At 70.0% G+C, this 57,671-nt stretch carries 51 protein-coding genes (1 of these 51 running past the window's edge); 27 read left to right on the forward strand and 24 right to left on the reverse strand.

All coding sequences use genetic code 11. From position 1 onward, the window contains the following. The first annotated feature begins 74 nt into the window (after window positions 1-74). The 5 genes from OP79_RS32060 to OP79_RS32080 all read left to right on the forward strand — a co-directional run bounded on the left by OP79_RS32060 (window position 75) and on the right by OP79_RS32080 (window position 4,695). Window positions 75-461: a hypothetical protein gene (locus OP79_RS32060; RefSeq protein ID WP_245685525.1), complete on the forward strand. Its 387-nt coding sequence runs from the start codon at window positions 75-77 to the stop codon at window positions 459-461. Window positions 462-585: 124 nt separating this feature from the next. Beyond that, window positions 586-1,605 (forward strand): tyrosine-type recombinase/integrase, encoded by a 1,020-nt coding sequence (locus OP79_RS32065; protein WP_245685526.1) that lies wholly within the window; start codon window positions 586-588, stop codon window positions 1,603-1,605. 18 nt (window positions 1,606-1,623) lie between these two features. Beyond that, window positions 1,624-1,944 carry a helix-turn-helix domain-containing protein gene (locus OP79_RS32070; protein ID WP_033325167.1) on the forward strand — a complete coding sequence of 107 codons (321 nt, stop codon included), beginning with the start codon at window positions 1,624-1,626 and terminating at the stop codon, window positions 1,942-1,944. Between the two features lie 581 nt (window positions 1,945-2,525). Next, on the forward strand, window positions 2,526-3,674 hold the full coding sequence (locus tag OP79_RS32075; RefSeq protein ID WP_157857392.1) for a site-specific integrase: 1,149 nt from the start codon (window positions 2,526-2,528) through the stop codon (window positions 3,672-3,674). Window positions 3,675-3,939: 265 nt separating this feature from the next. Then, window positions 3,940-4,695 carry a class I SAM-dependent methyltransferase gene (locus OP79_RS32080; protein ID WP_033325169.1) on the forward strand — a complete coding sequence of 252 codons (756 nt, stop codon included), beginning with the start codon at window positions 3,940-3,942 and terminating at the stop codon, window positions 4,693-4,695. 11 nt (window positions 4,696-4,706) lie between these two features. On the opposite strand, the gene OP79_RS32085 is transcribed toward OP79_RS32080, so the two are convergent. Then, entirely contained in the window at window positions 4,707-5,066 is a 360-nt protein-coding gene (locus OP79_RS32085) for a hypothetical protein (RefSeq protein WP_033325170.1), read from the reverse strand. A gap of 223 nt (window positions 5,067-5,289) precedes the next feature. On the opposite strand from OP79_RS32085, the gene OP79_RS32090 reads away from it, so the two are divergent. Next, window positions 5,290-5,604, forward strand: coding sequence for a solute carrier family 23 protein (locus OP79_RS32090; RefSeq protein ID WP_033325171.1), 315 nt, complete (start codon window positions 5,290-5,292; stop codon window positions 5,602-5,604). 292 nt (window positions 5,605-5,896) lie between these two features. On the opposite strand, the gene OP79_RS32095 is transcribed toward OP79_RS32090, so the two are convergent. Continuing rightward, on the reverse strand, window positions 5,897-6,757 hold the full coding sequence (locus OP79_RS32095; RefSeq protein WP_033325172.1) for a LysR family transcriptional regulator: 861 nt from the start codon (window positions 6,755-6,757) through the stop codon (window positions 5,897-5,899). A 189-nt stretch (window positions 6,758-6,946) separates the two neighbouring features. On the opposite strand from OP79_RS32095, the gene OP79_RS32100 reads away from it, so the two are divergent. Beyond that, window positions 6,947-7,636: an isochorismatase family protein gene (locus OP79_RS32100; RefSeq protein WP_245685527.1), complete on the forward strand. Its 690-nt coding sequence runs from the start codon at window positions 6,947-6,949 to the stop codon at window positions 7,634-7,636. Window positions 7,637-7,747: 111 nt separating this feature from the next. Next, on the forward strand, window positions 7,748-9,001 hold the full coding sequence (locus OP79_RS32105; protein WP_033325173.1) for an MFS transporter: 1,254 nt from the start codon (window positions 7,748-7,750) through the stop codon (window positions 8,999-9,001). A 310-nt stretch (window positions 9,002-9,311) separates the two neighbouring features. Here the strand turns inward: OP79_RS32105 and OP79_RS32115 are convergent, their stop codons facing one another. Both OP79_RS32115 and OP79_RS32120 read right to left on the reverse strand, forming a co-directional pair. Beyond that, on the reverse strand, window positions 9,312-12,020 hold the full coding sequence (locus tag OP79_RS32115) for an NPCBM/NEW2 domain-containing protein (RefSeq protein WP_245685528.1): 2,709 nt from the start codon (window positions 12,018-12,020) through the stop codon (window positions 9,312-9,314). A 75-nt stretch (window positions 12,021-12,095) separates the two neighbouring features. Further along, window positions 12,096-15,242 carry a discoidin domain-containing protein gene (locus OP79_RS32120; RefSeq protein ID WP_033325175.1) on the reverse strand — a complete coding sequence of 1,049 codons (3,147 nt, stop codon included), beginning with the start codon at window positions 15,240-15,242 and terminating at the stop codon, window positions 12,096-12,098. Between the two features lie 337 nt (window positions 15,243-15,579). Between OP79_RS32120 and OP79_RS32125 the strand changes: the two genes are divergently transcribed. Continuing rightward, complete coding sequence (locus tag OP79_RS32125; RefSeq protein ID WP_033325176.1) at window positions 15,580-17,706, forward strand: hypothetical protein; 2,127 nt, start codon at window positions 15,580-15,582, stop codon at window positions 17,704-17,706. Between the two features lie 116 nt (window positions 17,707-17,822). Here the strand turns inward: OP79_RS32125 and OP79_RS32130 are convergent, their stop codons facing one another. From OP79_RS32130 to OP79_RS32155, 6 genes are all read right to left on the reverse strand, one after another. Then, window positions 17,823-18,818 carry a glycoside hydrolase family protein gene (locus tag OP79_RS32130; RefSeq protein WP_033325177.1) on the reverse strand — a complete coding sequence of 332 codons (996 nt, stop codon included), beginning with the start codon at window positions 18,816-18,818 and terminating at the stop codon, window positions 17,823-17,825. A 43-nt stretch (window positions 18,819-18,861) separates the two neighbouring features. After that, on the reverse strand, window positions 18,862-20,148 hold the full coding sequence (locus OP79_RS32135; RefSeq protein WP_033325178.1) for a TRAP transporter large permease subunit: 1,287 nt from the start codon (window positions 20,146-20,148) through the stop codon (window positions 18,862-18,864). Window positions 20,149-20,151: 3 nt separating this feature from the next. Then, entirely contained in the window at window positions 20,152-20,757 is a 606-nt protein-coding gene (locus OP79_RS32140) for a hypothetical protein (RefSeq protein ID WP_051745083.1), read from the reverse strand. After that, window positions 20,754-22,898 carry a hydantoinase/oxoprolinase family protein gene (locus OP79_RS32145; protein WP_033325179.1) on the reverse strand — a complete coding sequence of 715 codons (2,145 nt, stop codon included), beginning with the start codon at window positions 22,896-22,898 and terminating at the stop codon, window positions 20,754-20,756. The genes OP79_RS32140 and OP79_RS32145 overlap by 4 nt, the downstream gene beginning before the upstream one ends. A gap of 122 nt (window positions 22,899-23,020) precedes the next feature. Beyond that, on the reverse strand, window positions 23,021-24,631 hold the full coding sequence (locus OP79_RS32150) for an FAD-dependent oxidoreductase (RefSeq protein WP_033325180.1): 1,611 nt from the start codon (window positions 24,629-24,631) through the stop codon (window positions 23,021-23,023). Window positions 24,632-24,717: 86 nt separating this feature from the next. Then, complete coding sequence (locus OP79_RS32155) at window positions 24,718-25,821, reverse strand: LacI family DNA-binding transcriptional regulator (RefSeq protein WP_078492141.1); 1,104 nt, start codon at window positions 25,819-25,821, stop codon at window positions 24,718-24,720. Between the two features lie 496 nt (window positions 25,822-26,317). On the opposite strand from OP79_RS32155, the gene OP79_RS32160 reads away from it, so the two are divergent. Further along, window positions 26,318-27,727 carry a glycoside hydrolase family 76 protein gene (locus OP79_RS32160; RefSeq protein WP_245685529.1) on the forward strand — a complete coding sequence of 470 codons (1,410 nt, stop codon included), beginning with the start codon at window positions 26,318-26,320 and terminating at the stop codon, window positions 27,725-27,727. Between the two features lie 130 nt (window positions 27,728-27,857). Here OP79_RS32160 and OP79_RS32165 read toward each other — a convergent pair whose 3' ends face one another. The 10 genes from OP79_RS32165 to OP79_RS32210 all read right to left on the reverse strand — a co-directional run bounded on the left by OP79_RS32165 (window position 27,858) and on the right by OP79_RS32210 (window position 38,030). Further along, window positions 27,858-28,937, reverse strand: a complete 1,080-nt coding sequence (locus tag OP79_RS32165) for an ABC transporter permease (protein ID WP_106972530.1) — start codon at window positions 28,935-28,937, stop codon at window positions 27,858-27,860. Next, on the reverse strand, window positions 28,934-30,475 hold the full coding sequence (locus OP79_RS32170) for a sugar ABC transporter ATP-binding protein (RefSeq protein WP_051745084.1): 1,542 nt from the start codon (window positions 30,473-30,475) through the stop codon (window positions 28,934-28,936). The genes OP79_RS32165 and OP79_RS32170 overlap by 4 nt, the downstream gene beginning before the upstream one ends. Further along, window positions 30,472-31,638, reverse strand: a complete 1,167-nt coding sequence (locus OP79_RS32175) for a sugar ABC transporter substrate-binding protein (protein ID WP_051745085.1) — start codon at window positions 31,636-31,638, stop codon at window positions 30,472-30,474. Before OP79_RS32175 ends, OP79_RS32170 begins: the two co-directional genes overlap by 4 nt. 167 nt (window positions 31,639-31,805) lie before the next feature. After that, on the reverse strand, window positions 31,806-32,321 hold the full coding sequence (locus tag OP79_RS32180; RefSeq protein ID WP_051745086.1) for a cupin domain-containing protein: 516 nt from the start codon (window positions 32,319-32,321) through the stop codon (window positions 31,806-31,808). Window positions 32,322-32,454: 133 nt separating this feature from the next. Further along, window positions 32,455-33,237: an SDR family NAD(P)-dependent oxidoreductase gene (locus tag OP79_RS32185; protein WP_033325183.1), complete on the reverse strand. Its 783-nt coding sequence runs from the start codon at window positions 33,235-33,237 to the stop codon at window positions 32,455-32,457. Window positions 33,238-33,303: 66 nt separating this feature from the next. Next, window positions 33,304-34,335, reverse strand: coding sequence for a LysR family transcriptional regulator (locus OP79_RS32190; protein ID WP_033325184.1), 1,032 nt, complete (start codon window positions 34,333-34,335; stop codon window positions 33,304-33,306). A gap of 223 nt (window positions 34,336-34,558) precedes the next feature. Continuing rightward, the gene (locus OP79_RS32195; protein WP_033325185.1) at window positions 34,559-35,515 is read right to left on the reverse strand and encodes a fumarylacetoacetate hydrolase family protein; all 957 of its coding nucleotides are present in this window, start codon (window positions 35,513-35,515) and stop codon (window positions 34,559-34,561) included. 18 nt (window positions 35,516-35,533) lie between these two features. Further along, window positions 35,534-36,556 (reverse strand): amidohydrolase family protein, encoded by a 1,023-nt coding sequence (locus OP79_RS32200; protein ID WP_051745087.1) that lies wholly within the window; start codon window positions 36,554-36,556, stop codon window positions 35,534-35,536. Continuing rightward, entirely contained in the window at window positions 36,553-37,677 is a 1,125-nt protein-coding gene (locus tag OP79_RS32205) for an FAD-dependent monooxygenase (RefSeq protein WP_033325186.1), read from the reverse strand. Before OP79_RS32205 ends, OP79_RS32200 begins: the two co-directional genes overlap by 4 nt. Before the next feature lie 47 nt (window positions 37,678-37,724). Then, window positions 37,725-38,030, reverse strand: coding sequence for an antibiotic biosynthesis monooxygenase family protein (locus tag OP79_RS32210; RefSeq protein ID WP_033325187.1), 306 nt, complete (start codon window positions 38,028-38,030; stop codon window positions 37,725-37,727). Between the two features lie 305 nt (window positions 38,031-38,335). Between OP79_RS32210 and OP79_RS32215 the strand changes: the two genes are divergently transcribed. The 13 genes from OP79_RS32215 (at window position 38,336) to mug (ending at window position 50,086) form a co-directional block, all read left to right on the forward strand. Further along, window positions 38,336-39,310 carry a fumarylacetoacetate hydrolase family protein gene (locus tag OP79_RS32215; RefSeq protein WP_033325188.1) on the forward strand — a complete coding sequence of 325 codons (975 nt, stop codon included), beginning with the start codon at window positions 38,336-38,338 and terminating at the stop codon, window positions 39,308-39,310. Continuing rightward, a complete protein-coding gene (locus OP79_RS32220) occupies window positions 39,307-40,260 on the forward strand; it encodes a VOC family protein (RefSeq protein ID WP_033325189.1) in 954 nt (317 codons plus the stop codon). Before OP79_RS32215 ends, OP79_RS32220 begins: the two co-directional genes overlap by 4 nt. A gap of 70 nt (window positions 40,261-40,330) precedes the next feature. After that, complete coding sequence (gene hisD / locus OP79_RS32225) at window positions 40,331-41,638, forward strand: histidinol dehydrogenase (protein WP_033325190.1); 1,308 nt, start codon at window positions 40,331-40,333, stop codon at window positions 41,636-41,638. After that, window positions 41,635-42,414 (forward strand): SDR family NAD(P)-dependent oxidoreductase, encoded by a 780-nt coding sequence (locus OP79_RS32230; protein ID WP_033325191.1) that lies wholly within the window; start codon window positions 41,635-41,637, stop codon window positions 42,412-42,414. Before hisD ends, OP79_RS32230 begins: the two co-directional genes overlap by 4 nt. Window positions 42,415-42,972: 558 nt before the next feature. Beyond that, a complete protein-coding gene (locus OP79_RS56495) occupies window positions 42,973-43,158 on the forward strand; it encodes a hypothetical protein (protein WP_211270903.1) in 186 nt (61 codons plus the stop codon). 297 nt (window positions 43,159-43,455) lie between these two features. Next, window positions 43,456-43,875, forward strand: coding sequence for a GNAT family N-acetyltransferase (locus tag OP79_RS32245; protein ID WP_033325194.1), 420 nt, complete (start codon window positions 43,456-43,458; stop codon window positions 43,873-43,875). Then, window positions 43,815-44,138, forward strand: a complete 324-nt coding sequence (locus OP79_RS32250) for a GNAT family N-acetyltransferase (RefSeq protein ID WP_281193280.1) — start codon at window positions 43,815-43,817, stop codon at window positions 44,136-44,138. The genes OP79_RS32245 and OP79_RS32250 overlap by 61 nt, the downstream gene beginning before the upstream one ends. A 184-nt stretch (window positions 44,139-44,322) precedes the next feature. Continuing rightward, entirely contained in the window at window positions 44,323-45,654 is a 1,332-nt protein-coding gene (locus OP79_RS32255; RefSeq protein ID WP_033325195.1) for a hemolysin family protein, read from the forward strand. Continuing rightward, window positions 45,651-46,664, forward strand: a complete 1,014-nt coding sequence (locus OP79_RS32260; protein WP_033325196.1) for a hemolysin family protein — start codon at window positions 45,651-45,653, stop codon at window positions 46,662-46,664. Before OP79_RS32255 ends, OP79_RS32260 begins: the two co-directional genes overlap by 4 nt. 108 nt (window positions 46,665-46,772) lie before the next feature. Continuing rightward, window positions 46,773-47,555, forward strand: a complete 783-nt coding sequence (locus tag OP79_RS32265) for an SGNH/GDSL hydrolase family protein (protein WP_033325197.1) — start codon at window positions 46,773-46,775, stop codon at window positions 47,553-47,555. A gap of 125 nt (window positions 47,556-47,680) precedes the next feature. After that, window positions 47,681-48,019 (forward strand): DUF4326 domain-containing protein, encoded by a 339-nt coding sequence (locus tag OP79_RS32270; protein ID WP_033325198.1) that lies wholly within the window; start codon window positions 47,681-47,683, stop codon window positions 48,017-48,019. A gap of 82 nt (window positions 48,020-48,101) precedes the next feature. Then, window positions 48,102-49,544, forward strand: coding sequence for an adenylosuccinate lyase (gene purB / locus OP79_RS32275; protein WP_033325199.1), 1,443 nt, complete (start codon window positions 48,102-48,104; stop codon window positions 49,542-49,544). A gap of 44 nt (window positions 49,545-49,588) precedes the next feature. Continuing rightward, window positions 49,589-50,086: a G/U mismatch-specific DNA glycosylase gene (mug, locus tag OP79_RS32280; protein ID WP_033325200.1), complete on the forward strand. Its 498-nt coding sequence runs from the start codon at window positions 49,589-49,591 to the stop codon at window positions 50,084-50,086. 95 nt (window positions 50,087-50,181) lie between these two features. Here the strand turns inward: mug and OP79_RS32285 are convergent, their stop codons facing one another. Both OP79_RS32285 and OP79_RS32290 read right to left on the reverse strand, forming a co-directional pair. Then, entirely contained in the window at window positions 50,182-50,907 is a 726-nt protein-coding gene (locus OP79_RS32285; RefSeq protein WP_033325201.1) for an ABC transporter permease subunit, read from the reverse strand. 2 nt (window positions 50,908-50,909) lie between these two features. Next, window positions 50,910-51,851, reverse strand: coding sequence for an ABC transporter ATP-binding protein (locus tag OP79_RS32290; protein ID WP_033325202.1), 942 nt, complete (start codon window positions 51,849-51,851; stop codon window positions 50,910-50,912). 108 nt (window positions 51,852-51,959) lie between these two features. Here OP79_RS32290 and OP79_RS32295 point away from each other — a divergent pair, with 108 nt between their 5' ends. From OP79_RS32295 to OP79_RS32305, 3 genes are all read left to right on the forward strand, one after another. Then, entirely contained in the window at window positions 51,960-53,123 is a 1,164-nt protein-coding gene (locus tag OP79_RS32295; RefSeq protein ID WP_033325203.1) for a sensor histidine kinase, read from the forward strand. A gap of 14 nt (window positions 53,124-53,137) precedes the next feature. After that, complete coding sequence (locus OP79_RS32300; RefSeq protein WP_033325204.1) at window positions 53,138-53,806, forward strand: response regulator transcription factor; 669 nt, start codon at window positions 53,138-53,140, stop codon at window positions 53,804-53,806. Window positions 53,807-53,905: 99 nt separating this feature from the next. Further along, the gene (locus OP79_RS32305; protein WP_033325205.1) at window positions 53,906-55,063 is read left to right on the forward strand and encodes an ROK family transcriptional regulator; all 1,158 of its coding nucleotides are present in this window, start codon (window positions 53,906-53,908) and stop codon (window positions 55,061-55,063) included. A gap of 69 nt (window positions 55,064-55,132) precedes the next feature. Here the strand turns inward: OP79_RS32305 and OP79_RS32310 are convergent, their stop codons facing one another. Together OP79_RS32310 and OP79_RS32315 are read right to left on the reverse strand one after the other, a co-directional pair. Further along, complete coding sequence (locus OP79_RS32310) at window positions 55,133-55,894, reverse strand: GntR family transcriptional regulator (RefSeq protein WP_033325206.1); 762 nt, start codon at window positions 55,892-55,894, stop codon at window positions 55,133-55,135. 205 nt (window positions 55,895-56,099) lie between these two features. Further along, window positions 56,100-56,999: an RNA polymerase sigma-70 factor gene (locus OP79_RS32315; protein ID WP_033325241.1), complete on the reverse strand. Its 900-nt coding sequence runs from the start codon at window positions 56,997-56,999 to the stop codon at window positions 56,100-56,102. Between the two features lie 196 nt (window positions 57,000-57,195). On the opposite strand from OP79_RS32315, the gene OP79_RS52360 reads away from it, so the two are divergent. Further along, a protein-coding gene (locus tag OP79_RS52360; protein WP_078492140.1) for an alpha/beta fold hydrolase crosses the window boundary here: on the forward strand, window positions 57,196-57,671 show its 5' portion. The gene runs 400 nt beyond the window's last position; 476 of the gene's 876 nt are visible here — the first part of the coding sequence; it begins with the start codon at window positions 57,196-57,198; its stop codon lies beyond the right edge, outside the window.

Genomic DNA, 57,671 nt, shown 5'->3' on the forward strand with positions numbered 1-57,671 from the left:
ACCCATAGGCAGACCATGCTGCTGGTCTCGTTACTCACGCACGTCTTGGACACGCTTGCAGCCTAACCAGCAGCATGATCGACCGGACAAGTCCTAGTCACCCCGAGGAGAAGCTCGCCGACGCGAAGAAGCTGTTGAGCCTCCCGCGTATCGTCGTGATCTGCGGCTCCACCCGCTTCATGACCGAGATGACCGAGGCCGATCTGCTGGAGACCAAAGCCGGAAAGATTGTCGCCAAACCGGGCTGTGACATGAAGTCGCCGCATGAACTTTGGTCCGATCCCGTCGAGGCCGAGGCGCTGAAGGTTCGACTCGACGATCTGCATCGGGCGAAGATCCGGCTCGCTGATGAGGTGCTCGTTGTGAATGTGCGCCTGAGTTCCCCATCGCCCCGCTCCCCGCGGGCGGTGCCCCCGTTCCTGCGGAGTGCGTCGACGGCCCTCCGTCACCCTCAAGGGTGAACAGCGAGGAAGTCTCAGAATTCATGAGCTTCTATCCAGCATCCTGAGATTCCGCTGGGTATGGCGAAGTTGAGGGGGCGGGATGTCGCTCGCTGTCGTTGCACCAATCCGATCTCGACCGCTGTTGGAGTCGCCGCAGGACATAGCGGACTTCGAGCAGGACCTGCTGTCTGAGTTCGTGCTCGCCCGGGCTGCGGCCGGGATCGCCGACGAAACGATCTCCGGCGATGTGGATGCGCTGATGGAGGTACGCGGCTGGTGCGGCCGCCCGCTCTGGGAGCTGATCCCGACTGACCTCGACCGGTTCTTCGGCGAGGACCAGCGACGGCTGGCCACGCTGACGAAGGTCCGCAAGGCGCAGGCCCTGGCGACGTACTTCGAGTTCCTGGAGGTGCGGCACCAGGCCGATATCTACGCGGCGACTGGCGTGCTGGTGCAGTGCCCGGTCGATGAGATCAACCGCCCACGAGGCAAGACCAACATGCGGGTGCGGATCCCGCCGCCGGCCGCGGACGTCGATCGGCTCTTCGCCGGATGGCACGACGATCTACATTCGACTCGGAAGTACGCGCCGTGTGTCCGTAATTACACCGCATGCCGGCTGGCCAGCCTCATTGGCCCGCGGGTCTCGGAACTGTGCCTGCTCGAAGTCCACGACATCCGCTGGGACCTGGGCACCTTCGGCAAGGTGCTGCTGCGCGGCAAGGGCAGCCGCGGCCAGAAGAAGGAGCGCCTGGTCCCGCTCATCAACGGTTCTCGTGAACTCCTCGAATGGTGGGTCCAGGGCCCGCGGTGGGAGTTCGACGAGCACCTCGATGAGCCCGGTGCACTGCTGTTCCCCTCCGAGCGCCGCGATCCCGGTGGCCGCTGCAAGCACGTGAGCACCAGCGCGATCCGGGGCGCGATGGCGGAGGCAGTGGAGCGCCACCTACCTCGCTGGTCCGGCCGTGCTACTCCGCACGCGCTCCGGCACTTCGCCGCGTCCGATCTGTACGCACAGGGCATGAACGTCGTCGCTATCCAGGAGCTGCTCGGTCATCGCTGGATCAACACCACGATGATCTACGTGCACGTCAACAAGACCCACATCGAGGACGCCTGGGTCTCCGCCGGCCAGCGGGTCGCCTCCCGGTTCACCGGATAGCCGAGAACAGGAGCCGTCATGAAATGGAACCTTCGGCTGGCCGCCGCGCAGCGTGACATCTGGAAGTCCTCGCAGCTGCAGGCGATGCTCGCCGACGCAGGCCTGGTGATCAGCGCTGGGAAGATGTCCAACCTGTGGGCCGGGCAGCCGGTCACGATCCGCCTGGACGACCTCGACGTCATCTGCGAGGTGCTCGGCTGCGAGCCCAACGACCTTTTGGTCCCGGAGCCGGAGAAGGCCCGCGCCCAGCGAACAGCGACCGCACCGGGCCATGCGGCGGTCGCCGGCGAGCGCCCCACGATCGAGCGCCGGGCCGGCCGGACGGAGCCGCCGCTGTGAACCTGCAGCCGCGGCCGTGTACGCAGTGCGGCGAGAAGGTCGCGGAGTACGGCCGACGGCGCTGCTTCAGCTGCCTGCATCCCAGTCTTCCTCCGCCCGTCTGTAAAACGTGCGGCAGCGACAACCACTATGCCGGCGGCTACTGCCGCCGCTGCCACCCGCGCGTTGTGTCCGCGGACAGCTGCAGCGACTGCTTCGCCTGGGGCATCTGGCGTCGTAGGGGTCTGTGCGCGGCCTGCAACTCCTTCCGCAACCGCGGTCATCAGCCCGGCAGGTGCCAAACCTGCGGCCGCACCCTCCCGCTCAAGAAGGGCGTGTGCCGGCTGTGCCACTGCCAGGCCCGCGCCATACCGCGCACCTGGCAACGTCCCGACCTCACCACCGCGGCCACCACAGGGCAGCAGCTGTTCCTCGCCGACCAGATCCGCCGCGTCCATCTCGCCGCACGCCGTCCCCGATCACGAACCTCCCCCGCCACTGTTCGGCACCAGCCCAGAGCCCTTTGCTGGACGGTTCCACGATGGCGACAAGACCGGCTGTTCGAGGCCGCGCGGGACATGTCCCGCGTCACTGTGCCCGACGTGGCGCCGCTTGACCCCGCCTTCACCGACTACGTCGCCGCGCAGGCCGACAACCACGCCGACGCCCAGGGCTGGTCACCAGGTCTACGCGAGCGCGTGCAACAGAGCCTGTACCTGCTCACCGCCGTTCACGGCCCGCACGAGACGATCAAGGCCAGCACCGTCGCCACGCTGCCACGCCAGCAAAGCCGACGCGCCGTCTTCCGGGTTACCGAAGTCCTCGCCACCCTCGAACTCCTCAACGACGACCGTCCCGATCCCCTCGACCAGTGGATCCACCGTCGGCTAAGCCACGTGCACCCGGAGATCGGTGAAGAAGCCCTGGTGTGGATCAACATCGTGCGACACGGCGGGCCACGCCGCCGCCCCCGCTCACCCGCCACCGTCCGCAACCAGCTCTCCTCGGCGATCCCCTTCCTCCTCGCCTGCTCGGAGCGCTACTGCACCCTCCGCCAGGTCACCCGCGGCGATCTCGCCGAGTGGCTCGCCCAGTGCCCAGCACCCCACAACGAGGCCGTCGCGCTACGCAGCATGTTCAAGACCCTCAAGAGCCAGCGGCTGTTGTTCACCAATCCCGCCCGCGGCGTGAGCCTCGGCGCCAGGCCGGGCACGGTGCCGAAGCCACTGAGCCCAGAAGCGATCCAGTCCATGGCCGAGGCTGCGGCCACCGACCCCGCCCTGAAGCTGCTGATCGCCCTCATCGGCATCCATGCGCTCTACCCCCACCAAGCCCGAGCACTGCCCGTGTCCGCCATCGACTTCGTCCGCGGCCGGCTCGCGCACGGCGACATCGACCACCCACTCGAGACCTTCACCCGACAGGCCGCCGCCGACTACATGGAGCTGCGGCGCGAACGCTGGCCGAACACCCGCAACTCTCACCTGTTCATCAGCTCGCAGACCGCGTACTCCCGCGCAGCGGTCACCATCGGCTGGATGCAGGTCGTGCTGCGCGGCCTCCCGGTCACCGCCCAGCGACTCCGTGAGGACCGGATTCTCGAAGAGGCCGCCGTCACCGGCGCCGACCCGCAACACCTGTGCGTGATGTTCAACATCACCCCGGAGACCGGTCTGCGCTACATCCGCTTCTTCCAACCCGACCCGGCGGACAGCGACGACGCGTCCCCCAGCCACTTGGAGACATCGTGACCGACATTCCCAGTGGGAGCACGCCGTGAGCCGCGTGATCGTGCATCTCATCCGGCACCGCCTCGGAACCCAGGGGTGTTCATAAGCAGTTCTTTGGGCTCCACTGCACCGAGTTGTTTTGGTCCGGTGACATCCACTCAGACGGACAACTGACAACTCACAAACACTGTCAGAGCCATCCTTGCGAAAACCATTGGTGCCCGGTTTGCTCCGCTGATGGACTGACGTCCTACCGTGAGTCTGCCGCGTGACGGAGGTAGTGGTTGTGACAGGCTATGACGTGCTTGCCGAGGTGTACGAATGGCTCATCTCGGATGCAAAGTTGCCTCCAGCCGAGTTCGCTGCGTCGTTCGACGACGTCCTCAATCTCCTGCCGTCGAACGCTCACGTCCTCGACTGTTCGTGCGGAACCGGACAGTTGGCGGTTGGCCTCGCCGGTCGTGGCATACAGGTTGTCGCAACTGACGCCAGCGAGGCGATGGTTCGTCGGACTGCAGAGTTGTCTGAGGAGTTCGGGGCATCCGTCCGGGCCGTACGGGCGAACTGGGAAGAGTTGCCCGACCATTTCCAGGACAACACGTTCGACATGGTGTTCTGCGTTGGCAACTCGCTTCACCATGCCGCGGGCGCGACAGGCAGGGGTGCTGCTCTGGAGTCGATGTCACGGCTTCTGCGCCCCGGCGGGCGCTTGGTACTCACATCCCGCACTTGGGAACTCGTGAGGGCCAGAGGTTCCCGGCTGGAGATCAGTGACCGACTCGTCCGCCGGAACGGTCGCGATGCCGTCGTGGTCTACCGCTGGGAGATTGCGCCGCATTGGGAGGAGGAGCACCACATCGAGATTGCGATCGCGCAAGTTGATACGACCGGGTTGGTTCTTGTCCGCTCGGAACTGCTGTCCTGCTGGCCCTACCGGTACGAGGAACTCGAAGTCGAGCTGCACCGGGTCGGACTCCAAACGGAACTGAGCACGTTCGATCTTGAGGCCGAGAACTACATGGTGGTCGCGAGCAAGGTATAAACACCGGACTCTCAGTCCCTGGCCGGACCGCGCGGTTGCTCGCAGGACGCTTGCGCCCTCTCATCGGTGCGGGTGCAATTGGTCAACGCAACGCCTCGGACGAGGAGTACTCGTCGATCAGACGGCGGTAGATCCGGGGTGACGGTGTGGCGCTGTTTCCTGGTCGCGTCCAGATCAATGAGCAGGATCTCGTCGATCAGCAGCGTGAACGGATCCAGCTTCGACGGCCGCGCCGAAGCGGTTGTCGTGCGTGGCTGCGGCCAAGCCGAGGTCAGGCCCTTGTTGACCGTGCTCCAGGTGACACCGTACTTGCACTGCAACGCCCGGTTCGACATGCCATCGCGGGAGTCGCGCCGCAGCGCGGCGTACAACTCGACCTTCGACTGGCCAGGTTGTGGAGCCACTTCTGAGTCGTGCCGTGGAGCCCAATGAGGTGCTTGCAAACACCCAGCGGTGCACCGCACCCGAGATGGCCGGGACATCTGCCCCATTTGCTGGACGGAGGGACGACGATGAGCACCTGCCCGATCAGTACCCCTGCCTGGGTTCGCGTCCTCGATCGATCAGTAATCGCGAACTCAGGCGCTTTTGGTCATGTTCGCCACGGTCGCCGCCGTCGGCATCAGCACCCTGCGGAAGGTCGAGTTCGAGGGAACGCACAACCTGCTGATCATCGCCGTGTCGATCGGCGTGGGCATGGCGCCCGACGTGGCGCCGGACCTCTACTCCCGTTTCCCGGACGGTGTGCGCATCGTGCTGGGCTCACCGGTGACGAGCGCGACCTTGATCGCGTTCGGGCTGAACCTGGCCTTCAACCGGACCCGCCCGGCACGCACGACGGACGACGAGGCAGAGGCAGAGAAGCAGACTCGGCCGACGTCCACCACCCCGGCGGAATACGCCCCATAGCGCGGGTCCCAGGGCGATCGCGCACTTGATCAGCGCGGGCTTGCCCTGCCGACGCACGCGGCATCGGCTCGCGCGGATCCTGCCGAGGAGGGTCCCGACGTGGCCCGGCGTCGAACGGGCGGCCACGTACTGCCACGACATGGATACGTTCAGCTGATCCGAGCACCGTATGCCGTCGCCGGTTCAGCTTGTGCCACCCCGTCCGCTCACACAGCGCTCACGCGTGACGGAGGCGGTCAGGACGGAGACGTGACCGACGCATCCGGCGCCTACCGGGCGCCGCGCCTTCCGTCTATTTGATGTGGCGCAGCAGCGCGGTGACGGCCGGAGAAACCTGCCCGCGGGGATGCACGACCATTACTTTCCAGGTCGGTGCGTTCCGGACGAACCGGCGTGCGGTCAGGTCGGGAAAGCGGGCGGCCAGGGATTCCGGCATGATGCACACGCCCAGGCCATGGCGGACCAGGTCGGTGGCGCCCAGAATGTCGTTGACCTCGAAGGTGGCGGCGCGGTCGACGAGGGCCGTACGAAAGGCCCGGTCGACCGAGTGCCGGATCGCCCAGCCGACGGGGAAGTCCACCAGTGGCAGGTCGGCCACCTCGGCGAGGGTGACCGGTCGCTCGGGTTCCACGGCGCGGCTCGGCGCCGTGATCAGGACCATCTCCTCCTCCTTCAACACGCGTGCGGCCAGTCCTCGCTGTGGGAGACCGGCCAGCGCCACGACGGCCACGTCTGTGGTGCCGTCGCGCAGCGCCTGCAGGAGGTCGTCCGCCGGCGCCTGGCGAAGCCTGACAGTCACCTGCGGATGCTGGTGACGGAAGGCGGCCAGCGCCTGGGCGAGGCCCGTGTGGAGACCCTGCATGACGCCGATCGTGATCTCTCCCCGGAGCTCTCCTTTGACCAAGTCAACGGCGGCGCGGGCCTGTTCGGCGGCCTGCAGCGCGGCGCGGGCGGCCGGGAGGAAGGCCTGGCCCGCCGGGGTGAGGGACACCCGGTGGGTGGTCCGGTGGAACAGCGATGCCCCTAGCTCGCGCTCGAGAGTGCGCACCGTGGTGGACACCGCGGACTGCACCACGTGCAGGCGTCGCGCCGCCGCGCTGAAGCCGCCCTCCTCGGCGACCGCGACGACGACTTCCATCTGCCGAAGATCCATTCCATCTCCGTACGGCCGACACCAAAGCTATCTCTGGCAGAGATTACCGTCATCTCGAGCCATCTCTTCTATATGGGAAGCGGCCGCTGTGGCACCGGGTTGAAGAGGTTGTCAGCAGCAAGGGCGCTGCTGGTGAACCAGGGCATTCGGCCCGGTGCCGGGCGCCCGCCCCTGACCCAAGGAGACATTGTGTCGAGCAACAACGGCCTCATCGATCCCGCAGACGCCGCCGTACTGCTGGTGGACCACCAGAGCGGCCTGCTGCAGATCGTCGACCACGTCAACGTCCGCGAGCTGCGCAACAACGTGGCCGCCCTGGCCAAGGCCGCCACGCTGGCCGGCGCCCCGGTGATCGCCACCGCGTCGGTCCCCGAGGGACCCAACGGTCCGCTGATCCCGGAGGTGTTCGAGAACGCGCCCAAGGCGACATACGTCCAGCGTCACGGCGAGATCAACGCGTGGGACGTGGAGGGCTTCCGCCGCGCCGTCGAGCAGACCGGCCGCCGTACGCTCCTCGTCGCCGGCATCATGACCAGCATCTGCGTCGTGGAGCCCGCGCTGTCGGCCCTCGCCGAGGGATATGACGTGTACGCCGTCATCGACGCCTCGGGCACCTACTCCGACGAGGCGCAGCGGATCTCGATCGAGCGCCTGAGCCGGGCCGGCGTCAAGGTCGTCGACGTCCTCGGCGTGGCGGCCGAGCTCCAGAAGACCTGGGCCCGCGACGACTGGGCCAACTGGGGCGGCGTCTACGCGAGTGTCAGCCCGGGCTACGCGGCCGTCATGGAGTCGGTGGGTCGCGCCCAGGCGGAGGCCACCGGCGGTGAGGCCGCCGGGGCCGAGGTCAAGTGGGCCCAGGCCCACGGCCGACTGGCTTGAATCCCGTAGGCCGCTGCCCCGGACCGGTGGGTCCGGGGCAGCGGCCTACCCCCACGGTCGGCGTCGATCCCAGACGGCAACCGACAACCTCCACGGAAACGGAGCACTCACATGTCGTTGTCCGCACTCCGGCACGCTCTCCGGGCACCTGCCGAGGGGGCCGGCAAGCGGCACTCGGCCCGCAGGCACGGTGCCGGATTCTGGCTGATCGCCTCGGCGTTCGTCACGGCCATGGCGTTCTCCACCGTCCCGACGCCGCTGTACCCCCTGTACCAGGCACGAGACGGCTTCTCCACGTTCACCGTCACCATCGTCTTCGCCGTCTACGCCGTCGGCGTACTGGCCAGTCTGCTGCTGACCGGACACGTCTCGGACTGGCTCGGCCGACGAAAGGTCCTGATCACGGCGCTGACGCTCGAACTGGTCGCCGCCGCGCTGTTCCTCACCGAGCCGTCTCTGCCGGTCCTCCTCGTCGCCAGGCTGGTCACCGGTCTCGGTGTCGGCATGCTCACCGCGACCGCCACCGCGCACCTGCACGAACTGCACAGCGCGCACCGGCCCGGCGCCTCGTCGCAACGGTTCGAAATCGTCTCCACCGCGGCCAACATCGGCGGCCTCGGCTTCGGCCCGCTCGTCGCCGGCCTCCTCGCCGAGTACCTCGACGCGCCACTGCGCCTGCCCTACCTGGTCTTCGGCGCCCTGTTGCTGATCAGCATCGCCGCGGTCGCGCTCACCCCCGAGACGGTCGAGAAGCAGCCTGTCAGGCCTGCATACCGCCCGCAGCGCGTCAGCGCCGACCATGGCGACCCGGCCGGATACATGGCCGCCGCAGCCGCGGGCTTCGCGTCCTTCGCGGTCTTCGGCCTGTTCACCTCGCTGGCCCCCGGGTTCGTCGGCCAGACCCTGCACCACCCGTCCCGCGCGCTGTCCGGGCTGACCGTGTTCGCCGTGTTCGGCGCCGCCGCTGCGGCGCAGACGCTCACCAGCCGGCTCGATGCCAAAGTACGCAGGAACCTCGGCCTGTTCTCCCAGGCGGCCGGGATGGCCGCACTCGCCGTCGGCATGCAGACCGCCAGCCTCCCCGCGTTCCTGGTGGCCTGCATCGTGGCCGGCAGCGGCGCCGGAGTGCTGTTCAAGTCCGCGGTCGGCACCGTCGTCGCCATGGCCACGCCGGCCAAACGCGGCGAAGCCCTCGCCGGGCTCTTCCTCGTCTCCTACCTGGGCCTCGCCCTGCCCGCGATCGGCCTTGGCATCGCCACCCGCTACACCGCCGTGACCACCGCGATGACGTGGTTCACCGGTGTCCTGCTCGCCCTGCTCACCACGGCCGGTGCGCTCGCCCGCCGCCCCGGCAGCACCGGCTGAGCACACCGTTCGCCGCCGGGTCCAAGACCCGTGCGGTGCCGCGCTCGACTGACTCGACCAGCTCGTCGAGTCGGGCGTCGCTCGGCTGGGCAGCCTGAGCGACCGGAACGGCGAACAGCGCGGAGGCTGTCACCGCCCCTGCCACGCACAGGCGCAGGCGCCGGGTCCATCTCATGTCGGAAGAACTCCGGGGATACACGTCGTTGTCTGCAGGCTCAGGGGGGCAGGGGGCAGGTCAGGTCGCCGGGCACCTCGTAGGGGTCGCCGTGGCGCCCGAGGGCCGGCGCTGCCGCCGGCCCTCGGAATGCCGCTATTCAGTGGTGTCAGCGGTGATCAGACGCAGTTGCGCGTCCGCCCAGTCCGCGTGGTCGGAGTTGATGCCGTCGCCGCCGTCGGTGACGCGCAGCGTCAGGCGCTGCACCCCACTGACGTCGACGTCGAGTGCGCGAGCGGCGTCCGCGGGGGTCATCACCTCGGTCCGTGCGAGCAGTTGCCCGTCACCCACCACTTCGAAGACGACCGTGGCCGTGCCGCCGACCTCGTCGTCGACACCCACGTGAGCCCGGAAACGGTCGTACGCGCCACGGATGTCGACGGACACCTCGGCCGTGGCATGCACACCGAGGCCTTTGTCGTACGCGGTGCCGCGGATGCGCAGGGGACCGCCGTCGCCTCCGGCGCTTTCCCCGTTCGACGTGTCGCGTTCGACGGGCCCCCAGCCGTTGCGCTCCTGCGCGAACGGCAGATCGCTCACGTAGTCCACTCCCGGCGGTGCGACGAACACCCGTACCGTCCGCTCCTGGCGCAGCGCGGGGACGCCGGCCTTCTCGCCCGGAGCCCGGTAGGAGGCGCTCACCACCACGTCGTGGTAGCCGTACGCCGCGTCGGACGGGACGTGCACGGTGGCGCGTGTGCCGATCGCGGCGCCGGTGGCGAGTTCATCGGCGTGAGCGGTGCCGCCTGTGACCGTCCATCCCTGCGGGGAGCTGACGCGCACGGTGGCGTCGCGCGCCGGACCGAAGTCCTCCACGTGGAACGTGCCTTCGACAGCGACCGTCGTTCCCGGGTCGGCCTCCGCTTTCTGCGGTGTGGCCGACAAGGCGGTCAATGGCATGCGGTCCACGGGCCGGTCGCACGTGGTGCGGCCGGGCAGGGCACGGCAGATCAGGGCGGCGAAGCCGCCGCCCGCCGACGTGGGGACCGTCAGGACATCGCGGCGGTCGGCGACCCGGGACTCGCGGACCAGGCCGTCCGGTCCGTCACGCAGGACCTCCAGCCGCCAGCGGCCGGCGCCGAGGAAGTCCAGCGGTACGCGCCGCGTGTCAGGCCCGTCGGCAGCGGTGATGTCGCCGACGAACCAGCGGTCGCCGTGACGCCGTGCGAGGGTCGCCCCGTCACCGGGGTGCCCGGACAGCAGCCGTGTCTCGTCCCAGACGGTCGGTACCTGCTCGAGGAACCGTTCGAGCTCCGGACGGGACCGGTATGCCTCCACCGAACCGGCGAAGTTCTGGAAGCCGGACTCGTAGACGACCGACAGGGCCAGTTCCGCGGCCTCCGAGGTGTTCCGGGTGCCGAACTGGAATCCCATGGGCGTGTAGTCCATGGATCCCACCACATTCCGGGTGTACGGCAGTGTGGTGATGTCGGCGAGAGACACGTTGCCCTGCTCGGCACCGTAGACCGCCTCCATCGACATGACGTGCGGCCAGGTGCGCTGGATGCCGTGCGGGATGGTCGATCCGTGGAAGTTGACCAGCAGTTCCCGTTCGGCGGTCGCCTCAAGGATGTCGTCGTACCAGCGGAAACGCTCCTGCGCATCCGAATCCATGAAGTCGATCTTCAACCCGGCCGCGCCCCACTCCTTGACCCTGCCCAGGGTCTCCTCGCGTTCGGCGGCCGTGTCCAGATCGGACCAGTGCATCCACACCAGGATCTTCACACCACGCCGCTGCGCGTACTCGATGAGCCGCGGCATCCAGTCCTCGGTCTTCCACCCGTCGTCCACCAGTGTGTACTCCCAGCCGTGGGCGGCGCTGTAGTCGACGAACCGCTGCTGGGTCTCCAGGCTGCGCTGCGCGGCGCCGAAGCCGGCCAGCCAGGACCAGGCGACCTTGCCCGGGCGGATCCACGAGGTGTCCGTCACCCGGGAGTCGGGCGCCAGGTCGTCGGTGAGGGTGGACTCCGTGACGGTGGCCAGGTCACCGATGACGGCGGTGCGCCACGGGGTGGCCAGCGGGCCAGCCGAGGTGATGCGTTCGTCGGCGAGTTCCACGGTGTAGCGGCCGCTTCCGGCGTCGTGTGCGAGACGGCTGCCGGCATAACGACCGTCCACGTCCGACTCCGTGAGCAGGACGTAGGACTCGCCGACCCGGAAGAGCGAGGGGTACGCGTAGTCGCCTGTCGCGGCGTCCGCGGCGGTGGTCTCGGTGCGGGGCCGTTCGTAGTTGGGCGTGTACGGCATCAGCCACGCCGCGGCTTCATCCGGCACCTGGAAGGCGGAAGCCTCGCCGAGCACCGTCACCTCGTCGTCGCCGGGCAGGACGTAGCGGTAGGCGAACCCGTCGTCCGAGACACGGACGACCAGGTCGAGCCGGGCACCATCGTCCTTGGCGAAGGAGAACCGCGCCTCGGTCATATGGGCCACACGCCGGCGCTGCTTGCCGGTCGTCGTGGAGTACCGTTCGGTCACTTTCCGTACGGTGTGGCCACGAAGCCGCAGACCGGCGGTCAGGTCGGAGGCATCGGTGGTGATGCCGACCGGGGCGGGTTCCAGCACGGTGGTGCTGCCTCGGCGTACGCCCAGCGACAAGGTGCCTCGTGTGTCGTCGAGTCGCAGATGCGCGGTCAGGGCGTCGCCGGGCTCTCCTGCCCTGTGCGTCACGTTCCACGACGTGGCCGCCGCGCTCCCGGCGGCTGCCGCGGCCGGGAGCGCGGGACTTCCGAGTCCCACGGTGGCGCTCACGGCTGCGGCGAGCAACGCCAGCAGTCTGCGTCTGAACCGGTGCGTTCCTGCGTGCACGTAGGCCTCCACTCGAGTCTGGCAACGTTGTCGGTTCTGGTGGGCGACGAATTCGTCGGGGGTGTGCTCCTCGGGTCACGAAGTGACGGTGAGGGACGTGAGTGCGGTGTGGCCTCCGGCCGGGGCGGTGACCCGGAGTGCCACATAGCGGGCCGTGCTGTCGGTGCGCAGGACTCCCCGCGCTGTCAGTCGTGCCGCGCCCGTGTACGTACGGCCGTCCCTGCTGAACTCCGCCTGCGCTGCCGGAATGTGGCCGCCCCGCCACTGCGTGCGGATCTCCGTGATGTGCCGCTCGGCGCCCAGGTCGACGACCATGCGACCGTCCGGGCCGGGGGTCCACGCGGTGCCTTCGTCTCCGTCGACCACGGCTTTCGGGTCCGTCATGCCGGGCGGCAACGGTACGGTCGGGAAGGTGGGACGGCCGAGTGCGAGATCGGCGAGCGGGTACGCCGTGGCGCGCGGCACGGTGACCGTGGTCGTACGGCCCGCGCGGACCGTGGCGTCGAGGCTCTTGCCCTGAGCGGAGACGGTGACGCGGCAGGAAGGTCCGCCGAGTCGCACCGTGCGGCCGTCGACCACCTCGGCGCGCAGACCGACGGGAACGCGCTCCCCGGAGAGGACCATGCGCGCAGGCAGCAATACGGCGGAAGCGGCGGACAGTTCGGCTACAAAGTCCGTGCCCGATTCGGTGACTGTCTGGACACCCGCGTACAGGCGGATTCCCTCGGAGCCCGAGCGCGGGATCGTCACCGTGGTCGTCACCGGATCCGAGGAGAGGTTGAACAGGCTCAGGTAGTCGTCCGTGAGAGTGGCCTTCACCTGGGCGGACTGCACCGAGGGTCTCTTCCGGGCGGCTGCGGCGCGGAGCCGCTCGGGCGTCGCGTCCGGGAGTCCCTCGACCAGAATGCCCTCGGCCGGTCCGTCGGAGAGGACGACCGTGTTGCCGTACACCGAGATCGGGTTGGCGCCGCCGCGCACGACGAGACCGGCGCGGCCGTCGATGTCCAGCCAGCCGCCGCGGCTGGTGAGGTCCGCCTGCGGCCAGGCGACCAGGTCGGTCCAGTTCTGCCCGTCGACCGATCCCTGCATCCGGTACGCGCGGCCCGCCGCGGCCTCCCAGCGCAGGGTCACCCGGTCCACGTCCAGGGCCGCGCCCAGATCGACGGCGAGCCAACTGTCCGCGCGCGGACGGTCCGCACGGGACACCGCCCAACGGGTCGAGCCGTCGCCGTCGACCGCGAGCGCGGGCTCCTTGCCCGGGTCGAAGGAGGACGCGGAGGCCGTCGCCCCGGCGCCGCGCGCCAGGTCGGCGCCACCGGCGCCGTCGCGTATCTCGAAGGCGTACAGCGAATAGCCGTACGAGGGGTCGGGGCGTACCCCGAGCATCCGCAGATGGCGGAACCGACCGCGAGGAAAGGTGAGTTCGTCGACCCGTGGGCCGGTGGGAGTCGAGGGACCGGCCTGGGCCGCGACCGTCGCGCTCCCCTCGGCCGCCCGGTACGTGCGGCTTCCGTCCAGCCCCGGCATCCCGGGCATGTTCAGGTTGTGCACCTCCAGGTGGCCTTCCCCGGCGGCCGTACCGGAGGTCGCGTACACGACGGTCCCGGTCGGGAGCGTCGTGAAGCCCGCGTACCCGGTGTCCAGCGTGAGCAGGCTCGCGCTGCCGTCGAACCCGTCCCGCAGCCGGGAGTACGCGACGACCGACCGTCCGGTGACCTTGGCCCCGGTTCTCGGCAGGAACATCGGCGCCGTACCGCTGAGCGCGAACAGCCAGTCGTCATGGGCCGGTTGCCAGGCGAACTTCACGAAACCGGCTTTGCTGACCACCCCGGCCCACGCGCCGGGCGACTGGTGGGAGACGAGGCCGGGGCCCGGGCCGTGGTCGGTGACGCCACTCGCCTGCTCGAAGAGCTCACGCTGCGACAGGGGTCGCACCGGTGCGCGCCCCGACCGGACCCGCCACTCGTGGAGCAGATAGCTGATGGCCAGTTCGGCGCGCGCCTCGGGTTCGTACTTGGGTTCACCCGAGAACTTCGCGAGGCGGTACTGCGGCGGATACGCCTGGTAGGCCTCCAGACGTTCGGCCAGGGCGAGTTCGCAGCGGGCCGCGGCGCGATCTCCGGTCACCTGCGCGAGGAAGGCGAGCGGGATGATGTCGCGGCCGTAGAGATGTTCGCGGTCGGCGACCATCGGCATCAGCGGCTCGCCCGCGTCGCTCATCACGCCGAGCAGGGTGCGCCACAGCGGGCCGGCGTTGGGCTGGGCGGTGAGCACCTGGGGGAGGGCGCGGCCCGCGACGAGGAAGTGGGCGGCGTTGCGTCCGGAGGTTCGCCAGAGTTCTTCCTGGTAGTGCGGGCCGAACGAGCCGTGGTTCTCGACGATGAACGTGTCGTACAGGTTCTGCGCGGTGTTCTCGCTGACGGCGATGCCGTCCACGCGGGCCGGGTTGGCGAGGTCGGCGGCCGGCAGGCCCGCCTCGTTGCGGCTCCACCGTCCGAAGGCGCCGCGCCATGCCTCGTACCGCGCGTCGTCGCTCGCCCAGGCGAGGCCGGGGGCGAGCGCCTGGGCGTAGATTCCCATCTCCTCCAGCTTGGTGTCGCCCTGGAAACCGCCGTCGAGACCGCGCGGGGTCCAGCCGCCGGAGTCGGGATCGTCTCCCGTGCCCAACCCAGCGGTGTACTGGGCCTGTTCGCAGGCGACGGTGTCGACGTTGCGGCGCGTCACCTCGTCGAGGTCGTCCCACAGCAGCCGGGCCGCCAGGACGAAGTAGGACTGGAAGGTGGTGTCGAAGAACAGTTTCCGGCCCCACTGGGTGCCACCGGTCAGTCGGTTCGACGCCGCGAAGTGCTTCAGGGTGGCGAGGGTACGGGCGCGCAGGGTGTCCTTGTCGACTCCGGCGCGCTCGGCGTCGTACGGGCCCCGGGTCAGCAGGACGGCGTTGCCGAGCACGACCGCGAAGCCGAAGTCCTTGGCGGCGTAGTGGCCTTGGGCCGCGTCCCACTGCTGTTCGGACCAGCGGGTGTGGGTGAGGAGGACGCGGTAGTACGTGTCGGAGACAGGGGTCATTGCCGGATCGGGTCCGGCCGCCGCGCCCGATCCGACGGCCGCCGCGACCAGGGCCTGCCCTGATCCCAGGACGAGCGGGGAGGCGGTCAAGGCGCCGGAGACGCCGAGCAGCTGAATGAGGTGACGGCGGGTGAACTCCGTGGCTGGCTGCGGCATGCGGCGGCCACCTTTCCATCGACAACGTTGTCAGACGGTCGCGGTCATTCTTCGGGTGCACCATGGGCGCGTCAAGAGTGCTGCCGCTTGTCGGCCTTGAGGTTTGGGCAATTGGGCCGCGCAGCCCTGTTGACCGACCCGTCGAGCGCCGCTTAGGTTTCACGGCGGTGAAAGCGCTTGCCGTTGCTGGTGTGTCCCTGATGGCGGCCGGCGGGTCCCACCCCGCGCCGCACCGATGCGCACCAATCCCAATGACGAGATGGTCCAACTGCGAGAAGGGCCCGACTGCCCTGCAATTCTGACAACGATGTCAACGGACGAAGGGTGATGCCCGATCATGTCCCCACTGAGCCGCCGTCTCTTCCTCGGCACGGCCTCGGCCGCCTTCCTGGCAGCAGGCACCGGATCCGCCGCCGCGCTGTCGGAAAGCATCCGGCGCAGAGCGAGAAACTGGACCTTCGAGAACGACTCCCTCAGGGCCACGGTCACCTACGAAGACGGTGGCATCCGCCTCACCGGGCTCCTCAACAAGCGTGCGGGCCGCGACTACCTGGCGGCTCCCTCACTGCTCTTCGCCCACGAACTCGACGGCACCGACACCGTCCGCGCAGACGACGGAGGATGGCGCCTGGGAGCGACGACCAGGGAACTGATCACCGTGCGCACGAAGGAGAGGTCCTGGCGGGTCGGGGAGCGCGTCCGCATCCCCCTGCGCAGAACCGCACCCCGACCGTTCCTCGTCACCCTGGTCTTCGAGATCTACGACGGCGACGCGGGCCTGCGCTACTTCACCCTCGTGCGCAACGAGGACACAGCCCGCGACCTCACCCTCACCCGCTCCACTGTGATCGACCTGCGGCTGCCGAACGAGCCGCATACCCTCCACTACGTCCCGAACATGAAGTGGTTCAGCACCCGGGGGTCGTTGAGCACCGCCCCCGTCGGCAGGTCCTGGCCGAAGAAGGCCCTCACCGTGTACGACACCGGGGACGGCTGGAGCATGAGTCCCGAGCTCAACTGGAAGACCCAGCGTGGCAACGGCAACTACCCGACCGACTACATGCTGCCGCCGTTCGCGGGCATCAACGCCTGGCACGAGCAGGACACCGTCTCCGTGGACACCCACCCCGAGGCGCTGCGACTGACGCTGTTCCCGGGTGAGGAGTTCGAGTATCTCGCGGTGAACCTCACGGTCTTCAAGGGCGACGTCGTCGACGGCAAGATGGCCGACGAGCTGCACTTCCGCAAGCGCTTCAAGTACCACCACACGACCACGCTCTTCCACCAGAACGACTGGGACTACCGCGGCGGCCCAGGTCACGAACTGCCCGTCGGCTACTACTACGACACGGTCATCCCGCAGACGAAGCGGGCGGGCCTCGACATGGTCATGCTCGACGACTACTGGAACACCACGCGCGACACCATCGAACCGAGTGACTCGATGAAGAAGTCCATCACCAGCCTGGGCACGCTCTCGAAAACCCTCAAGGACAACGGACTCGGCTTCGGCCTCTGGTTCTCGCTGACGGGAGACGGCCACCTCAAGGGCCGCGACCTCGCCGACCCGGCCCAACTCACCTACAAGAGAAGCCAGATCGAGACGCTGCTCAACGACTACGGCGTCACCCAGCACATGATCGACCTCACCGAGTACTGGCAGAACGAGCGGACGACCGCCTATTCGCACCCGAGTGACAACGTCTACCGCAAGGCCGTCCTCACCCGGAACATGCTCAACGACCTGGTGACGAAGAACCCTCAGTACCTGCCCAAGCTCACCAGCGAACTCGACATCGCCCCCACTCAGGGCGACCGCAACAACGGGTTGCTGCACATCGCGTACAACGGCTGGAACACCTCCAACGGAGGCGTCACCGGAGAGGACCTGTCGCTGCGCACCGCGCTCACCGCGTTCGGACACCTGCCGATGGCCGCGACGTACATGAACGGCGGCAAGATGACCGGCCGCATGGAGGACTACTACTCCTACATGGCCGTCCGCGCGGTCAAGTTTCCCCAGGACCCCGGTGACGCGACCAAGTGGCCCGACGCGGCGGTGAGGCTCATGGGCGTCTTCAACGCCTGGCGCAGGCGGCCTGAGATCACCGCCCTGACGGACGGCCAGTTCCTGCCCGTCCACCTGGGCCAGGGTTGGGACACGACGGAGTGGGACAGCGCCAAGGGCCCGTACGTGTGGATGTGGGCGGACGCCTCGCGCCGCACCGCCCTCCTGATCGCGACCGCCGCCGGCACCGCGCAGACCGCCGTCGATGCCAAGGTGCGCTGGCTCAAGGACCGTACGACGTACGCCGTCACGGACATCACCATCGACGACGACGGCACCCAGGCGCACACCGCGAAGGGGCAGTTCACGGGCGAGCGCCTGCGCACCGATGGGCTGCCGGTCGACCTGTCCGAGAACACCTCGAAGGGCAAGGCGTTCTGGCTGGAGGCGACGTAGGCACAGGGCGCACACATCCCGGGTCCGACAGGCCGGCGTGGCATGACCGGCCCGCCCGGCCGCGAAGGCGCTCGACCCCGCCGGGATCGAGCGCCTTCCCCGGCACAGTGCCCGCGTCAGGCGCGGGCCATCGCGAGGGAACCGGCCAGGCGCTCCCCCGCCTCGTAGATCATGTACGCCACGCCGCCGTCGGTACCGAACGTCGGGGAGGCTGATCGGCCGTTCTCGGGGGCCGCGTTCCGGGAGTTGTAGAAGACACCGAGGTGGGCGCGCCTGCTGAAGTCGTTGCCCACCTCCGTGATCATCAGGTCGCCCCCGCTCGCCTTGTCCTTGTTGTAGACGACGTACGTGCTGTTGTTGCGGTGGAGCAGGTGCGGCCCGCCGATGTTGACGGCGCCGACGTCGGAGTGACGGACCAGCGGCTGCTGGTCGTAGCTCCAGGTGCGCCCGTCGGCCGACCAACCCCAGTGGATGTCACGGTGGTTGGTGGTGTTGTTCAGCATGAACACCATGACGTAGTGGGCGCCGCGGGACGGCAGCTCGTGCGGGAAGACACGGGCGTACGACGTCTCGGTCGTGCCGCTCGGCAGCATCGACGTGGACAGGACGACCTTGTCGTAGGTGAAGTTGATGCCGTCCTTGGACCGGGCCAGTCGCGTCGTCGTGTTCTCTCCGTGGAAGTAGAGCCACATCTCCTTGGCACTCTCGTTCCACATCACGTGGGCGGACGCCACATGGCTGACGGAGTAGTGGGGCTGCCAGTTGTTCGAGACGATCGGGTTGTTCGGATACTCCGTGAAGGGGCCCTCCAGGGAGTCGCCGTAGGCCAGGCAGATGCCGCCGGGCGCGTCGTGCGGCCCGTAGTACAGGTAGTACTTCGCAAGGGGACTGGAGAGACGTCCGGCCGTTCCGCGGATGCACGGGAAGATGATCTCGCCCGTCGGGTTGTACTTCAGCTGGGACGGGGTGAGCAGCGTGCGGACATAGGTGTAGTCGGGGAATCCGCCGGGTGCGGCGGACGCGGCCGGGGCGGAGAGTCCGCCGAGGGTGAGGGCGGCGCCGGTGGCCGCGGTGGTGCGCAGGAACAGGCGACGGTCGAACCGCTCAGGCATGGTCGGCTCCGGGGAGATCGCAGAGACGGGGAAATGGGGAACGTCAGAGGTAGGTGGCCGCGGTGACGCACAGCCCGCCGAGGGCGACGGCCCACACATACGGGAGCGTGCGCACCATGACCTGCTGCGGGGAGACTCCCGCGTACTGGGCAGCCCAGACGGTCTGCGTACTGGTCGGGTCGGCGACGCCGAAGACCTGGTTGTACGACGTGGCCATACCGAGGACGACCGCGGCGGGATAGATGCCCGTGGCGATCAGGACGCCCGCGATCCCAGCGCCCAGCCCGAAGACGTTCAGCGGCCCGCGGTAGAGGCACAGCGGCGCGAGCAGCGTGAAGACGATGACGAACAGCACGGCGTTGTGCGGGCTGACCGCCTTCATCAGCGGTTCGAGTGCGTCGACGGCACCGGGCAGCTTCACCGCGGCAAGCAGGATCCCGATGGCGATGAACAGGGCGATCGGCGGGGCGGCCACCTCGAATCCGCCGTACAGGGTGCGCAGGAGCCGCTTGTTCATGTCCCGGGGCCGGGTGGTGGTGGCCAGGGCGTACAGGATGCCGGCCAACAGGGAGGGGATGATGGCGAGTTCGAAGCCCAGGGCGAGGATCAGGGGTACGGCCGGGGCGAGCAGCGCGTGCCAGGGGGCGTCGCCCAGCTTCTCCCGTCGGCTGGGTGAACGGGGTTTTTCCTGCAGGGACGTGAGCGACCAGGTGTGTTCCACGCCGCGTCGGCGCGACTCGGCGAACACGTAGAGGACGGCGGCCACCAGGGCGAACGGGAACAGCTTGACCATGAACCCGCGGACGGTCGGCACGGGCAGTTCCAGAGCCGTGGAGAAGAACTGCCACAGGGGCAGTTCGAAGGGGATGCCCACGGCGATGCCCATGAGGATGGTCCCCGCGGCGGTCACCTTGGGGATGCCCACGGCGATCATGGCCGGGATGCCGATGAGCCCCGCGAGCATCGCGGCGGGCGCGGAACCGGTGACGGTCCCGACGAGGGCGGAGACAGCCAGCACCCCGAGGGCCACGACGACCGGGCGGTCACCGCCGAACTCGACGATCTTGCGGACGAGCGTGGCGGCGACGCCCGTCTCCTCCAGGAGTTTGCCGAGCCACGAACCCAGCACGATGGCGATCATGGTGGCGGCCAGCGTGGGCGCGCCCTCCTGGAGAACCGTGTCGATGACGCTGTTCTTCCCGGTCAGCGGCGCGCCGGCGAGGAAGGCGATGACGACGGCGAGGATGACGAGCGCGAAGGCCGTGGGCAGTCTGCGGGTGAGCATGGCTGCGACCCCCGCCGCCATGACGAGCAGGATGACGAGACCCATGGTTCATCTCTCCATTCCGGGCGCGGTCACCGCGGCGGTGAGCGCGGCGGTGAGGAGCAGGGGGCTTCGGCCGAGTCCGCAGACCGTACGGGCACAGGCGTGGGCGGCGATCTCCTCGGCCCCCGCCACATGGCCGAGGACCCGGAATCGGCCGAGCCGCAGGGCGATGTGCCCGACCGCTTCCTTGAGGGCGGCCTTCATCTCCTTGCGGTGCAGCAGTTCGTGTGCGGCCTCATGGGCGAGGGCCGCGGCACGCACGGATCCCACGGGATACCAGGAGCGCCAGCCGAGTTCGTCGATCAGCGTCTCGGCCCGTTCGATGGTGTCGGTGTACAGCTCGACGGTGGCGGGGCGCGAGGTGTAGCGGGCGAGCAGTAACTGTTCGAGTCCGTCGCCGCGTTCGACGATCCGGGCGCGGCACGGGCCGGGGTCGAGTGTGGCGCCGAACGCGTCGGCGGCCTGGGCCCATTGGCGCAGTCGGGCACCTTCACGTCCCTCGTGCGTGGGCGTCGCGGCGAGCAGGCGTACCGCGAGATCGAGGTCGTCCGCGGCCGGATCGGCGGCGGGCCCGAGGAGTCCCGCCGTCCGTCCCGCGAGGGAGCCGGTCATGACCGCACCTCCAGTACGGCGACCACGGGTTCGTCGGCCGCGCGGTCACGCATCTCGCTGCGGGCCAGGGCGAGCAGGGGCTGCGGGTCGAGGACTCCGGAGAGGTCGGCGATGCGGGAGCCGAGGAGGAGGCGCAGCGCGGGGGCGCGGACGCCCCCGTCGCCGTACGAGGTGGCCTCGCGCACCAGGTGGGCGAGGAGTTCGGGGGCGGCAGCCACGGTGGTGGCGGCCACGCGCGCGTCGGAGGCGTGCAGGCGCACCACGCCGTCGGCGTCGACGACGCGTACGGGTCGCCGGGTGGCCTTCATTCGGCGGCGCACCTCGGTGCCGTAGACCGTGTGGGCCGGTGTGCCGGCGAGGACGCGGACTCGGGCGGGGTCGGTCTTGAGGCTGGCGGCCGCTGCGGCGAGGCGTCCGGCGTCGTCGGTGCTGTGCGTGCGGTCCTGGGTCCGCAGTTCGGTGGCGCCGGTGGCGATGGCGCGCACGGTGCTGGTCTGCGGGTCGAAGGTCACCTCGACCTCGACCCCGTCGGCCGCGGCCCCCTGGGCGATGACGGCCTGTTCGGCCTCGGCGCGTACGGCGAGGATCTGCTCCTGGCCGGCACCGGGGATGATCCGCTCGATCTGCTCCCGCACCAGGGCGAGGGCCACGCCGATCGGGCTGATGACCTCGCTGTGCCGGGCGATCCTGCCCTCCATCCCGCTGAGCGCCGCCACGTGCGGAGTGACGGTGGCCGCTCCTCCGCCACCGCCGACGAGCACCGCGGTGTCGGGGTCGAGGCGGTAGTCGCGGACGAGCCTGTCCACCACCTTCCTCACCTGGGTCACGCCCGCGTCGAGGATCCGGCCCGCGGCCGTCGGCACGTCCACGCCCAGGACGGCGGCGAGGGGGGCGATCGCGGCTCTGGCCACCTCCTGGTCGCAGCGCGCGAAGTCCCCTTCGGGGACGCGGCCGAGCGCGTTGGCGGCGCAGGTCATGGTGATGGCGTACCGGCCGCCCGCCGCGTCCAGGACGGCGTGGTCGGCCGGGTCGTCCGGCATCGGGGCCACCGTGGCGAGAGTCGCGTCGCGCAGGTCGTCGAGGTCGGCGAAACAGGCGTAGGGCAGTCCCGCGATGTGGGCGCTGCGCGGCCCGACGCCTGTGACACGGGCCTGCTCGACGCGGGTCCGGTCGACGCGGACCATCGAGCCGCCGCCGACCCCGACGGTGCGAACGTCCAGGGCGTTGAGGTACGAGGCCTTGCCGAGCATCGTGGCGTGCCGGACGGCGACCCTGCCACGGCGTACGACGCTGATGTCGGTGGAGGTGCCGCCGGTTTCGAGGAAGACGCCCTCGCTGATCCGCTCCTGCATCAGGGCGCCGGCGACTCCGGCCGCGGGGCCCGACAGCACGGTCAGGAGCGGGCGTCGCCGCATCTCGTCCAGCGCCATGACCCCGCCGTCGCAGCGCATGACCATGAGCGGTGCGGTGACGCCCGCCTTGGTGATGGACGCGTCGACGAGGTCGGCGGTGGTGAGCATGCGCGGCAGGATGGCCGCGTTCACGACGGCGGTGCGGGTCCGCTTGTGCAGCCCGTACAGCGAGGTGATCTCGTGTGCCGCCGTCATCGGAAGCCCGGCCGGCCCGGCCGCCTCCAGTACGGACTGCTCCCCTTCGGGCCGGTCGACGGCGAACGGCTCGGTGGCGACGAGGACTTGGGCGCCCGCTCCCGTCAACTCCTCGACCGCGGTACGTACGGCGGTCGCGTCGTCCGGGTCGGCGACGTGGGCGTAGGCGAGCGGGAGCCGCTTGCCGGGGGCGAGTTCGAGCCGGCCCAGCGCGGCGAGGCGGCGGGTCAGGACGGCGGCGGGTCCTGAGCCGATGCCGATCAGGCCGACCGTGGCGACATCGCCCTCCAGCAGGGCGTTGGTGGCCTGGGTCGTGCCGTGCGCCAGGAACGCGATGTCGGCGGGAGCGCGGTCGACCTGTTCGAGCAGCCGGCCGAGCGCCTCGACGATGCCGTGGGCGACTCCGTCCTCGTGATGGTGGCTGGTGGGCACTTTGACCTGGCCCAGCAGGCCCAGTGTCGTGGCGTCCACGGCGACGGCGTCGGTGAAGGTTCCGCCCACGTCGATGCCGACGCGGATGCGGTGATGGGTCATGTCGGAGCACCTCCTTGTGCTGTGAGAGTCGTGCTCGGGCGGTCGCGGGCGGGGCAGGGGAAGCCGGGGCCGCCCTGCTCACGCGCGCGGTTCGGCGTCCGGGGCCGCCGTGTGTGCCGGGGTCAGTAGCCGCGTACGTCGGGCCAGTGGCGCTGTACTCCGTCCTGGTCGAGCCGGCGGGCGAATTCCTCGAACCGCTTGTCCTCGGCCTGGACCTCGTGCGGTTCGACGTCCTCGGCCAGGCAGTGGGCGGCGAGCGCACCGGCGGCCTCGCCGATGTTCCACTCCACCGGGTGGAGCCGGAAGCAGCCGTTGGTGATGTGCGTCGTGCCGATGTTCTTGCCTGCCGGCAGCAGGTTGCGGACCCGTCGCGGCACCAGTGCCCCGAGCGGGATCTCGAAGGGCACCGAGCCGATGTCGATGTAGGTGTCACCACCCGTCGAGGGGTGCAGGTCGATGCGGTAGCCGCCGACTCCGACGGAGTCCCGGTGCCTGGTGCCGCCGTAGGGTCCGACCAGGTCGATCGCCACGTCGTGCTCGGTGACGGTGGTGACGGCCTTGATACGGCGCGACTCGCGGACGTACGGCGCCTTCGCCAGGCCGTCGGCGGTGCCGGTCACGTCGGGGCGCAGGCGGAGGCCCGGTAACCCGGTCCCGCCGTCCGGGCGGGGCGCCTCGGTCTGCAGCCAGTACAGGACCGACAGGGACAACTGCCGTGCCTCGGTGACCGCTTCGGCTCCGGTCCGCGCTCCGGCCCCGACGAGCGGCTTCAACCAGTAGTCGTTGAGCGGCCAGTTGACGAGGGTGATGTCGGAGTCGAAGGCTCCGGGGCGGTGCATCTTGTGGGCGAGGATGCGGCGGAAGCCCCACAGTTCCTTGTCGCCCGCGTCAGTGCTCTGGTCGGCGCTCACCGCGAGCGGGTCGTGGTCCGGGTTGGGGACGAAGGTACGCGACACGGGTTCCAGGGTGCGCGGATCGGGGGCCTCGAAGCCGAGGAGCGGGCCGGGCCAGAAGTCCGGCCGGTACGCGCGCCAGAAGTCGTAGTCCGCCGGACGGTCGACCGTGTGGTCCTCACCCTCGTGATGGGAGAGCGCGAAGCACACGGTGATGCCCTGCTGGTTGAGCGGCTGGGCCCGGTCCGGGGCGTGCGGCTCGTCGTACTCGGAGCGCGCCTCGGCACCACAGGCATGCTCGACACCCGCGAGGTCCAGGAGTTCACCGGTCTCCGTGGCGTCGAGGACGTACCGGGCCGCGATGGTGACGCGGGCCCTGTCGTACCGGTGCTCCAGCGTCACGGCCCGTATGACATCGTTGTCGGACTCCGCCGCGACGGGCCGGTGGTCGGTGAGGACGGTCAGCCGTCCGGCGGCCCGGTGGGGCGCGAGCATGGCCTCCAGCACGGCCAGTGCCACGCGCGGCTCGTGACAGAGTTTGCTCACGCGTCCGGCGCCGGGGTTGAGGTCCGTGAGCGCCAGCGCCTCCGAGCGCATCGGGTACCACTGCCGGTACCACTGCCGGATGCCCTCACGGAGTTGGCGGTACGAGGCGGTGGTGCCGAACTGCTCGACCCATGGGTGTTCGTCCGGGGGTACGGCCTGCGAGGTGAGCTGTCCGCCGATCCAGTCGGTCTCCTCGGTGAGCACGACGCTGCGTCCGGCCCGGCAGGCGGCCAGCGCCGCGGCGACGCCGCCGAGTCCGCCGCCCACGATGAGGATGTCCGCTTCGGGTATCACGCTTCTCCTTGCTGGTTGTTCTGGTCCACGGAGGATTAGGTGGACTCAGTCGACTCGGTGGGCTCGGTGGATTCGGTGCGGGGAGGTCAACGGCGCTCCGGCGGCCTCCCGGTGGTCGCACCTGGCCGGAACACACAAGTGACCAGGGGTTCCTCGGCCTGCTCGTCGGCCACAAGCGCGGCCAGCAACCGGACCGCGGCCGCGCCCAACTCGTGGCGGGGGATGTCGAACCCGGTGGGCTGCGGACCTTCGACGAGATCGGGCGGAGGGCTGCCAAGGAGAGCGAGGGAGAGGTCGTCGGGGCAGGTCAGGCCGGCTTCGTCCACGGCTGTGCGCAGGGCGCGCCAGGCGGCCCCGGTGTCGGTCTCCTCCGCGACGAAGGCGGTGACGCCCTCGGCAAGCCATCGGCCCAGCACCTCGAGTGTGATGTCGCGCTGCGGATCGGCACAGCGGAAGACGGCCTGGGGCCCACCGGCCAGTCCGGCCGACTCCAGCCCCTCCAGGAAGCCCCGTTGACGGTCCGTCGAGGCCGGCGCGTCATCGTCCTCACGGACCAGGACGATGCGGCGGTGCCCCAGTGACGCCAGGTGCCGGACCACTTCGCTGCTGGCGCTCACATAATCGGCGCCCACCCAGGACAGGCCTTCCAGCTCCTCGCGACGCCCGAGGTGCACGACCGGGAACCCGTCGGCGACCATCCGCTTCAGCTCGGCGAGCGGGACGTGCCGGCCAAGGAACAGACAACCGTCCGCGAGCCGTACCCGGTTCAACGCCTCGGGCCCGGCCGCCCCGGCGCCACCGGAACTCGACCCCGTGAACAGCACCAAGTCGTAGCCGCGCGCGGCGGCTTCTCGCTCCACGCCGACGAGGAAGGGGTAGTACGAGTGCTGCACGTCCGTCGGGAAGGTGGCCGTGAAGCTGAAGACGCCGAGCAGGTTGTTGCGGGCCGCTGCCAGGCGCCGAGCCGCAGGATCCGGTGCGTAGCCAAGACTGCGGGCGGCATCGAGCACCCTCTGACGTGTCTCGTCGGAGATCGCCGAGGCCTGCGCCTTGTCCGACAGCACGAGCGACACCGTGGCCTGGGACACTCCGGCCAGTTGGGCGACCTCCGCCTGCCGCGGTCGTGACGTGCGTCCCGCCGCCGTGGGGGTCCGACCACGCCGTGACCGCTTCCTGGGCTGTTCCACCATGCTCCCCACCCGGCCGTTCACGGCCGATGTCCGGGCTGTTCATGCGTATCAGTAATGCGCATTAGCACGAACTGTGAGCGCCTTGACGGCGTCGGTCAAGGCTTCTTGCACGACTTGTTCGGACCTCGGCCAACGGCGAGAAGCGGTGCGAGTCGATCCTCCCGGGACACAACGGCTGGTCACGCGGGCCGCGTTCAGCCTCCTCACCGGCCGACTCCGACGCGGACGGCGTGCCGAGCGGTGGAGCAGCGCCGCTCGGCACCCCGTCCGGCGAAAGCGCCGACGGCACGGTAAGGATCAACTGTCCGGCGATGTCGCGGGGTTGCGCGATCAGGTCCAGACCATTGACGTGTACACCGCTTCCGGTTAGCGTCTGCGCACACGCTTTCAAGGACCAGCCCCCGTGCCCCCACCGCAGTGTTCGGCAAGCCTCGGGAGTTCTTCCATGCGCGTCAAGCGATCTCTTTCAGCCGCACTCCTGCTCACCCTGACAACGATGTCGTCCTTCCTGGTTCAGGCCGCTCCGACGGCTTCGGCGGCCGTGTCGGCGACGGTGTGCAACAAGTACTGCGACGCGCGCGACCCGGCCCTCAGCGGCCAGGACCGCAAACCCGTCACCGCCACACTCTTCGGGCGCACGTTCGTGCTGCACTTCAACGACGCCGACGCCATGGGCTGGGCGTCCATAGGCAACGGCAGCCCCCGGGACGAGGTGTGGATGGACCGCTCATTCGACGGCGGGCGCACCTGGTCCTCCGGCAGCAGGATCGGCGCCACCACCATCCCGGCGGGCCAGAGCGGCTGGCGGACCATGATGTACAACGTCGACGACTGGGCGAACCACGGTGTCGGCGCCCTGCGCGCCTGTGGCAAGGCCGCCGACCGCACCGACATCGTCTGCACGCCCTGGGCCCGCTCCACCTGGAACGCCGCCGACCGGCGCACCGCGGCGGCCACCGCGCAGATGCAGTTCTACGACTACGGCACCGGCCTGTTCGACACCACCGGCTGGTGGAACTCCGCCAACGCGCTGCACGCCGTCATCGACAACGCCCGGGTCACCGGCATGCGGAGCTACACCTACGCCATCGCCCGCACCTACGACCTCCAGATCAACGCCCACGCCGGGCAGTTCCGCAACGACTACATCGACGACACCGGATGGTGGGGCCTGACCTGGATCGCGGCCTACGACCTGACCGGCGACCCCCGCTACCTGGCCACAGCCCGGGCCGACGCGGACTACATGGCCTCCTACTGGGACAACACCTGCGGCGGCGGGGTGTGGTGGAGCACCGCGAAAACGGTGAAGAACGCCATCCCCAACTCCCTCTACATCGAGCTCAACGCCGCCCTGCACAACCGCATCCCGGGCGACACCACATACCTTCAACGCGCGAAGGCGGACTGGACCTGGTTCCAGGGCACCGGCGTGATCAACTCCGACCGGACGGTGGGCGACGGCATCAGCCTGAGCACCTGCAAGAACGGCAACGCCACGGTCTGGTCGTACAACCAGGGCCAGCTGGTCGGCGGTCTGACCGAGCTGTACAAGGCCACGGGCGACTCCTCCGTACTCACCGCGGCCCGTCGGATCGCCGACGCCAACACCACCTCCAGCAAGCTCAACACCTCGGCCGGCATCCTCAAGGACCCCTGCGAGAGCGGTGACTGCGGCGCCGACGGTCCCTCTTTCAAGGGCGCCGACGTACGCGGCCTGGCGAAGCTCAACGCGATCCTGTCCGACCACCCCTACACGGCGTACCTCAACAAGCAGGCAGCGCAGGCCTACGCCTCCGACCGCAACGCGCTCGACCAGTACGGGCTGCGCTGGTACGGCCCCCTGGACAAGACCGACGCCGCCCGCCAGCAGAGTGCCCTCGATCTGATGAACGCCGCCTCCTGACTGCCCGCTGCACGAGCCGCCCGCGCCGCCCGGCCATGTCGCCGCTGCCCGCGGTACGGCGTTCGATGCGCTCAGCCCCTCTGGGGGCCGGCCGACGTGCCCGTAGAGGGTCCCCGGAACGAGCGGGCCGCTACAGCGCGGCTCCGGCGGCTCGCTTGCGGCCGAAGTACGTGGACAGACCCACGGCGAGCAGCAGCGCGGCACCGTTGAAGACCGGATCGACCCAGTCGCTGGCGCCGGCCAGCGTAAGGCCGCTGACGGTCTCCGAGACGAAGATCACGCCGATCATCGTGCCCAGCACGTTGAAGCGGCCGGGCTCGATCGCGGTGGCGCCGAGGAACACGGCGGCCAGGGCGGGGAAGAGGAGGCTGGTGCCGCTGTCCGCGGTGGCGCCGCCGACGCGGGCGGTCTGCAGGACGCCGGCGATCCCTGCGAGCGCTCCGGCGATGACGAAGGTCAGCAGCAGGTTGCGCCGAACGCGGATGCCGACCAGGTTCGCCGCCCGGGGGTTGGATCCCATCGCGTACAGCGCCCGCCCGTACGGCGTGTGACCCAGCAGGTACCACATCAGGGCACCGAGGACCACGACCACCGACACCACGCGGGGCAGACCCAGCCACTGCTGGGAGCCGAAGTCGAGCAGGGCGGGTGAGACGCCCGCGCTGATGGTCTGGCCGCCCGAATACCACTGGATGACCCCGCCGAGGAGAGTGGCGCTGCCCAGAGTGGTGATGAACGAGCTCATCTGGAACCGGGCCACCATGATGCCGTTGACCAGTCCGATGAGCACGCCCGTCGCCACCGCGGCGAGCACCGCGGGCACGACACCCACGCCGTGGCGGGCCATGAGCGCCGCGCACACCAGGGAGCTGGTCGCCGCGTTCGCCCCGAGGGAGAAGTCGAAGTAGCCGGCGGCCAGCGGCGCGAGGGCGGCCAGCGCCAGCAGGGCGATGACCGACTGGTTGCCGGTCACCACGCTGAGGTTGGCGGAGGTCGGGAAGACCGCGGCACTCGGCGGGTAGAGGCTGAAGAACACCGCCACGGCGACGGCCAGGGCGGGAAGGGTGTACCGCTCGGCGAGCCGCCCCGGCGACAGCGCGGACCGCCGGGTGCGCCGGGTCGGTTCCGTCTCCTTGGACGTCTCGGATTTCGGTGGGGACGGGGGCGTCGGGGGCGAGGATGCGGAAGAAGTGACACCGTTCATGGTCATGTCCTGGCTCCGGAGGTGAGGGACGGTGAACGCTGGACGAGGTGGACGAGGCGGTCGGCACTGAGCCCTTCGCCGTCGGCCTCGGTGACGACGCGGCCTTGGTGCAGCACGAGGACCCGGTCGCACAGGGCTGCCAGTTCCTCCAGGTCGGAGGAGGCGACGAGGACCGCGCAACCAGCGGCAGCGGTGCGGCGGACCACCGTGTAGATGTCGGCGCGGGACATCACGTCCACGCCCTGGGTGGGCTCGTCGAGGAGCAGCAGCTGGGGGTCGCGGCGCAGCCAGCGGCCCAGTACGGCCTTCTGCTGGTTGCCGCCGGACAGGGTGCTGAACGCCGCCTCGACGGAAGGTGCCTTCACGCCGTAGCGGCTCACGAGGTCCTGGCTGTCGCGGCGTTCGGCCCCGTGGTCCAGGCGCCAGCGCCGCCAGTAGTGGCCGAGCACCGACATCGAGAGGTTGGCCCGCAGCGGGAGGTCCGCGAACGCGGCATCGGCGCCCCGGTCTTCGGGGACGTAGGCGACGCGAGCGCGCATCGCGTCGCCGGGGCCGGTGAAGGACACCTGGTTGCCGTCGAGTTCGATGGTGCCGCCGGTCGGCCGGCGGTCGCCGAAGAGGGTGCGCAGCAGTGAGGTGCGGCCGGAGCCGAGCAGGCCCGCGACGCCGACGATCTCACCTGCGCCGACCTCGAGGTCAACGCCACTGAGCGGGCCGCCGGTCAGGTCGGTGACGGTGAGCAGCGGGCGGGGCCGGCTCTTGCTCACGGTCGGACGCACGGCCTCGTCCAGTGCGCGCCCGGCGATGAGCTCCACCAGTTCGGACTCCGTGGGGCGGTGGTCCACGAGGGTGCCGATGACCCGGCCGTCCCGCAGGACGGTGTAGTCGTCGGTGACGGCGATGACCTCGCTGAGGCGGTGGCTGACGAGGATCACCGTCTGCCCCTGGTCGGCACGTCGGCGTACGGACTCCAGAAGGAAGCTCGCCTCGTGCTCGGGCAGACTCGCCGTGGGTTCGTCGAGGACCAGGACGAGGTCGTCCCGGCCTGTCTCCTGTAGTGCCCGTGCGATGGCGACCATGGTGCGGGCGGCAGGCCGCAGGGTGCCGAGGAGCGCGCGGGGGCCGGCGTCGATCTCGAACCGCTCCAGCAGTGCGGCGACCCGGTCGTGCAGCGCCCTCCAGCTGATCCGGGCGCCCGCCCGGGTGGGCCAGCCGGAGGCGAGCGCGATGTTCTCCGCCACGGTGAGGTCGTCGAAGACCCCGAGGTCCTGGTGGACGAAGCGGAGCCCGGCCGCATGCGCGGCAGCGGCCGTGAAGTTCCGGGCGTCCCGGTTCTGCCCGCCGACCTCGATCGTGCCGCCGTCGGCGCTGTGTGCACCGGCGAGGATCTTGATGGTGGTGGACTTGCCGGAGCCGTTGCCGCCGAGCAGCGCGTGGACGGTGCCGGCACGAACCTGGAGGTCCGTGCCGTGGAGCACCGTGGTGCCGCCGAACTGCTTCGTCAGCCCGGTGATCCGCAGTGCCGTGCCGGACGGGCGGCTCACTGCGTCCCCCAGCCGGTGGTGTAGTGCTTGATGTAGTCGACGGGCGGCTCGTAGGAGCTGCCCTTCTTGGGCAGGTTGTGGTCGGCGTCGATGCCGACGAGGCCGACGCCCGCCGACTCTGCGGGCTTCTGGCCCGCCAGCAGCCGGACGGCGTCGTCGACGGCCGCCCACGACAGCTGCTTCGAGGAGTAGCCGACGTCGCCGTCCTGCGCCCCGCCGCTGCGGATGACGTCGGCGTTGGCCGCGTTGCCGAAGTTGCCGACCACGGTGAGCTGGGCACTCCGCCCGGAGGAGGATATGGCCTGGCCGATGCCCGCCTGCAGCCAGCCGTCGATCGGGAAGGCGACCGCGTTCACGTTGGGCGCCCCGAGGAGGGCGGAGGAGAACTTGGAGCCGAGCGTGTTGTTGACGAGGTCCTGGTTGCCGACGTCGAGCTGCTTGACGACCTCGCAGCCGGAGCACTTCTTGAGCTCGTCACGGAAGCCCTTGGTGATCATCGGGCCCCAGATCGGGTCGGTGAAGTTGACCAGGAGCACCTTCGCCTTGCCGTTGGTCCTGCCGATGACGTAGTCGGCCTGGAGCGCGCCCATCCGAGCGCGGTAGTCCTCGAGGGGCATGCCCTTGAGCGGGGCGGTGACCGCGGAGTACAGCTTCTTGCCTCCGGCCACGTCGCAGTCCATACCGCCGTTGCCGATGGTGACGATTCCGGCCTTCTTGGCCTCGCCGAGGGGGCCCTGGACGGCCGGGCAGTCGACGCCCACGGGCATGATCACGTCGGCCTTGGCGCTGATCGCCTGCCGGATGCACGCCCCCCAGCCGCTGGGGTTGAGCTTGCCGTCACAGAGCTTGGTCTTCCAGCCCACGGCCTTGCCTGCCGCCATGGCGGCCTCGCTGGGCTCCACACATCCGGGCTGCTGCTGGCCGCAGGAGACGACCCAGAGGTTCATCCCTGCTTTCGGCTTCGCAGTGACCTCCGGCAGGTCCCCGGTGGCACCCTTGAAGGCCGTCTCCAGGGCGGCGCGCGCCTCCTTGGAGGTCCCGGAGTCGGAGGATCCGCCGGCCGAATTGCTCGCGGAGCCGCCGCAGGCGGTGGTGACGGCGGTGACCGCCGCGACGATCAGGGGGAGGGCGAGTCTGCGGAGCGAACGCCTTTGTTCGGACACGATTCTCCTTGGGGAGCGGTGGCGGGAATGTCGCCATTTCGGGAGTCGGTGATTGCTGGAATTGAACACAGCGGGCGGCTGCAAGGGAAATTGCGAATCGGTATGAATGTCATCACGGAGCACGATGTGTTTGATCCTGCCGATCCGCGGCCGCTTCAACAGCGATATCAGGGGTGACTGGGATCCGTTAGCAGGCTTTCCATGACTCCTTCGGGAAGCCGCTTCGTGAGCCGGTCGGAGAATTCGCCGTCGACAAGTACGAACGCCATCCGGGCAACCGCTCCGGAGCGGTTCTCCCAGCGGTGATCGGTGCCCCGCTGTACGACCACGTCCCCTGACCGCAGCACGGTCTCCGTGTCGTCGAGCACCAGGACGACCTCCCCCTGCAGCACGATGCCGTAGTCGACGGTCTGCGTGCGGTGCATGGGCGACACGACACCCGGCGGGAACTCGTTGATCCTGATTTTCGTCCCGTTCGGGTCGGGCGGCACGGTCAGGGAGATCTGCGTCGGCTCCGGTTCGTCAGGGTCTACAGGCGCCGGCGTTCGGCGGGTGTTCCACAGCTCGTGGAAGACCGCGCCGTCCGGTGCGGTCCGCACCACGGGCGGCGGTCCGTCCGAGAGGAACACCGACTTTCCGTCATCGTCGTGACCGGTGACGACCCGGCGAGAGGTCCAGCTCATACAGCTCACCTTTCAGCGTGACCAATGAATCCGTGAAAAATGAATCAGCGTGTGACGGAAAAGGGCACAGTGCAGCCCGCCATCAGGTGCGGAAAACACCGCAGGGCGCCAAAGGCAGAGAATGCGAAGGGCTCTACACGGCGTCGAGCGCGTCGGTGAACGCCTTGGTGCCGCCGTGTGCCGAGAATCCCCCGTCGACAGTGATCTCGGCCCCGTTGACGTACGCCGACTCATCGGAGAGGAGGTACACCACCAGCGGTGCCACCTCCTCGGGGACCCCTGCCCGGTTCATGGGCGTCATCGACAGATGCGCCTTCACGAACAGGGGGTTGGCGTTGGCCATGATCGGTGTCTCGATGTATCCGGGGTGGATGACGTTCGTACGGATCCCGCGGGGGGCCAGCTCCAGCGCTGCGACCTTCGACAGTCCGCGCAGTGCCCACTTGCTGGAGGTGTAGGCGACCGCATGGTGGGCGACGAGGCCGGCGACCGAACCGACGTTGACGATCGAGCCTCCTTCGCGCATCAGCGGGGCCATGGCCTGCATGCCCAGCAGGGCGCCGGTGGTGTTGACCGCGAAGGCCCTGTTCCAGTCCGCGACGTCGACCTCGCAGAGCCGCGCGCGTACCGGCACGCCGGCGTTGTTGACCAGGCCGTGCAGGGGACGGCCGCGTTCCTCCAGCCAGTCGGCGAGAGCCGCCCAGTCGTCGGGTGAGGAGACGTCGAGGTGTTGGTAATCGACGTCCAGTCCCTGTGCGGTCAGGGAGGCGGCGAGGGCCTCGCCGTCCTCGCCGAGGACGTCGGTGGCGATGACGGTGGCGCCCTCGCGGGCCGCGGCCTCCGCCTCGGCGGCACCCTGGCCCCGGGCGGCACCGGTGACGACAACGCTTCGGCCTTCCAGACGTCTTCGACTCACGGCTTCCTCCTGTTTCCTGCCTGCATCCCGTCCGGGCACTCGGCCGTACCCGGCACGGGCCTCACGCTAGGAAGCGGAGACGAGATGCGGAAACGGTTGTTGCCGATGGCTGGCATCCGGGACCGCCATGGCTTGACCGGCGGCAGCGCCGGTCGCCGATGCATCGGCGGCGAGAGCCGGCATGCCGGGTTCGGCCAGTTCCGCGCAGACGCGACGGACCGCGCCGCGCAGCCACGTGTGCCCGGGGTCCGCATGGCGCTTGTGGTGCCAGTACATGGCCTCGACCAGCGGCAGCTCGTCGGGGAACGGCGTCGGTACGACGGCACAGCGCGCGAAGCCCGCATACCGGCGGGCCAGCCGCTCCGGCACCATCGCCACCAGATCCGTGCCGCCCACCACGAACGGCAGGACACTGAAACCCGGGGTGCTGACCTGGATCCTCGGAGTGATCCCCAGCACCTCCAGCTGACGGTCCGACGGGGTGAGGCTCTTGGCGAATCCGGCCGCGGCGTGCGGCATCTCCGCCAGGTCCCGAAGGGTCAGTCGCCCCTCCACCAGCCGTGGGTTGTCCGGGTCGACGATGCACACGAACCGGTCGCGCAGCACAGCCTCGTTGACCCCGGGCACCTGGTAGCCGAGCGGCGCGATCAGCAGGTCGTGGCAGGCCAGATGAGTCTCGCTCGTCAGCTGTCCGGGCGTGATGGGGTGGAAGTCGATGCGCACGCCCGGCGCTTCCTGCCCGATGACCCGCAGGAGCGGCTCCACCATCACCGTCATCACGTAGTCGGACATGACGGCGGAGAACCGTTGGCCGCTGGTGGCTGGATCGAACCGACGAGTCAGGGACAGGACCTCCTCGGCCTTCTGCAGGGACGCCTGTACGACGGGCAGGAGGCGCTCCGCGAGCGGCGTCAGCTCGTATTCCCGGCCCACCCGCACCAGCAGCTCGTCGTCGAAGTGTCGGCGCAGCCGCGCCAGCGAGCCGCTCATCGCGGACTGGCTGGTGTTCAGGCGTTCACCCGCCCGGGTGACGTTCTTCTCCTGCAACAACGCTTCGAGCGCCACCAGCAGGTTGAGGTCGATCGTTCCGAGCCCCATTCGAGTCCCTTCCGGCAATGTCACCGAACCAGCGCCGAAACGCGGGATCAACCAGGGCGGTGAGCTTAACCAGGAGCAATCAGGGCAAGGAAGGGGTGGCGTGTGACCGTCACCGAGATCGATACCAGCAATCGGTGCCACGGATACCGCAGTCGCGACGCCACCCGTGGTGCTGGTGCGGTCGGCCGCAGCCCTTGGACGTGCGGCTCCACGGTTCCCGCCCTCAGGGCCGCGGGGTGCGCCCGCGCCTGCGCGCCCGGGGCAGGTAGATGTCCTGGCGGCCCGGCACGATCCGGTTGGACACGCTGCCGAGCCGTTCCACGGTCAGCGTCACCACGTCACCCGGGGTGAGCGGGGGCGGGTTCCGCTCGCCGTTGCGGCCCCAGTGCTCCGCCAGGGCGCCCCAGCCACAGGTGCCGGAGCCCAGCAGGTCTCCCGGGCGTACCCAGGTGTCGCGGCTGGCATACGCGATCATCTCCTCGAAGGTCCACGAGCAGTTGGCAAGAGTGTCACGGCCGATGAGCTCCCCGTTGATGGTGACGGTCATCTCCAGGTCGAGGAACCCGTCGGGGTCCCTGCGGTTCTCCACCTCGTCCGCGGTCACCAGGAACGGGCCGAGGGTGTTGGCGAAGTCCTTGCCCTTGGAGAAACCCAGGCCGAGGTTCTTCTCCGGTTTCTGCAGGTCACGGGCGGACCAGTCGTTGAAGACCAGGTAGCCGACGATGGCGTCCCCGGCCTGCTCGGGCGTGAGGTCTCGCCCGGGCCGGCCGATCACGGCGGCCACCTCCAGCTCGCAGTCGAGCACCGAGCATCCGGCCGGGACCGGCACCTCGTCGTGGGCGCCGTAGGCGGCGTGCGGGTTGGTGAAGTAGAAGTTCGGCGCCCGGTACCACTCCTCGGGGATGTGCTCCAAACCGTCCAAGGCCTTCGAGACACCCTCGATGTGCGCCTCGAAGCCGACGAAGTCACGGATCGACGGCGGCTTCAACGGGGGCAGCAACCGGACGTCCTCGACCCGCGGACCGCCGTCCCCGGCCAGGGCCCGCTCGCCCGCCTCCCGCAACGTCCCGTTCTCCAGGAGCGACAGCACCGTGGTGCCGTCGGGCAGCGGGTGGACCACCCCTTCCCGGACGACACCAGCGCGCTCGACGCCTCCGTGCTCGTATGTCGTGAAACGCATCGTGTGTTTCTCCCGTGCTCAGCGGTGGGTGGGGGTGGGTGCGCGCCGGACCGTCCTCAGCAGGTCCATGGCGTTGCCGCCGGCGATCGCGGCCCGGGCCGCCGGGTCCAGCCCCGCAGCGTCCAGGCGCGCCACCGGGTCCTCGACACCCATGTCGAAGGGATGGTCGGTGCCGAGAACGACACGGTCCGCACCGGCCTCCTCGACCAGGTGGCGCAGTCCCCGGGGCGTGTAGACCAGGGCGTCGAACCACATGCGCCGCAGGTAGACGCTCGGCGGGTGGGCGCAGCCCCGCGCGTCCTGGCGTACCTGCCAGGCGTGGTCGGACCGGCCTATGTACATGGGCAGGTAGCCGCCGCCGTGCGCGGCGACCAGCTTCAGCCCCGGGAAGCGGTCGAGGGTGCCGCCGAAGATCAGCCGAGACAGCGCGACGGTGGTCTCCACGGGCTGGCCGACGGTGTTGCCGAGGTAGTGGGCGGCGAGCCGTTCCCGGAGGGAACAGCCCCATGGGTGGACGAAGACCACCGCGCCCAGTTCCTCGGCCTTCGCCCACACCGGGTCGTGGGCCGGGTCGGCCAGTTCACGGCCGTCGACGGAGGTGGAGACGCCGATCCCGTACAGCCCGCGTCCGGTGACCGCCTCCTCAAGCAGCTCCACCGCGAGGTGCGGGTGCTGCAAGGGGACGGTGCCCAGGCCGTACAGCCGCTGCGGCGCTTCGGCGCAGTGTGCGGCGACTCCCGCGTTGACGGTACGGGCGAGGCGTGCCGCGAGGTCCTCGCCAGCCCAGTAGTGGTGCATCGGCATCGGCCCGACCACCTGGATGTCGACGCCCATCGCGTCGAGGTCCGCCAGCCTTGCCCGTACGTCGGTCAGCTTGGGCCGCAGCCGGGACAACTGGGCTCGGTTGGCCGCCAACGACTCGGGCGCGTGCGCCCGCTGCTCGGCTGCGAACTCGGCCGCGAGTCCCTCCGTACCGGCGCACAGCTCGTCCGCCGCCGGGACGGCCACGTGGCCGTGGAAGTCCACGACAGGCATGGTCATGCCGGGGCCCGCAGCGCGTCGAGGGTCTCGGTCATCAGCCGGGCCGGGTGGGCCCCCGGCGTCTGAGGGTGGATCTCCCACTCGGCCAGCTTCAGGGAGTTCTCCAGCACCATCCGCACACGGGGCATCCGCCGTGCCATGAACGCCTTGAGCGCGACCTCGACCGGGTCCTCACCGACGAGCAGCTCCGCGAGGACCACCGCGTCCTCGGCACACATCGCCGCGCCCTGCGCGACCAGGGGCGGGCACGCGTGCGCCGCGTCACCGATCACGATCGTCCGCCCCCGGTACCACGGTTCGTCGATCATCACGGTCTCGATCCAGCGGTAGTCGACCACCGTGTCGTCGGGCAGCGCGGCGATGAGCCTGCCCCAGGTGCCGCCGTAGCCCTCGCCGCGTTCCCGCAGCAGGGACACCGGGGCGGAAGGGCCCACCAGAGAGGCGTCCAAGTTCTCGTCCAGCAGGTAGGCGTAGCACTTGTCCGGGGAGATGGGGCTGTAGCCGGCCTTGTAGCGGGGGCCGCCGTAGTGGACCTCGTGGCAGTCCAGCTCGGCCGGGCGGTCGGCGACCACCCGGAAGATGGACATGCCGACCGGGCGCGGCTCGACGGTGATGCCGATCAGGGAGCGCATGTGCGACTTGATGCCGTCGGCGCCGACGACCAGGTCGTAGCTCCCGGTGGTGCCGTCGGTGAAGGTCACGTCCATGCGGCCGGGCGACTGTTCCAACCGCTCGACGGTGAGGCCCAGCCGGACATGCACCCCGTGGGCGTACACCGCGTCGCACAGGGCGTTCTGGAGGTCGGAGCGGAGCGCGCCGGCCGTCGCGGGAAGGTCCGGTCCGCCGGTGTGGGCGACCGAAAGATCGGTGATCAGCTCGCCGTCCGCCTGGCGCAGTCGCAGACCGTCGAAGGGCACCGCCCGGGCGAGCACCTTGTCCAGGACGCCCACCGAGCGCAGCGCCTTCAGCGCGTTGCCCTGAAGGGTGATGCCGTGGCCGACACCGAACCACTGAGGTGAGATCTCGACCAGGTCGACGTCGACGCCTCGCTGTGTCAGCGCGAGCGACAGCACGCTTCCGGTGATACCGCCGCCGACGACGAGCACCTTGTCCACTGCCATGGGCATTCCTTGCTGTGTGAGATGAGGGATAGGGGAAGGCCGGTCCGTCAGCCTGGGAAGCGGTCCCCGAGTTCGTGGTAGTGCTCGACGACCGGGGCCTTGTCGAAGTACGGGCCCACCAGGGAGCGCCAGCGCTGGAACCGCTCGGAGGTGCGGAAACCGACGGTGTGCGCCTCGACGGTGTCCCAGCCGACGAGCAGCAGGTAGGTCTGCGGCCGCTCCTCGCAGCGCAGCAGCTCGGCCCAGCGGAAGCCGTCGGCCTCGGCGAGAACCTTGCGTCCCTCGGCGAAGGCCGCCTCGAACTGCTGCTCCTGGCCGGCCGATACGGCCAGCTCCGCGTGCTCGACGATCACCACATGCTCCTGTCGTTCCGGATGTGACGGTCTGGGTCTGCGTGCATGACCCTCCGTGAGCGGCGACCGCGCGGTCAACGGATTCGGGCATCGCGAATCAGCACGTCATCCATCCCCTACGGCGATGGACCAGCCGGAAACCATGCGGGATCTGGGGTGACGGGGAGTAGTGGCCGAACGTGATGGCTGGCATCGCCGATGACCATTTCCGCCGGGCCCTCGCGGCTGCCTAGCGTTCCGGTGGATGCCGTGTCCGCACCCCCTGTCCTGTCACTTCCCCTGTCACACGGAACGAGGAGTCGCTCGTGCCTGATCATCTGCCCCTCCACGCCGGGCCGTTCGCGCTCGGCACCTTCAGCCGCGGCGGCGATCCGTTCCCGGGACTGGTCACCGTCACCCGGGTGCGCGATCTGTCGGACGTGGCGGCGTCGGTGCGTGCGTTGGTCGAGGACTGGGACGAGGTGCTGCCGCGGCTGGCCGCTCTCGCCGAGGAACCTCAGGCACCGGACGGCGCCTGGCACGACCTGGCCGACCTGCGCGTGCACGCCCCGATCGAGCCCGGCCAGATCCTCCAGTCGGGTGCCAACTACCGGCGTCACGTGGTGGATCTGGTTGCGGCCGAGAAGGAGAGCGTGCACGGGGCCACCCCGGAGGAGGCGCGGGCCGACGCCGAGAAGATGATGGACGAACGCGCCCGCAACGGTGTGCCGTACGTCTTCCTCGGCTCGCCGCGCGCGATGTGCGGCCCCTACGACGAGGTGATACTGCCGGAGCTCGGCGAGCAGCACGACTGGGAGCTGGAGCTCGCGCTCGTCATCGGCCGTGAAGGGCGGAGCATCGCCCCCGAGGACGCGTGGTCGTACGTCGCCGGGTACACGATCTGCAACGACCTCACGACCCGCGACCGGCTCTACAGGCCGGACCTGAAGGCCATTGGCACCGACTGGTTCACCGCCAAGAACGCCGACACCTTCCTGCCGACCGGGCCGTTCCTGGTGCCGGCCGCCTTCGTCGGCGACCCGGCCGACGTGCGGATCACCCTGCGCCACAACGCAGTCGTACGCCAGGACGAGTCGACGAAGGACATGATCTTCGACATCCCGCGGCTCATCGCGTACGCCTCCACCACCAGCACACTGCGCCCGGGAGACCTGCTGCTCACCGGCTCCCCCGCCGGCAACGGCGCCCACTGGCGCGTGTTCCTGTCGCCCGGCGACGTCCTGGAGGCCGAGATAACCGGCCTCGGCCACCAGCGCAACACCGTCAGGAGCATCCGATGACCTCGACTTCCTCCGACGCCTTCCAGCCCATCACGCATCTGCGTCACTTCGACCTGGCCGTGCCCGACTTCGACCGGCAGCGCACCTTCTACTCCGAGGTGTGGGGACTGACCGAGATCGCGAACGACAGCGGCATCTCGTTCTTCGCGGCCGAGGGGAGCCCCGAGCAGTACGTCGTCCGCATCCGCAAGGACCAGCGCAAGCGCATGGATCTGGTCGCCTTCGGCGCCGCCTCAGCGGCCGATGTCGATGAGCTGGCCGCACGGCTGGGCACCGCGGACGTCCCCCTGGTCAGCGAACCGGGCGCCATGGACACTCCCGGAGGCGGCTACGGCTTTCGGTTCTTCGACCCCGACGGGAGGGTCGTCGAGGTCTCCGCGGACGTGGAGAACCGGGTCCACCGCAAGATCGAGGAGAGGGAGGCGGTCCCGGTCCGGCTCTCGCACTGCGTGGTCAACTCCACCGATCCGGCGGGACTTCGGGACTTCTACGCGCGGCACCTGGGCTTCCGACTCTCCGACACCCTGTTCTCGCAGCACATGGGCGACCTCATGTACTTCATGCGGTGCAACCCGCTGCACCACTCCTTCGCCATCGCGCGCGGCCCCCATGTCTCCCTGCACCATGCCTCGTTCGAGATGCGCGGAGTGGAGGAGTACCTGCGCGGCACCGGACGGGCGCTGCGCGCCGGGACACGGCTGACCTGGGGGCCCGGCCGCCACCTGGCGGGCGACAACACCTTCGCCTACTTCCACGACCCGCACGGCAACACCGTCGAGTACACCACGGAGCTCGCCGTGCTGGAGGAGGACCTGTGGCACCCCGGACGGCACGACGTGGACGACCCGATCGTGCAGGACCAGTGGGGTACCGCCGACCCGATGAGCGAGTCGGTGGCCAAGGAGCAGTTCAACGAACCCGACGTGCTGTTCGAGGCCCCGCCCGTGTGACCGGGATGCGACCAGCACCCGCCGCCCCCTCTGTCGAAACGCACCCGAAGCATCCGAGAAAGGCACCACCGTGGCGAAGACATTTCTGAAGACCGCCGTATCCAGGGAACAGGTCGCCGTTGACCTGGACGCCGTGCGCGCCACGGTCACCGACGTCATCGCGGACATCCGCGAACGCGGCGACACGGCGGTGCGCGAGTACTCCGAGAAGTTCGACGGATGGAGCCCGGAGTCCTTCCGGCTGTCGGCGGAGCAGATCGAAGAGATCGTCTCCTCGGTTCCCACCCAGGTCATCGAGGATATCTGCTTCGTGCAGGAGCAGGTGCGCACGTTCGCCCGCCACCAACTCGCCTCCCTGGGCGAGTTCGAGATGGAGACTCTGCCGGGCGTGAAGCTCGGCCAGAGGCACATCCCCGTCCAGACCGCGGGCGCCTACGTCCCCGGGGGCCGCTACCCGCTGACCGCTTCCGCCCACATGACCATCGTCACGGCGAAGGTCGCGGGCGTGCCCCGGGTCGTCGCCTGCACCCCGCCGATCCGCGGCGAGGTCCCCGCCGCGACCGTCGCCGCCGCGCACCTGGCGGGCGCCGACGAGATCTGGCTGCTCGGCGGTGTCCAGGCCGTCGCCGCGATGGCCGCCGGTACCGACACCATGCGACCCGTGGACCTGATCGCCGGGCCGGGCAACGCGTACGTCGCCGAGGCCAAGCGGCAGTTGTTCGGCGAGATCGGCATCGACCTGTTCGCCGGCCCCACCGAGATCCTGGTGCTGGCCGACGCGGACGCCGACCCGTTCACCTGCGCCGTCGACCTGCTCTCCCAGGCCGAGCACGGCCCCGACTCCCCCGCCGTGCTGATCACCACCTCCCGCGAGGTGGGCGAGCGGACCATCGCCGAGGTGGAGCGGCTGCTGCCCGGCATGCCGACGAAGGACTTCGCGGAGCCGGCGTGGCGGGACCACGGCCAGGTGATCGTGGTGGACTCCCTGGACGAGATGTACACCCTGGCCGACGAGTTCGCGTACGAGCATGTGGAGGTGCTCACCGCCAACCCGCGCGAGGCGCTGGAGCGGCTGACCCAGTACGGCGCGCTGTTCCTCGGTGAGGGCACCTGCGTGTCCTTCGGCGACAAGGTCATCGGTACCAACCACGTGCTGCCCACGCGGGGCGCCGCCCGCTACACCGGTGGCCTGTGGGTCGGCAAGTACCTCAAGACGGTGACCTACCAGGAGGTCACAGACGCCGGTTCGCAGGCGCTGCTCGGCCGGTTGTGCGGCCGGGCCGCCCGGGTGGAGCTGTTCGAGGGACACGCCCGGTCCGGCGACGTACGGGCCGCCAAGGCGGCGGGAGACGAACTGCCCTGGGCGGTGCGGGCATGACCATCCTGCCCCTGCAGGGCCGTACGGCACTGGTCTCCGGCGGAGGGGGCCCGTTGGGGCAGGCCTTCTCCGTGGGCCTCGGCCGGGCCGGTGCCCGGGTGATCCTCGTCGGCCGCAACGAGCAGGCCCTCTCCGGTGCGGCTCGCCGCGTGGCCCTGGAGGGTGGCACGGTCCGCACCGCGATGTGCGACGTGTCGGACCCGGCGTCGGTCACGACACTCAAGGACACGCTCGCCGACGAGGACATCTCTGTCCTGGTCAACAACGCGGGCGTCGCGGGCCCGGTGAAGCCCCTCACCGACATCACACCCGACGAGTGGGACGGGGTCTTCGCCGCCAACGTACGAGGCGCCTACCTGATGTGCCGGGCCTTCCTCCCCCCGATGATCGCGGCCGGCCGAGGCGACATCGTCAACATCGCATCGGTCAGCGGCAAACGCCCCCTCCTCAACCGCACTCCCTACACGGCCTCCAAGATGGCCCTGCTGGGCCTGACCCGCACCCTCGCCGGTGAGGTCGGACCCCAGGGTGTCGCCGTCAACTCCCTCTCCCCCGGCCCGGTGCGCGGCCCGCGCATGGACCGCAACTTCCGGCTGGAGGCGGAACTGACGGGCAGCACACCGGAAGAGGCCGAGCAGGCCTTCGCGTCCCGGGCGGCCCTGGGCAGGCTGGTGGAGGAGGACGAAGTGGCGAAAGCCCTGGTGGCGATGCTCGCCATGCCGGGCCTGTGCGGCGCGGACATCGACCTCTCGGCGGGCATGATCGCCCCATCGTGACCCAGGGCTCCGGCCCCGCCGTGCGTACGTGGCCCCGGCCTGCCTCGGCAGCGGGCCGGAACGGCTCACTGGAGATCGCGGCGTCCTGCACCGGGCGGCCTGACCGACCCTTCGCGCAGCTCAAGCTCAACACCGTCACCGTCACCGTTGCGTTTGAGTCTTGAGTCGCAGGTCAAACTCTGGTGAATGGCGCAACGGGACGTTTTGATAGATCAACTTGTGTCGAGCAAGAAGATCATCGGGAGTCCCGTTGCAGGAGAAGTCTGTCATCACGCGCACGGTCGAGGCGGCCGGGGGTGTGTACGCGCCCGGCCACCTGGGCGAGTTGACGCAGATCGTGGACTTCGTGCTGGTGGACACGGTGATCAAGGAGACCGGGTCGCGTGAGAAAGCGAGCTGCCGAGGCTGCTGTCCCGCTGGGAAGACGAGAGCGATGCCGTCCGATTCGCTCTCGCCGCCCTCACGGCGGTCTGTAAGGCTCATGACCAGCACGCACCGTCGATGTTGGCCACGCTCCCGGCTCCGGCAGGCAGCTCCCGCGCCGACGTCGTGTCACTCGTGGCAGCACTGCTCGGTGGCAACCGGGAAGGCTTGGTATCGGCACTGGACCGGCTGGCTTCCTGGCTGCCCAGCGTTGCCGAGAAGGCCGCCAGCCCGAACGTGGATCTTCAGAATCTGGGACTGGCCATCCTTCCAGTCCTCGTCCTCGAAGACGTGGGGCCAGGGATCACAGCGGGGGCGTGATCCATCGTAATCGTGTGTCACCAGACCATCGCCTGGTCCGACCGCTCCCGCTACCCCGTGCCCTGTACGCAGCGAAACAGCTGGACCTCGACTACCCCCGATACCGGCGGTCGGCGCCGCCCGAGCAACAGGGAGACGAAGCCGCCGACGAGCAGCCGCAGGACGCATGCCATCGGCAGGGCCAGGAGGAGCTGCCCCTCCTCCTGGCCCTGCCGATGGCGGTGAGCAGCCCGCGATGTCCACCCTCTGCACGGAAACCATTCGCCAGACAGACCGGCGCTCTGCTTGGCTCCCCCCATGAGCGATCTCCACATCCGCTGCGCCACCCTCTCGGACATCGACACCGTGCTGCAGTTCTGGCGCGACGCCGCGGAAGGAACCAGCATCAGCGACGACCACGCCGGAGTCGCCCGACTCATCACACGAGACCCCGAAGCCCTGCTCCTCGCCGAGCGCGACGGCCTCCTCACCGGAACCGTCATAGCCGGCTTCGACGGATGGCGATGCTCCGCCTACCGGCTGGCCGTACACCCGGACTGCCGTCGGCAAGGCATCGCCACCGCCCTACTGGAAGCAGCCGAACAACGCTTCGCCGCCCTGGGCGGGCGACGCGTCGACGCCATGGTCCTGGAAGCCAACGAACAGGCCCACCACACGTGGGCCGCGGCTGGCTACCATCGCGAGGACCACTGGCGACGCTGGGTCAAACCGCTGTAAGCACGGGCCACGTTTGTGAGTTGCCCAGATTCGACGGCTGGCGCTGCCATCTGTACCGGCTCGCCGTGCACCCGGACCGCCGTCGCCTCGGCATCGGTTCGGCGCTCCTCGCCGCGGCGGAGGAGCGCTTCGTACGCCTGGGCGGGCGCCGGGGCGACGCGATGGTGCTCAAGCGCAACGAGACCGCGCATCATGCGTGGCGGGCGGCGGGGTACACGCCCGAGGAGCACTGGCGGCGGTGGGTGAAGCCGCTCGGTGAGTGACCGGAGTACGGGCGACTTTGCTGACCCTTTACTATGTGTGCATCAGGTCTTCTTCTTCCCAGGAAAGGTGTGAGCGTCCGCCCATGGGCGAGCCTCCCAGTCCCGGCAGCCCGCGCGGCCTCCCGCCGCGTCGGCATCATGCGATCCCCCCGCCCCTGTCCGACCATGGGACGGAGGTGACCCGATGACCGAAGTGCTCCTCCTCGCGGTGGCCGTTCTGCTCTCCCTGGCCTGCGGCGCCTTCGTCGCGGCGGAGTTCTCGCTGACCACGGTCGAGCGCAGCGAGCTGGAGCGGGCCGTAGAGCGCGGCGAGGTCGGCGCCTCGGGCGCCCTCAAGGCCGTACGGAATCTGACCTTCCAGCTGTCCGGCGCGCAACTCGGCATCACCGTCACCAACTTGATCGTCGGCATGCTCGCCGAGCCGTCCATCGCCAAGCTGATCGCGGGTCCGCTGGAGGCGGCCGGCATGGGCCCCTCGGTGGCCTCTTCGACCGCGCTGGTCATCGGTACGGCACTGTCGACGGTGTTCCTGATGGTCGTCGGCGAGCTCGTGCCCAAGAACTGGGCGATCTCCTCGCCGCTCTCGGTGGCCAAGAAGGTGGCGACGCCGCAGCGCTGGTTCAGCACGCTGTTCCGGCCGTTCATCACCCATCTCAACAACACCGCGAATCGTGTCGTACGCCGCTTCGGCGTCGAGCCCACCGAGGAGCTGGCCTCCGCCCGCGGACCCCAGGAGCTGATGGCCCTCGCCCGGCACTCCGCGAAGGAGGGTGCGCTGGAGGCCGACACCGCCGAGCTGTTCGTCCGCACGCTGAACCTCGCGGACCTGACCGCGGAGAACGTGATGACGCCACGCGTCCAGGTCATCGCCCTTGACGTGCAGGCGACCTGCGAGGACGTGGCGAACGCGACGCGGGCGACGGGTCTTTCGCGCTTCCCCGTCTACCGGGGCAACCTCGACTCGGTCGTGGGCGTCGCGCACATCAAGGACGTACTGGCGGTGCCCGCCGAGCGCCGCAGCCGCAGCTCCGTCGCGCAGCTGATGCGCGAACCCCTCCTCGTACCGGAGTCGCTGACCGTCGACCGGCTCCTGGACCGGATGTCCGGGAAGCGCACGATGGCCGTCGTCATCGACGAGTACGGCGGCACCGCCGGGGTCGCCACTCTGGAGGACATCGTCGAGGAGGTCGTCGGCGAGGTGCGGGACGAGCACGATCCGCACGAGGTGCCCGACCTGGCCCAGGCTGGCAAGGACGACGACGGCCGGGCGCTGTACTCCGCCGACGGCGCGGCCCGCACCGACCAGCTCGCGCGGGTCGGGCTGCGGGTGCCCGAGGGGCCGTACGAAACGCTGGCCGGGCTCGTCGCGACCGAACTCGGCCGCATTCCCGACGTCGGCGACACCGTGGACGTCGTCGGCTGGCGGCTCGAGGTGACGGACGCATCGGGGCATCGGGCCGCGCGGGTGCTGCTGCACGCGCCGCTGCCGCTCGTTGACGAGGAGGGGACGCTGTGACCGCCGTACAGCTGCTGATCGGTCTGGCGACGCTCGTCGTGAACGCGTTCTTCGTGGGCGCCGAGTTCGCGCTGATCTCCGTACGCCGCAGCCAAATTGAGCCCTACGCCGAACAGGGCGACCGGCGGGCGCGGAGCGTGCTGTGGGGTCTGAAGCACGTTTCCGCGCTGATGGCCGCCGCACAGCTCGGCATCACGCTGTGCACGCTGGTCCTGGGTGTGGTCGCGGAGCCCGCGATCGAGCATCTGCTGGAGCCGGTTTTCCACGCGGTGGGGGTGCCGGAGGGCGCGGGGCACGTGATCTCGTTCGTGATCGCGCTGACCTTGGCGACGTATCTGCACATGCTCCTCGGCGAGATGGTGCCGAAGAACATCGCGCTCGCCGAACCGGTGCGCACGGCACTGCTGCTCGGCCCGCCGCTGGTCGCGCTGTCCCGGGCGCTGCGTCCGGTGATCTTCACGATCAACGCCTTCGCGAACGCGCTGCTGAAGCTGATGCGCGTCGAGGTGCGGGACGAGGTGACCGCGACCTTCTCGGACGACGAACTCGCCCGCCTCGTCCAGGACTCCAGTGCCGCGGGCCTGATCGACGACCGGGCCCAGGAACGGCTGCACGACGCCCTGGAGCTGGGCCGCCGCCCCGTCAGGGACGTCGTCCTCCCGCTGGAAAGCGTCGTGTACGCGCGCGTGGGTGTCACGCCCGAGCGGTTGGAGGCCCTGTCCGCCGAGTCCGGCTTCTCCCGCTTCCCCGTCGTGGACGACGGCCGCCGCATCGTCGGCTACCTCCACGTCAAGGACGCGCTGGACGCGATGCCGCGCGACCTCCCGTTCCGGGTCACGGACATGCGCTCGATCGCACGCGTCCGGGAGAGCACGCCCCTGGACGACGTGCTCACGGCGATGCGGCGCAGTCGTACGCATCTGGCGGCGGTGATCGGCGGGGACGGGCTGCTGGCGGGGGTGGTGACGATGGAGGACGTGTTGCGGGAGTTGTTCGGGCAGCCGGCGTGAGGGGGCGGGGCCGGTGGGTGACCGCCACCGGCCGACCGGCGGGGGCCAGTAGGTCCCAGTGGGCGGCCGACCGCTGGGTATGTGCCTCGGGATACCATCGCTCCTGCCATGGAGACGAATGCCACCTACACCAGTCTTGTCGCGGTCGGCGACTCCTTCACCGAGGGCATGTCGGACCGGTTGCCCGACGGCTCGTATCGCGGCTGGGCCGACCTGCTGGCGGGGCGGATGGCCGCTCGGACACCGGGCTTCCGGTACGCCAACCTCGCCGTGCGCGGCAAACTGATCGGGCAGATCGTGGCCGACCAGGTGAGCGTGGCGGCGGCCATGCAGCCGGACCTGATCACGCTGGTGGGCGGGCTGAACGACACACTGCGCCCCAAGTGCGACATGGGTCGGGTACGCGGGCTCCTGGAGGAGGCCGTCGAGCGGCTCGCCCCGTCCTGCAAGCAGCTCGTGCTGATGCGCAGCCCTGGCCGTCAAGGCCCGGTACTGGAACGGTTCCGGCCGCGCATGGAGGAGCTGTTCGCCTGCGTGGACGACCTCGCGGCCCGGCACGGCGCACTCGTGGTCGACCTCTACGGCGCCCCTTCACTCGCCGACCCCCGCATGTGGGACGTGGACCGGCTGCACCTGACGGCCGAAGGACACCGCCGCGTCGCGGAGGCGGTGTGGCAGACACTCGGCTACGAGGCGCAGGACACCGAGTGGCGCACCCCGATGCCCGCGAGCGCACCACCCGGTTGGGGCGCCCGCCGGACCGCAGACGTCCGGTTCGCCCGGCAGTACCTGCTGCCGTGGATCGGGCGGCGGCTTACGGGGCGCTCCTCGGGGGACGGCCGACCGGCCAAGCGGCCCGAGTTGCTGCCGTTCGACGGGTCGGTGGCGTAGGCGTACGTAGGGAGTGGCGTAGGCGTACGAAGGGAGTGGCGTAGGCGTACGAAGGGGCGGTGGCGTGGGCCGCCTGCGCGTCGGATGATCGGAATCGTCGCCCGGCAGCGCGAAGGGAGCCTCGCGTGACCACCACCGTGATCAACCTCAAGGGCCGTATCCAGGAATTCGGGCCCCGCCTTGAGAACGCCCCCGCGAACCTCGTGTACGTCGGCCGCCGCTGGACCAGGGGCGGCTGGGACCTTCCGGAGCACCCGCTCAACAACCCGTTCGTCCCCGACACCGCTAAGAAGAAGCACGATGGCACGCGCGCCGAGGTCATGGCCAAGTACCGGACGTACCTCCTCGAACGCCCCGACCTCCTCGACCTGGTGCCCGAACTGCGCGGCAAGACCCTGGCCTGCTGGTGCGCTCCGGAGCTGTGCCACGCCGACATCCTGGCGGAGCTCGCCGATGCGTCCTGAGCGGCCTCGGACCGCGCTTGTAGCTTCCGACGAACAACCCCATGGCGCTGGCCTGCGGGAACCGCCAGTAGAATCAGGCCACGTGACTCCCGCGCCCGCAAAGCCCCGTATCCCGAACGTCCTCGCCGGCCGCTACGCCTCCACCGAGCTTGCCGTCCTGTGGTCCCCCGAGCAGAAGGTGAAGCTGGAGCGTCAGCTCTGGCTCGCCGTGCTGCGGGCCCAGAAGGATCTCGGGATCGAGGTGCCGGATGCCGCCCTCGCCGACTACGAGCGTGTGCTCGACCAGGTCGACCTGGCCTCGATCGCCGAGCGCGAGAAGGTCACGCGGCACGATGTGAAGGCGCGGATCGAGGAGTTCAACGATCTCGCCGGGCACGAGCACGTCCACAAGGGCATGACCTCGCGTGACCTCACGGAGAACGTCGAGCAGCTGCAGATCCGGCTCTCGCTGGAGCTGATGCGCGACCGTACGGTGGCGGTCCTGGCGCGGCTCGGCAAGCTGGCCGGTGAGTACGGCGAGCTGGTCATGGCCGGTCGCTCGCACAACGTCGCCGCGCAGGCCACCACCCTCGGCAAGCGCTTCGCAACCGCCGCCGACGAGCTGCTCGTCGCGTACGGCCGGGTCGAGGAGTTGCTCGCCCGTTACCCGCTGCGCGGTATCAAGGGCCCGGTGGGCACGGCCCAGGACATGCTCGACCTGCTGGGCGGCGACGCGGCGAAGCTCGCCGAGCTGGAGCAGCGCATCGCCGGGCACCTCGGCTTCTCGCAGGCCTTCACCTCCGTCGGCCAGGTCTACCCGCGCTCGCTCGACTACGAGGTCGTCACCGCCCTGGTGCAGGTGGCCGCGGCCCCGTCCTCGCTCGCGAAGACGATCCGTCTGATGGCCGGGCACGAGCTGGTGACCGAGGGCTTCAAGCCGGGTCAGGTCGGCTCCTCGGCGATGCCGCACAAGATGAACACCCGCTCCTGCGAGCGCGTCAACGGGCTGATGGTGATCCTGCGCGGCTACGCCTCGATGACCGGCGAGCTGGCGGGCGACCAGTGGAACGAAGGCGACGTCTCCTGCTCGGTGGTGCGCCGGGTCGCGCTGCCCGACGGCTTCTTCGCACTCGACGGACTGCTGGAGACGTTCCTCACCGTCCTCGACGAGTTCGGCGCCTTCCCCGCGGTCGTCGCGCGTGAGCTGGACCGTTATCTGCCGTTCCTCGCGACGACGAAGGTCCTGATGGGTGCCGTACGCGCCGGCGTCGGCCGGGAGGTCGCGCACGAGGCCATCAAGGAGAACGCCGTCGCCTCCGCTCTCGCGATGCGCGAGCAGGGCGCCGAGCGCAACGAACTGCTCGACAAGCTGGCGGCGGACGAGCGCATCCCGCTCGACCGGCCCGGGCTCGACGCGCTGATGGCCGACAAGCTGTCCTTCACGGGTGCCGCTGCCGGTCAGGTTTCCGCGGTCGTCGGCCGGATCGAGGAGATCGTCAAGCAGCACCCCGAGGCGGCGGGTTACGCGCCGGGGGCGATCCTCTGACCCGCTTCACCCCCGCGGAACTTGAGGCCGCCCGCGACCGGCTCGTGCCGGATGTCGTCGCGGACGGCCTCCGCGTTCTGTTCTGCGGCATCAATCCCGGCCTCATGACGGCCGCGACCGGCCACCATTTCGCCCGCCCGGGCAACCGCTTCTGGCCGGTCCTGTACCTCTCCGGCTTCACACCCCGGCTGCTGAAGCCTTCGGAGCAGGGCGAGTTGCTGTCGTACGGGCTCGGCATCACGAACGTGGTGGCGCGGGCGTCCGCGCGAGCCGACGAGCTGACCGCGGAGGAGTACCGGGAGGGCGGGCGGCTGCTGAGCCTGAAGGTGGCGCGGCTGCGTCCGCGCTGGCTTGCGGTGGTGGGCGTCACCGCGTACCGGGCGGCCTTCGACGACCGCAAGGCCAAAGTGGGCCCACAGGAGCGGACGATCGGTGACACGCGCGTGTGGGTGCTGCCCAATCCCAGTGGTCTGAACGCGCATTGGACGGCGGAGACGATGGCGGAGGAGTTCGGGCGGTTGCGGGTGGCCGCGCAGGACTAGCCGTTCACGGCGGGGCCGTCTCGGTGAGCATGGCGAGGAGTTGGAACGACAGCTCCTTCATTGAGTGGCCCCGTCAGCCGTGACTCAACCGCTGCTCAAGCGTCCCGGCGGCGAACACTCCAGCCACCCGCCACCAGCGCGGCCACGGCCCACAGCGCAGTCACCGCCAGCCCGCTCCAAGGGCCGAGCGCGCCGTCGGACGTCTCGTGGAGAACCACCTGGCCCGCCTTGTCCGGCAGGAAGTCGGCGACTGAGCCGGACGCTCCCCCGACGACGAACGACACGATGAGCAGGAACGGGATCAGGATGCTCAGGGTCGCGACGCCGCTGCGCAGCAGCGCGGTCAGCCCGGCCGCGAAAAGGGCCATCAGCGCGAGGTAGATCCCGCAACCGACGACACCCCGCAGTCCCTCGCCCCAGCTCAGCCCGCTCCCCTGGTCGCCGAGGACTGCCTTGCCCACGGCCAGGGTCACGAACCCGGTGACCAGCCCGACGGCCAGGGCCGGTACGCCGATCGCCGTCGCCTTCGCCGCGAACCACCGTCCCCGATGAGGCACCGCGGCCAGCGAGACCCGCAGCGCACCGCCCTGGAACTCCGACGAGACGGCCTGCGCGCCGAACGTGATCGCCGCGATCTGTCCGAAGCTGACTCCGAAGAACGCCGAGAACAAGGGGTCGAAGTCCTCGTCCGAGGAGGCGTCGAGCCCGGCGATCGCGGAGAAGGCCGCGGTGACGACTACGACGGCGGCCAGTCCGGCGACGAGGGAGCGCAGCGTACGGATCTTGAGCCACTCGGAGTGGAGTACGGGTGTGAAGGGCACGGTCAGGCCTCCTGCGGCTGGTTCGATGTCTTTGGGGTCTGGGCGGCGAACTCGGCCTCCGTCGCGGTCAGATCGAGGTACGCCTGCTCCAACGTGCCCTCCTCCGCGGCGAGTTCCAGGATGGGCATTCCCGTGCCCGATATGAGGCGGCCGATGTCGTCCACGCGCGCGTGGTGCACGATCCACCGTTCGTCCGCACCCTCCACGGCGTCGTATCCGTGCCGGGCGAGCAGTTCCCGAAGTGCCGCACCTTCGGTGGTGCGCACGCGTACGCGTGGCTGCACGCGCGCGTCGATGAACTCCCGCATCGGCATGTCGGCGAGCAGGCGGCCGCGGCCCAGGACGACGAGGTGGTCGGCGAAGGACGCGGTCTCGTTCATCAGGTGGCTGGAGACGAGCACGGTGCGGCCCTCGCGGGCGAGCCGGCGCATCAACTCCCGGATCCAGATGATGCCTTCGGGGTCGAGCCCGTTCGACGGCTCGTCGAGCAGGACCACCGGCGGGTCGCCCAGGAGCGCGGCAGCGACGCCCAGGCGCTGTCGCATGCCGAGGGAGTACGTCCTGACGCGGCGGCGGGCGACCGAGGCGAGCCCCGCTTCTTCCAGGACCTCGTCCGCGCGGCGCTCCGGGAGGCGGTTGCTCGCGGCGAGCACGCGCAGATGGTCCCGTGCGGTGCGCGCGCCGTGCGCGGCCTGTGCGTCGAGCAGGGCGCCGACGTGGCGCAGCGGCTCGTCGAGCGTCGCGTAGGGGCGGCCGCCGATGGTGGCGGTGCCGGACGTCGGCCGGTCCAGGCCGAGCACGAGCCGCATGGTGGTTGATTTCCCGGCGCCGTTGGGGCCGAGGAAACCGGTGACCCGGCCCGGCGCGACGTGGAAGGTCAACCGGTCCACGGCGCGCGTGCTGCCGTACTCCTTGGTGAGGTCTTGGACGTCGATGCTGGTCATGGCTCAAGGCTGGCGGTCGGGCATGGGTTCGGGCCTCCCCCACCCGTGGAGAACGTCTCCCTCGCTCGGGGGAGGCTCGTTGTCAGTGGCGGCTGCCACCATGACGGAATGGCCCGCCTGCTGCGCCCGCTGATCCGGGGGACGACGTACACCCGCTTGCTGCACCTGTGGGTTCCCATGCTGTTCGTCAGCGTGTGGATGTTCATCGACATGTCCAAGCCGTGGGTGCCCGCGGTGTTGCTGCTTCCGCTGGGGCTGATCCCGGCCGTGCGCCTGGGCGAGGGTGTGCAGGCGCAGTTGCTGCTGACGCCGGGCGAGCGGGGCGCCCCGGACGCGGCGATCACGGTCGCGCCGTCGGCCACGTGGCGGGACCGGCTGCGGACGGTGGTGTGGCTGGAGATACGCATGGCCCTCGGCGTGGTGGCGATGGGGGTCTCTGTCTGGCTGCCGGTCCTCGCCGTGGACCTGACGCGAGTCTCGTTCGGCCATGTGCCTGACGACAATCCACTCCTGCCGATTTCGGAGCCCCACTGGGCGTACGCGCTGCTCGCACCGCTGGCGCTGATTGCGCTCTACGCCGTAGTGGTCGGTCTCGGCGAGCTGATCACGGTCATCGCGCGGCGTCTCCTCGGACCGTCCGCGGCCGAGCGGGTCGCCGCCCTGGAGGAGCGCACCGAACGGCTCCTGGAGCGCACGCGCATCGCCCGTGAGCTGCATGACTCGATCGGCCACGCGCTGACCGTGGCCGTGGTGCAGGCGGGTGCCGCGCGGGCGGCAGGCGACCCGGAGTTCACCGACCGGGCCCTGGGCGCCATCGAGGACACGGGCCGGGCCGCCCTTGAGGACCTGGAGCGGGTGCTGGGCGTGTTGCGCGAGTCGGAGCGGCCCGCGAGCCGCCGCCCGACGCTGGCCGAGGCCGACCGGCTCCTGGAGTCGGCCCGCACCTCCGGGGCGAAGGTCGACGCCGAGGTGACGGGCGCCCTGGAGACCGTGCCAGGACCGGTCTCGCGCGAGGGCTATCGCATCCTCCAGGAGTCGCTCACGAATGTGCTGCGGCACGCGGGGTCCGTGCCCGTCCGGGTCCGTATCGCGGTCGAGGACCAAGCCCTCTCCCTGGAGGTGCGCAATCCGCTGACCGCTGCGATATCCGGCCCCGGCCGGGGCAGCGGCCTGCGGGGCATACGGGAGCGCGCGGCGCTGCTCGGCGGCCGTGCGCGGACCGGCCCGGACGACGGCGACTGGCAGGTGCACGCCGAGCTGCCATTGCGCTGATCTACGCTGGCCGGATGCCGGTCACCGTTCTGCTCGTCGACGACGAACCCCTCGTACGAGCGGGACTGCGTGCCGTTCTCTCGGCGCAGCCCGACATCGAGGTGGTCGGTGAGGCGGCCGACGGTGCCGCGGTGATCCCTCTGGTGCGGCAGCTGCGGCCGGACGTCGTCGCCATGGACGTACGCATGCCGCTCCTGGACGGCATCGAGGCCACGCGAGCGGTGCTGCGGACCGTCGACCGGCCGCCGAAGATCCTCGTGGTGACGACCTTCGAGAACGACGAGTATGTGTACGAGGCGCTGCGCGCGGGTGCCGACGGTTTCCTGCTGAAGCGGGCGCGGCCCGCGGAGATCGTGCACGCGGTGCGGCTGGTCGCGGAGGGCGAGTCGCTGCTGTTTCCGGCGTCGGTGCGGCAGCTGGCCGCCGAGTACGGGGACGGTGACGGTCGTGGGAATCCCGCGGCGCGGGCGGTGCTGGAGCGGGCCGCGCTGACCGAGCGCGAGGCGGAGGTACTGCGGCTGATGACCCGCGGCTTGTCGAACGCGGAGATCGCCGAGCGGCTGGTGGTCGGCACCGAGACGGTGAAGTCCCATGTCAGCGCCGTACTGGCGAAGTTGGGGGCGCGGGACCGGACACAGGCGGTGATCGCGGCGTACGAGTCGGGATTCGTGGCGCCCGGTTGATCCGGGGCCGGTGGGAAGGGGCTCGTGCCAGGCACTCGCCGGGTCCGGGCTCGACGAGTACGATCCGGCCAACACGCGCACGAGCTGGGAGGACGTACGTTGGGGCAGCTGACCGGCGGGGATCCCTCTCTGCTGCGGAGGATCAACTCCGCGGTGGTGCTGCACGCGCTGCGGGCCACGGACTTCGCGACTCTCACCGAGATCACCCGGGTGACCGGGCTGTCCCGGCCCACCGTCGAGGGCGTCGTCGAGGGGCTCGTCGCGGGCGGACTCGTCGTCGAGGCCGCGGCCGAGGAGGGCGCCGCGCGGCGTCAGGGGCGGCCCGCGCGGCGGTACCGGTTCCGGGCGGAGGCGGGGCATCTGCTGGGCCTTGAGATCGGCTCGCACCGCGTGGCCGCGCTCCTCGCGGACCTGGACGGCCGGGTCCTGGGCACGATCGCCAAGGACGTCTGCGAGACGGCGTCGGCGGACGAACGGCTCGAGCGGCTGCGTACCGCCGTCGCCGAACTGCTGCGCCAGGCCGGAGTCTCGCGCGGCTCCCTGCGCGCCGTCGGCGTGGCCACACCCGGCATCGTCAAGGCCGACGGCACCGTGCGCCTGGGCGCGGCGCTGCCGGAGTGGACGGGCCTGGACCTGGGCGAGAGGCTGCGGCGCTCCTTCAAATGCCCGGTGCTCGTGGAGAACGACGCCAACGCGTGCGCGGTCGCCGAGCACTGGAAGGGCGCGGCCATCGACTCCGACGACATGGTGTTCGTGCTGGCCGGGCTGAGTCCGGGCGCCGGGTCGCTGATCGGCGGGCGGCTGCACCGGGGCTATGGGGGCGCGGCCGGCGAGATCGGCGCGCTGCATCTGCTGGGCCGTGAGGCGACTCCGGAGACGCTGCTGTCCACGACCGACGAGCCGCTGCATCCGCTCGACGAGCAGGCGGTCGCGGAGGTCTTCGCGCAAGCGCGTGAGGGCGACCAGCGGGCCCGGGCGGCCGTCGACCGCTTCATCCAGCGCCTGGTGCACGATGTGGCGGCGCTCGTGCTGGCCCTTGACCCGGAGCTTGTCGTGGTCGGCGGTTGGGCGGCGGGGATCGACGGCGTACTGGAGCCGCTGCGCAAGGAGTTGTCGCGCTACTGTCTGCGACCGCCTCGGGTGGCGCTTTCGGTCCTGGGCGAGGCGGCTGTGGTGATGGGGGCGTTGCGGCTCGCTCTCGATCACGTGGAGGAGCAGCTGTTCGCGGTGGAGGGGACGGTTACGGCACGGCGGTGAGGCCTGGCCGCGCGATCCGCCGCGCCCCGGAGGTCTCCAGGGCGCGAGCCGTCCCGTGGTGCCGGGCTCTCAGGACGCCCGGCGCTCCGAATCGTGGTGGATCTCCACCCCGCCCGCGTCACCGAACGTCAGCCGGCACGTGTCGGCGCGGTACGTGGCGACCGAGACCGCCGCGGTCCGGCCCTCGGCGAAGAAGCGGGTGGTGACGACGAGGACGGGGGCGCCGGGGAGGCGGTCGAGTTCCTTGGCGTCGTCCGCGCGGGCCGAGCCGAGTTCCACGGCGCGGTCCTGGGTCTCCAGGTCCAGGTGCTGGAGTTCGCGGAGCACCGCACGCGCGCGTGCGGCTCCCGAAGGCGCGTCGATGGCGGAGAGGGCGGAAACCGAGGAGACAGGGACGTAGAGCAGTTCGGCGGCTACGTGCTGGCCGTGCGTCACGCGGGAGCGGCGTACCGTGTGCACCTTCTCCTCGCGGCCGGTCTCCAGGATGTCGGCCACCGCCGCGGGCGGAACCGCCACCGTGCAGTCCACGGGCTGCCAGGCGTCACCGGCCGCGCCCGGCCACGCGTGCTGCTCGGAACCCACGGCCACGCCCATGCGGGGCGGCGCCACGGTCGTGCCGACGCCGCGGCGGCGCTGGAGCCGGCCTTCGAGTTCGAGCTGCTCCAGGGCCTGGCGGAGCGTGGCCCTGGCGACTCCGAACCGTGCGGCGAGGTCACGCTCGTTGGGCAGGATCTCGCCCACCGAGAACTCGGAGTCCAGTGCCTCACTGAGGACGGTCTTGAGGTGCCAGTACTTGGGCTCCTGCACCGTATCCAACTGCGTGGTCCCCACCCTGTCCTCCGCAATCGCCGTGACCCGGCAGGCTTTCAACGCCCTTGTTTATTAAAGGTTCTTGCACTATCTCCTGCGACCATAAGACGACCCCCACCCTTGGTCAAGACCAATCCGCGATCGAGGCGGCGCCTTCCAGCCATGGACCGGGCCCGTTGCACACGGGCCGAACACGGGCCGGACACGGCCCTCACACAGGCCGGACTCAGGCCTTTCCGACGTCGGCCAGCGACAGCAGCTTGTCCGGGTTGCGCACGATGTAGACGCACTGGACCCGGCCGTCGGCGACGTCCAGCTGGAAGACGCTGTCGGGCTTGCCCGCGGACAGGACGAGCAGCGCCGGGCCGCCGTTGAGTTCCACGAAGCGGAACGTCGCGTCCTGGAGGCCGCCACCCTGCCGGGCGACGCCGATGACGAAGCGGCTCACCTTGTCGGCCGACTCGATCGCGCGCAGCGGCGCCTTGGCCCGGCCGCCGCTGTCGCCCACCAGGCGTACGTCCGGGGCCAGCAGGGACAGCAGCCCCTCCAGGTCGCCCTCGGTCGCCGCGGCGAGGAACCGCTCGGTGAGTTCGCGTTGCAGCACGGGGTCGGCCTCGTAGCGCGTGCGCCTCTCGTCGACGTGCTTGCGGGCCCGCCCGGCCAGCTGGCGCACCGCGGGTTCGCTGCGGTCGAGGGTGGTGGCGATGTCGGCGTACGGAAATCCGAAGGCTTCCCGGAGGACGAACACCGCGCGTTCCAGGGGTGAGAGGGACTCCAGGACGACGAGGACGGCGAGCGAGACGGAGTCGGCGAGCACGGCCCGCTCCGCCGCGTCCGGGACGGTGTCGGCGAAGTCGGTGGCGTACGGCTCGGGCAGCCACGGCCCTACGTAGGCCTCGTTGCGCGACTGGATCTGGCGCAGCCGGTCGATGGCGAGTCGGGTGGTGATGCGTACGAGGTAGGCGCGCGGTTCGCGCACCTCGGCGTGATCGGCGCCGGACCAGCGCAGCCACGCCTCCTGGACCATGTCCTCCGCGTCGGCCACCCGGCCGAGCATGCGGTAGGCGACGCCCATCAGGACGGGACGGTGCTCTTCGAAGACCTCGGTCGCGGTGTCGGTAGTCACGACACCATCCCATCCGACGCCTCGGACCATGTCCAGGCGAGCGGAGGCCAACCCGGTGGTGCGCGGAACGCGTTGAAGGGCGTACGGCCGTCAGGTCGGCATCGCTGGGGGCTACCGGCGGGTAGTAGTTGCTGACAAACTGTCTAGGAGACGGCCGTGTGCACGTCCGCCCTGTCCCCAGACGAGGAGCAGTTCCATGTCCGTCCCGGTCAGCCACCCCGCCCCCACCTCGTCCTCGCGCGGCCCGCGGACCGTGACCTTCTCCGTCCCCTCCGCACACGGCCCGCTGCCGGTGACCCTCGCGTACACGCGCGTGGGCAGCGGCGAACCGCTTCTGCTGCTGCACGGGATCGGCCACCACCGGCAGGCCTGGGACCCGGTCATCGACATCCTGGCCGTCGAGCGCGATGTGATCGCGGTGGATCTGCCCGGCTTCGGCGAGTCCCCCGCGCTGGCCGACGGGCTCGTCCACGATCTGTCGACGATGAACGCCGCGCTCGGCGCGCTGTGCCAGGCGCTGGAGATCGAAAGGCCGCATGTGGCGGGCAACTCGCTGGGCGGGCTGCTGGCCCTGGAGCTGGGCCGCGAGAAGCTCGTACGGTCCGTGACGGCGCTGTCGCCCGCGGGATTCTGGTCGCCCATCGAGCGGCGGTACGCCTTCGGGGTCCTGCA

This window comes from Streptomyces yerevanensis, from assembly GCF_000716805.1.
Lineage (GTDB): Bacteria > Actinomycetota > Actinomycetes > Streptomycetales > Streptomycetaceae > Streptomyces > Streptomyces flaveus.

What these genes read in the sequence shown, in the direction of transcription:
- OP79_RS32060 (WP_245685525.1), top strand. Translation starts at nt 75, where the DNA reads ATGATCGACCGGACAAGTCCTAGTCACCCCGAGGAGAAGCTCGCCGAC.
- OP79_RS32070 (WP_033325167.1), top strand. Translation starts at nt 1,624, where the DNA reads ATGAAATGGAACCTTCGGCTGGCCGCCGCGCAGCGTGACATCTGGAAG.
- OP79_RS32090 (WP_033325171.1), top strand. Translation starts at nt 5,290, where the DNA reads ATGTTCGCCACGGTCGCCGCCGTCGGCATCAGCACCCTGCGGAAGGTC.
- OP79_RS32095 (WP_033325172.1), bottom strand. Translation starts at nt 6,757, where the DNA reads ATGGATCTTCGGCAGATGGAAGTCGTCGTCGCGGTCGCCGAGGAGGGC.
- OP79_RS32105 (WP_033325173.1), top strand. Translation starts at nt 7,748, where the DNA reads ATGTCGTTGTCCGCACTCCGGCACGCTCTCCGGGCACCTGCCGAGGGG.
- OP79_RS32120 (WP_033325175.1), bottom strand. Translation starts at nt 15,242, where the DNA reads ATGCCGCAGCCAGCCACGGAGTTCACCCGCCGTCACCTCATTCAGCTG.
- OP79_RS32125 (WP_033325176.1), top strand. Translation starts at nt 15,580, where the DNA reads ATGTCCCCACTGAGCCGCCGTCTCTTCCTCGGCACGGCCTCGGCCGCC.
- OP79_RS32130 (WP_033325177.1), bottom strand. Translation starts at nt 18,818, where the DNA reads ATGCCTGAGCGGTTCGACCGTCGCCTGTTCCTGCGCACCACCGCGGCC.
- OP79_RS32135 (WP_033325178.1), bottom strand. Translation starts at nt 20,148, where the DNA reads ATGGGTCTCGTCATCCTGCTCGTCATGGCGGCGGGGGTCGCAGCCATG.
- OP79_RS32140 (WP_051745083.1), bottom strand. Translation starts at nt 20,757, where the DNA reads ATGACCGGCTCCCTCGCGGGACGGACGGCGGGACTCCTCGGGCCCGCC.
- OP79_RS32145 (WP_033325179.1), bottom strand. Translation starts at nt 22,898, where the DNA reads ATGACCCATCACCGCATCCGCGTCGGCATCGACGTGGGCGGAACCTTC.
- OP79_RS32155 (WP_078492141.1), bottom strand. Translation starts at nt 25,821, where the DNA reads ATGGTGGAACAGCCCAGGAAGCGGTCACGGCGTGGTCGGACCCCCACG.
- OP79_RS32160 (WP_245685529.1), top strand. Translation starts at nt 26,318, where the DNA reads ATGTCGTCCTTCCTGGTTCAGGCCGCTCCGACGGCTTCGGCGGCCGTG.
- OP79_RS32165 (WP_106972530.1), bottom strand. Translation starts at nt 28,937, where the DNA reads ATGACCATGAACGGTGTCACTTCTTCCGCATCCTCGCCCCCGACGCCC.
- OP79_RS32180 (WP_051745086.1), bottom strand. Translation starts at nt 32,321, where the DNA reads ATGAGCTGGACCTCTCGCCGGGTCGTCACCGGTCACGACGATGACGGA.
- OP79_RS32190 (WP_033325184.1), bottom strand. Translation starts at nt 34,335, where the DNA reads ATGGGGCTCGGAACGATCGACCTCAACCTGCTGGTGGCGCTCGAAGCG.
- OP79_RS32195 (WP_033325185.1), bottom strand. Translation starts at nt 35,515, where the DNA reads ATGCGTTTCACGACATACGAGCACGGAGGCGTCGAGCGCGCTGGTGTC.
- OP79_RS32200 (WP_051745087.1), bottom strand. Translation starts at nt 36,556, where the DNA reads ATGACCATGCCTGTCGTGGACTTCCACGGCCACGTGGCCGTCCCGGCG.
- OP79_RS32205 (WP_033325186.1), bottom strand. Translation starts at nt 37,677, where the DNA reads ATGGCAGTGGACAAGGTGCTCGTCGTCGGCGGCGGTATCACCGGAAGC.
- OP79_RS32220 (WP_033325189.1), top strand. Translation starts at nt 39,307, where the DNA reads ATGACCTCGACTTCCTCCGACGCCTTCCAGCCCATCACGCATCTGCGT.
- OP79_RS32230 (WP_033325191.1), top strand. Translation starts at nt 41,635, where the DNA reads ATGACCATCCTGCCCCTGCAGGGCCGTACGGCACTGGTCTCCGGCGGA.
- OP79_RS32245 (WP_033325194.1), top strand. Translation starts at nt 43,456, where the DNA reads ATGAGCGATCTCCACATCCGCTGCGCCACCCTCTCGGACATCGACACC.
- OP79_RS32255 (WP_033325195.1), top strand. Translation starts at nt 44,323, where the DNA reads ATGACCGAAGTGCTCCTCCTCGCGGTGGCCGTTCTGCTCTCCCTGGCC.
- OP79_RS32265 (WP_033325197.1), top strand. Translation starts at nt 46,773, where the DNA reads ATGGAGACGAATGCCACCTACACCAGTCTTGTCGCGGTCGGCGACTCC.
- OP79_RS32290 (WP_033325202.1), bottom strand. Translation starts at nt 51,851, where the DNA reads ATGACCAGCATCGACGTCCAAGACCTCACCAAGGAGTACGGCAGCACG.
- OP79_RS32295 (WP_033325203.1), top strand. Translation starts at nt 51,960, where the DNA reads ATGGCCCGCCTGCTGCGCCCGCTGATCCGGGGGACGACGTACACCCGC.
- OP79_RS32300 (WP_033325204.1), top strand. Translation starts at nt 53,138, where the DNA reads ATGCCGGTCACCGTTCTGCTCGTCGACGACGAACCCCTCGTACGAGCG.